Below are 56,182 nucleotides of genomic sequence, written 5' to 3'. Positions count from 1 at the left end.
GTTCACCGACCTCGTCGAGGAGTACGCCGGGTATCTGCTCGGCGACGACGCGACCGCGCGGAGGACGTTCGGCCCGGAGTCCCGGGCCTGGCGCGACCGGCTCGTGGCCGAACGACACCGCATCGCCGCCGGTGCGGGGGAGGGGCCCGACCCCGGCGTGTTCGTGGCCGCCTGGGAGCGATCCGTGTCGTCGTTCGACGCGTTGCCGCACGTCGCGGAGGCCGTGGGCTCCCGCGTGGGCCTGGCGCGGGCCCTCATCGCCGTGGGCCGCCGCTCCGAGGCGGCGGACGTCGTCGCGCAGGCGCGGGCCCGGGCCGAGGCTCTCGGGGCCCGGCCGCTGCTCGCGGTGCTCGACGACCTCGCGGTCGCGCCGGCGCGCGGCGGCGGGGGCGTGCTGACCGCCCGGGAGCGCGAGGTGCTCGAGCTCGTCGCGCAGGGACGCACCAACGGCCAGATCGCGACATCGCTGTTCATCAGCCCCAAGACCGTGAGCGTCCACGTCTCGAACGTGCTGGCCAAGCTCGGGGCGTCGACCCGCGGCGAGTCGGTCGCCACCGCCCGCCGGCTCGGGCTCCTGGGGTGATGGGGTGCGGGGGCTCGGCTCGAGGCGTGCTCGACGGGAGACGAGTCGCGCCGCAGGAGTCACCGACCACGGCCCATATCGCGTCATGATCTCTGCATGACCTCAGTGGTCGACCTGCGAGCGGCAGCGGGAGTGAGCCAGGCCGAGCTGGCGCGCCGCAGCGGCGTCGCCCAGCCCAGTATCGCGGCCTACGAATCGGGTCGGCGTCGCCCGTCGCCGGAGATGCTCGAGCGGTTGCGGGCGGCGCTGCGCCCTCGGCCGAGTGAGGTCCTGTCGGCGCATCGGCCGGAGGTCCTGCGCATTCTCGAGGGACACGGCCTGACCCGGCCGCGGGTCTTCGGCTCGGTGGCCCGTGGCGACGATGCTCCCGGCAGCGATGTCGACCTGGTCGTCGACGTCGACGAGGGAGCGGACGTCCTCGACCTCGTCGACGCGGGCGACGAGCTCGAGGCCCTGCTGGGCTGTCGCGTCGACCTGGTGACCTCCCGCGCGCTGTCGCCCGGCCACGAGATCGGGCGAACCGCCGTGACCTGGTGAGCGAGGACGTGGTGAGCGAACTCGATCGCCGCTACGGCGCGGGCACCGAACAGCGGCTCAGGGACGTGGCGGTGTTGTGTCGCCGAGCGGAGCTCATCGGCGCGCGAGGTCGACGCTGGTACGACAGTGATCCCGAACTGGGCGTGCCGAGGCTGTCCGCCGACTCCGTCGTCCTCAAACTCGGCGAGGCGGTCCGGCGACTCCCGGACGCGTTCCTGGCGGAGCGCAGCGCCGACCCCGCCTGGCGCCGGGCGATCAGCATGCGCCATCACCTGGGTCACGACGAGGACGCTGTGGACGACGAGTTGGTCTGGGGCGTCCTGTCCCGCCACGCCGCAGAGCTGCGAGAGCGGGTGGAGGCCGTGATCCCGGACCGCTGACGCGCGGGCGGCGACCCCGGGCCCGCGATCGTCGGCTCGGCTCGCACGACGAGGGCGGGCCCTGCCGTCACGAACGTGACCGTACGGGGGAACCGGCACCTCGGGTCGGCGTCCTGGGCCGCGCTCGTCACCGATGTCACCTACGCCGCCCGCGCGGACGTCCGAGCCCGTTCCGCCTGCACGCTCTCGCGATCTGGGAACGTGGCGGACGTGATGGGTCGTGACGCGAGCGGGTCGGCCGTCCTCCGGGGCGCGTTGCCGGCCGGTGTCGCCGTCCGGGCCACCGACACCCCGCTCGATCTCGAGGCCGCGCGCTCGTCGCTGCTCGGCGAGGAGGCGGCAGCGGTCGCGGGGGCCGCCCCGACCCGGGTGCGCGAATTCGCGACCGGTCGGGCGTGTGCGCGCGGCGCGCTCGCCGACCTCGGCGTCACCCCCGGGCCCGTGCCGGTCGGGCCGGACCGCGCCCCGCGGTGGCCCCCCGGGTTCGTCGGCAGCATCACCCACTGCGCGGGATTCTGGGCCGCCGCGGTCGCCTCGACCGCCGTGCTCTCGCGCCTGGGCGTCGACGCCGAGGTGCACGCCCCGCTCGAGCCGGACGTCGCCGACCTCGTCATCGCCCCGGGCGAGCGGGAGCGGGTCGCCGGTCTCCCGCCGGGGTGGGCGGTCGCGTGGGACACCGTGCTCTTCTCCGCCAAGGAGGCGGTCTTCAAGGCGACCTTCCCGGCCGACCGCGTGTGGCGGGAGGCCGCGGACGTCGCGGTCGACCTGCGCCCCGACGGGTCCTTCGCGGCAACCTCGCGCACGCCGGAGGCGCTCCCCCCGCTGATCGGCAGGTGGCGGGTGACGTCGACCCTAGTCGTGACGGCGGCGTACTCGCGGCCGGCCGGGTGATCCGTCCGGCCGGGCCGTCGGGCGCGCGGCGTCGCCGCGCGGCCCCGACACCGAGCGGCGTCTGATCCAGCGCCGCGGCGGGGACCGGTTCGCGGGGCCCGACGAGGTCGGCGCCGACGACGCCCCGCCGAGCGTGCCCCCGCCGGCGCGGCCGCCCGGATGGCGGACGGTCGGCGGCCGCGGGCCCGGCGCTCCTGGCCGCAGGGCCGGGCCGGGTCCGAGTTTTCACGCCAACTGCACTGCCTTTTGCGGCGGCGATGACATCGTCGCTGGTCAGGGGGTCGGGCCCGACACGGGGACGTCATTGGCAGTGCAGTTGGCGTGAAAACTGCTGATGCGCGTCGGTCCGACCCGACGTACGGCGGGCCGGCGACGGCCGGCTCGCGTCGTCCCCGCTCGGGTTCGGGGCCGCAGGGTCGCGACCTGCGCCGCCGGCAGGCCGGCCGAGGGCACGGAGGTGGTGATGGCGCGGTCGTCCATCTCATTCCTGACCGTACGGTCAGAGTTGTTCGTCCGGGGCGCGACGCACGTCGACGACGACAACTCCGCCCACCCCGGTCCTACCTGGGGACGATCGTGCTGCCCACGGTCGGTGTCGTCGTGGTCACCGCCGCCGGGACGGCGCCCCGGCCGCTGCCCGGCGGCGCCCTGGTGGCTGCCCGGCCTCGTGCTCGCTCGGGCAATGGCCGCGCCCACTTGGGGAGCGGCCCCCTCGGTCCCGGCGGGCCGTCCGGCGGTGGCCGCCGCCGACGACCGGGGCGACGGCGTGAGTCCTCGGCCTCGTCACCCGTGCCGGGCGAGGTCGTGGAAGAAGCCGTCGACGACGTTCAGCTCGCCGGCGCGGGCCACGGCCTCGTAGACGAACAATCCGACCGCGAGGTCAAGGACGCCGAGCCCGAAGGGCGAGAAGACGACGGTGCGATCCGGCGGGATCTCGGCCCGCCCCGCCATGACGTCGTCGAGCGTGCCGGCGATGAAGTCGCGGCTGCCGGTGAGCTGCTCGACGAGGTGCGGCGACGTGTCGGCCTTGAGGCAGTGGTCGACGTCGTCGACGACGTTGACCGCGCCGAGCAGGATCTCGGGGGTCAGGTCCCGCAGCGAGACGTGCAGCACGACCGGGTGGTGGTCGAACCACGACTCGTCGGTGACGTGCGGGCGGGCCGCCACCGTTGCGAAGACGACGAGATCACTGCCGCGGATGACCGACTCGATGTCGTCGTGCACGACGACCGGGGTCTGGGACGAGCGCGTCAGCGAGCCCGCGAGCCCGTGGGCGCTATCGGGGTCCGGGTCGTAGATCCCGACCTCGTCGAACTCCCATCCCGTGGCCGCGAGGTAGGTGTGGATGTAGCGGGCGATGAGGCCGGCCCCGACGAAACCCACCCGGCGCGGCCGCGGGCGGCCCCGGCTGAGGCGGTCGGCGCCGAGCGCCGCGGAGGCCGCCGTGCGCGTCGCGCTGATGATCGAGCCCTCGAGGCAGGCGAAGGGGTAGCCGGTGTCGTGGTCGTTGAGCAGCAGCAGCGCCGACGCCCGCGGCAGGCCGTACTCGATGTTGCCCGGGAAGCTCGACACCCACTTGAGCCCGTCGACCCCGAAGCGCCCCCCGAGCGAGGCGGGCAGCGCGATGATCCGGGAGAGCGGGCGGTCGGGGAAGCGCAGGAAGTAGGACGGCGGGTTGACCGTGTCGCCGCCGCCGTGGACGCGATAGGTCTCTTCCACGAGGTCGAGGACCTCGGCCGCCCGGCCCCGCAGGGCCGCCTCGACCTGCCCGCCCCCGATGAGCGCGAACCGCGGGGGGTAGTCCTGACCGGTCGGAACGGGCCCGTCGTGGGTCGACGCGGCCGTGGGCGTGCGCCCGTTCGGGGGCGCCGCCGAAGGCCCGGCGGAGGGCGTTCGCGTGTCCGTCGTGCTCGTCGTGTGCGTTCTCGTCTCTGTCGTCATCGTCCGCTCGTCTCGTTCGTCGTGCCGGTCGGGGTCGGGGCGCTCTCGTCGGCCCCGGATGCGCCTCGCGGCGCCTCGCCGGGACGGCTCATCTCGTCGGTCATCGCGACGAGGACCTCCCGCGGCCCGGAGTACGGCTCACGCGCGTGGGCCGTCGCGAGGTTGTCGACGACGAGGAGGTCGCCGGACTGCCACGGCTCGCGCCGCGTGTGCGCGTCGTAGACGTCGGCGAGGAGGGCGACGACGTCGGGGCCGATCGGCTCACCGTCGCCGAAGCACGTCGTGAACGGCAGCCCCTGGGGTCCGTAGCAGTCGAGGAGGAACTCGCGGACGTCGGGATCGAGCGTCCACTCGCTGAGGAAGGCCACCTGGTTGAACCAGCAGCGCCGGCCCGTCACCGGGTGCGTGACGATCGCGGGTCGCCGCTGCCGGGTGACGAGCGAACCGTCCGCCTCCCAGACGGATTCGATGTCGTTCGCGCGGCAGTAGGCGTCGATCTGCGCGGGGTCGTCGGTGCCGAAGGCGTCGCCGACGGTCGCCCCGATGTCCTCGTTGTAGCGCCGGACGAGCATCCAGCCGGTCGCCTCGGCGCGGTCGACGAGGTCGGCCGGCAGCGCGTCGAGCACGTCGGCGGCGTCCGCGATCGTCGTCGCGCCACCCTCGGTCGGCGCCTGCAGGCACGCGAAGAGCATCGTGCCCGGTGGCCGCCGCGCGTAGCTAAGCTCGTGGTGCATGCACATCGGTTGCGCCGCCGGCCACGCCGACGACGAGTAGACCCCGTCGTCGTGGGCGGTGCGGGCCGCGAACGCCTCCCGCTCGGTCATGAGCCCCGAGCCCAGCGCCGTGAAGACCGCCGTGGCCTGCGCGGGGTCGGCCAGGCCCAGCCCGCGGACGAGCAGGGCGCCGTGGCGCCCGACGGCCGCGCGGACCGCGTCGCGATGGCGACCCGCCCACGCGGCGGCGTCGGCTCCGCCGGTGACCCGCAGCAGCGGCGGCGCGTCCGGCCGCAGGTCGATGTCCTCCAGGAGGGATGCGTCCGTGGTGGTGGTCATGGGGCTGACTCCTCGTTCGTCCGGCGTCGGTCGGGGGATGACGTGGGGGATGACGTGGTCCTCACGGGCCGCCATCGCGGCGGCGGCCGGGCGGGCGGCCCGGTCGGTCCCCCGCCGGTCGCCCGTGCGGTGGTCCGTCGCGTCGCTCCCGCGCGGTCGTCGACCACGGCGGCGAGGTCGGCGAGGACGGGATGGGCGAGCAGGTCGCGCACCGTCACCGCCCGGTCGAGGGCGATGGCGAGCTTGACGGCCGCCAGCGACGTGCCGCCGCGGTCGAAGAAGTGGTCGCGCCGCCCGATCTCGGCGACCGGCAGGCCGAGCACGCCGGCCCAGGCCGCCGCGATCCGCGCCTCCGTCGGGCTCGCGGGAACGGTCGACCCGGCACCGGCCGGCGCGTCACCCCCGGCCGAAGGGTCGTCGAGCGCGGTGGCGAGAGCGAGGAGCGCGGCGCGGTCGATCTTGCCGTTGGCGGTCAGCGGCAGGGCCGCGCGGTGATGCAGGGTGCGCGGCACCATGTACGACGGCAACCGCGAGCCCATGAGCGCACGCAGCTCCTCGGCGGGCAGCGCCGCGTCGGCGGCGTAGAAGCCCACGAGCCGGCGGGCGCGGCCCGGCAGGTCGGTGACGACGACGGCGGCGTCCCGCACCCCCGGCGCCCGCACGAGCGCGTCCTCCACCTCCCCGATCTCGATGCGGAAGCCCGAGACCTTGACCTGGTGGTCGCGCCGGCCGAGGAAGTCGAGCTTGCCCTCCGGCGTCCAGCGGCCGATGTCGCCGCCGCGGTAGAGCCGGTCGCCCGGGTGGAAGGGGTCGACGAGGTAGGCGCCGGCGGTGCGTTCGGGGTCGTTGACGTAGCCGCGGCCGACGCACACCCCGGCGAAGACGATCTCGCCGGGCGCGCCGAGGGGGACCGGCACGAGCCGCTCGTCGACGACGTAGACGCGCACGTTGGGGATCGGCGGCCCGAGCGGCACGCGGCCGCCGACCGGTGCCTCGTCCATGACCTCGTGGTTCGTGTCGTCGGAGGTCTCGGTGAGGCCGTAGGCGTTGACGAGCCGCGTCGCCGGCCCGGTCTCAAACCAGCGCCGGGCGAGCTCGGCCTTGAGCGCCTCGCCGGTGACCGAGACGCACCGCAGGGCGGGCAGGGTTCGTCCGCTGGTCTCGAGGTAGGTGAGCACCGCCTCGAGGTAGGACGGCACGACCTGCAGCACGCTCACGCCCTCGGCGTCGATCGTGTCGACGAAGCGCTCGACGTCGAGGATCGCCTCCTGCTCGACGATGAGGGTGCGCCCGCCGACGACGAGCCCGGCGAGGAGCTGCCACAGGGAGATGTCGAAGCACTGCGGCGCGGTCTGCGCGACCGTGTCTCCCGGGCCGATGCCGAGGTCGTCGATCTTGGCCAGGACGTGGTTGAGCAGGCCCGCGTGCTCGCACATCGCGCCCTTGGGCTCGCCCGTCGAGCCGGAGGTGAAGTAGAGGTAGGCGAGGCGCTCCGGGCCGACCTCGACCCCGAGCCCGCCCTCGGTCCCGGCCGTCTCGGCCCCCGCGTGCTCGGCCGCGTCCGCCTCGCCCGCACCCGCGCCGACACCCGCGTCGTCGGCACCCGCGAGAACACGGTCGAGGTCGTGGATCCGGGGGCGTTCGCCCTCGGCCAGGAGGCCCACGGCCGCGTCCAGGCTCCCGCGGCTCGCGCCCTGGGTCAGCACGTGCCGGCACCCCGCGCGGCGCAGCACGCGGGCGATCCGGTCGGCGGGGAACGCGGGGTCGACGGGCAGGTAGGCGCCGCCGGCCCCGAGGATCGCGAGGACGGCGGCGAGCCACTCGAGGTTGCGCTCGGTGATGACGGCGACGACGTCCTCGGCCTGCAGCCCGGCCCGCAGCACGGCCTGCGGCCCGGCCTGACGCCCGGGCTGCGACTCGGGCTCAAGGCCGGCGGCGCCGTCCCCGAGGAGGTGCCTCCCTGCTGCGTCGGCCCGGCGCTGGAGCTGCGCGTACGTCCACTCGCGCGACCCCTGCGTCGCCGCGACGCGGTCCGGGTGCTCCCGCGCCCGGTCCGCGACGAGTTCGTGCACCCGGCGCGGCGGCAGGTCGCGGGCCGGACCCGCGAACCGTTCGAGCTGGTGGCGGATCTCGCGGGCGCCGACCAGACCCGCCGCGTCGAGCGGTGCGTCGGGGTCGGCGGCGAGCTGGGCCAGCGCGGTCGCGTGGTAGCCGGCCAGTCGGCGGGCGTACTCGTCGTCGACGGACTCCCCGCGATAGGCCACCCGTAGCGTCGGTGCGATCCCGAGCGACGCCGTCACGCGCAGCTGCACGCTCGGCGGCAGGCCCACCGGGAGGGCCGCCGCCGCCCCGTCGACCTGCGCGACCGTCTCGACCGCCGCGACGCTCGGCGACCCGGCGGCGAGGGATCGGGCGGCCTCGGCGACGAGCTCACGCCAGGACCCGCCGACCTCGACGCTGCACGTGAGCAGGCGGTCGCCGAGGGCGAGGCCGGCCGTGACGTTCGCCTCGCCGGTGAGCACCGCCAGCACCTTCGCGTGGGCCGCGAGGAGCAGGACCGGCGCGGGCGCCCCGAGATCGACCGCCGCCCGCGTCATCGCGGCCGCCAGCCCCTCGGCCAGGGGATGGTCGATCTCGGCCACGTGGGGGTGGCCGGCGGTCGGGGGCGACGTGGTCCAGCGGGGCAGGGTCGTCATCGCGGATCTCCTGGCGTGATCGTGCGCGGGGCGTGGCCGATGGCGAAGGGTCGACCGGGGCAGGGCGCCGGGGTGGGCAGGCCGCGCGGGGGCCGGCCATCCGAGGAGCAGGGCACGGCGTGGGCGTCGGCCGGTTCGAGGGGCAGGGCCGGGTTGCCGCCCCAGCGGGCGCCGGTGGGCACCTCTTCGCCCTTCATGACGAACGAGGCGGGGGCGATCTGCACGTCGTCGCCGACGGTCACGCCGTAGTGGACGAGGGCCCCCACGCCGACCGTGCAGCGATCGCCGAGCGCGGTGAGACCCGACTTGAAGGCCCCGTCTTCCTGGGAGTGGCACTGCAGGTTGCTGCCCTCGTTGAGGACGCAGTCGTCGCCGAGGGTGAGGAACCTGCGCTCGGGGACGAGGCAGCCGTCGTCGAAGAGGCCGCGCCCGACACGCACGCCCAGCAGCCGCCACAGGACGCCCTTGATCGGGGTCCCGTTGTAGAGGGCGACGAACGCGACACCAGGTCCCTTCCAGTAGCGCTCGTGCCCCCAGAAGGCCCGGTCGTAGATCGAGCACCCCTGCGGCGTCAGCAGTTGCAACCCGGCGTAGACGCGCTCGACGAGCACCCAGAAGGGGATCGGCAGCAGGAGCAGGAGCGCCGCGGCCGCCGGCAGGACGACCGGCCCGTGGACCGGCGAGAACTCCAGGACGAGGCCCGCCACGAGGAGGATCAGGTAGAGCAGGAGGGCGCGGACACCGAGGTAGAGCGCCATCGTCACGCGGTTGTGCCGGCTCTTCGCGCGCAGGCGGCGGCGCAGCTCGGCGCGGGTCAGCAGGCCGAGGGCGGTGTCGCGGCGCACGGTGCGGGGGATCTCGAAGGCGGGTGAGCCGAGCAGTCCGACGTTCTCGCGCACCGGGCCGTCGAGGGGCACCGCGACCTTGGTCGCGAGGAGCACGTTGTCGCCGGTGCGCCCGCCGGCGGGGTAGACGACGTGGTTGCCGAGGAAGTTGCGGGCCCCGATGCGCGCCTCGCGCAGCCGGAACGTTCTCGGCCCGTAGTCGACGTTGAGGATCCTCAGGCCGTCGGCCACGACGGTGCCGCGTCCGACCGTGCTCAGGTAGGGGTTCTCGTGTGTGACCATCTGCCCGAAGTTCGAGCCGGTCTGCTCGATGGGCCGGAGCCGGTAGCCGATCGCGCCGAGGTAGCCGACCGCGTCCGAGGCGTCGCCGAAGAGCGTCATGAACCCGGGGATGTTCGTCAGCCGCGCGACGAGGCGGTGCTTGCCGTAGTGCCAGCCGTAGAGCGGGTACTCGCGCCCGGCGACCAGACCGCGGGCGAGCAGGCGGGGCAGGGTCCTCGCGACGAGCAGGCCGATCGCGATGAGGCCGAGGGTCCAGACGAGCACGGCCAGAGCCGCCTCGAGGTAGATCCACCGATCGGTGAGGAGCATGTGCTCGGGGTGGAGCAGGGGCTCGAGCCGCCCCCTCGACAGGAGCGCCTCGACGAGGCCGAAGGACAGGGGCAGTCCGACGAAGACCGTCGTGGCCACCTGCACGAGGCTGTAGCCGACCCGGCGCGCCCGGTCGCGGCGGTCCATCCGTCGGCGGAACCGGTCCGGTTCGTCGGTCTCGTACCCGTCGGGGGATTCCGCCGAGGGTTCGAGGCGGTACGTCACCGGGCTGGGCACCGCGGGCGTCCCGTGCCACGACTCCCCGGCCGGGACGACCTGACCGGTGTAGAGCGCCGACGCGTGACCGAGCTGGGCGTCGTCGCCCAGCGCCGTGCCGATGTCGAGCACCGAGGACTCGCCGACGTAGGCCCGATCGCCCAGGCCGATGCGCCCGGTCTCGATGACGCCGTCGCGGGCCCGGTAGCCGTTGACGTGGACCTCCTGGCGCACGACAACGCCGGCGCCGAGCGTGACCAGGTCGGTGCAGACGGGCAGGTGGCGGGTGAGGACGACGGCGCCGGGCCCGATCCGCGCGCCGAGGGCCCGCAGGTAGAGCACCGTCAGCGGTGACCCGGCGAACAGGAGCGCGAGGGGGTTGGCGCGGATCGCCGTCTTGACGATCCAGAAGCACAGGTACCGCCCACCCCAGAGCGGGAACTCACGCACCCGCCACCGGCCGACGAGCAGCCATTTCAGGGCGATGGGCAGCGTCGCCCACACCGTGAAGATGCCGCAGCCGACGACGAGCGCACGCCCGTAGACGTCCGCGACGGTGGACGCGACGCTGACCCACTGGAAGCCGCTGAGCAGGACGTAGAGGTTGAGCGTCCCGTAGGCGACGAGCCACGACAGCTGCATCGTGCCGCACACCGCGCGGGCGATCGGTCGATTCCGGGGGAGTCCCGCGGTGGCGCCGGCGGGGGGCTGGATCGGTGCCGGGTCGAGGGCGGGCGCCCGCACGGTCTCCCCGTTCACCGCCCAGGCGCCCGCGTCATGGGCGACGGAGACCGTCGCGTTCTTCGCGACGACCCCCGCCGCGCTCTCGGCGACCGTTACGGTCGCGGCCTCGGCGACCGTCCCCGTCGCGGCCTCGGCGACCGTCCCCGTCGCGGCCTCGGCGACCGTCCCCGTCGCGGCCTCGGCGACCGTCCCCGTCGCGGCCCCGGCGACCGTCCCGCCCGTTCCCCCCTGGCCCGCCCCGGCGGGCTCGGCGGGGTCGTCGGGCGCCAGCGCCCGGGCCAGGTCGGCGACGGTGCCGGCCGCGTAGACGTCGCGCATGGCGATCGCGGGCAGGTCGCCGGCCTTGCGCACCCTGGCGCAGAACCGGGCCATCGTCATCGAGTCGGCCCCGAGGTCGTCGAAGAAGCGACTGCCCGGTGCGACCTCCCCGACGCCGAGCACCTCGGCGAGCACGGCCGCCAGCCGTCCGGCGAGCGACTCGGCCGCCGGCGCGAGGGGCTCCCCGGGGAGCCCCGGGGGAGCGGTGGGGTCCGCCGCCGGCCTCGGGGCGAGGGCGGTGGGGGTCGTCGTCACGGGTGTCGTCTCCTCGTGGGTGGCGCGGGTCGCGAGGTCACGCCGAGATGCGCGAGGCGTGGCCGGGCTCGGGGGGCAGGACGTCGTCGCCGTAGATGTCGGCGACCCAGTTCGCGTGGTAGAGGGTGTCGAGGTAGCGCTCGCCGAAGTCGGGCGCGATGCCGACCGTCGTGAGGGGCGCCCCCCCGCGCTCGGCGTGCCGGGCGAGCCAGGCGCTCGCGCCGCTGACGACGGTGCCGGTGGACCCGCCGAAGAGGAAGCCGCGGCGGGCCAGCCGGTGGCAGGTGCGCACGGTGTCGGGCTCGGCGACCATGACGACCTCGTCGATGATCGACGCGTCGAGCTGGGGCGGCCGCACGCTGGTCCCCAGGCCGGGGATCATGCGCCGGGCCGGGGGCCCGCCGAACGTCACCGACCCGACGACGTCGACGGCGACGACGTGCACCCGTCGGGCCTGCTCGGCGAAGAAGCGGGCGCAACCCATGAGCGTGCCGGTCGTGCCGGCCCCCACGAACAGCACGTCGAGGTCCGGGAACTCGCGCAGGATCTCGGGCCCGGTCCGGCGGTGGTGCGCCTGCCAGTTGCCGGGGTTCGCGTACTGGTTGAGCCACAGGTAGCGCGGGTCGGAGTCGCACAGCCGGCGCACGTGCTCGAGGCGCGCCCCGAGGAACCCGTTCTCGGGGTCGGGCCGGGTCACCTGGTGCACGCGGGCCCCGTAGGTCTCCATGAGCTGGCGGGTCGCGAGGTTGCACCGCGGGTCGACGACGCAGACGAACGGGTAACCGCGGTCGGCGGCGATGACGCTTAGCGCGACCCCGAGGTTGCCCGAGCTCGACTCGATGAGGATCGAGTCGGGGTGCAGGAGGCCCTCGCGCTCCGCGCGCTCGACCATCTCGGCGGCGGCCTTGATCTTCACCGAGCCCGCGAAGTTGAAGCCCTCGACCTTGAGGTGGAGCGGGATGTCGAACCCCGGCTTGAGGTCGACGAACAGCGCCGGTTCGTCGTAGGCGTGTGGTGTGCTGATGACGGTCATGTCGTCTCCCCCTCGTCGCCGGGTCGGTCGCCCTGCGTCGGTTGTCCGAGGACCGTAGGCCGGGCGGGCGCGGGTGCGCATCGGGCGGTGGCCTTAGACGAGGCCCCGTCACGCCTCAGTCGTCCGCCGCGCCCAGACCCGTCCGCTCCTCCCTCCGACCTGCGACGACGTGGACGGGTCACGTCGCCCCCGGCGCACCTAAGACGAACGCGGCCGGCTCTGAGGCGGGTGCTCGATGCGCGCCCGCCCCGGGCTGCCTAGCGTCCGGAGGGCGACGCCGGAGCAGACCGGGCGGCCGCGAGGAGAGGGACATCACCATGACCGACACCACCCCCGCGCGCCCGCGTCCAGCGGTCGGGTCCGCGCCCGCGGCTTCGCCTCGGGCCCCGGGGGTGGTGCGGCGGGCGACCGGCGGCGGTCTCACGACCGCCGCCGTCATCGGGGCCGACGTCGCCGGGTTGTTGGCGGCCGGGGTGCTCAGCGAGTTCTACGACCGGGTCGTCCTCCTCGACCGCGACGCCGCCCGCGGCCGGCGCGGCCGAGCCGACCCGCCCGAACTCCTCGGCCCCGCCCGCCCCCTGCGCGGCGTGGTGCCCCGGCTCCTGGACGACCTCCTGCCGGGCACGACGGCCGAGCTCGTCCGCCGGGGGGTGCGTGCGGGTGACCTGGGGCGCGTGGTCGTCCACGGCGCCGGTCGGCACCGCCTCGCGCCGTGCGACACCGGGTTGCGCACCCTCTCCGGCGGGACCGCGACGCTCGAAGCGGTCCTGCGCGACCGCGTCGGTGACCTCCCCGGCGTCGAGATCCGCGTCCCCGCCTACGTGCTCGACCTCCTCTTCGACGAGGCCGGCGGGCCGACGGCGGGCGCCGCGGCAGCGGGTCCGGGCGGAGTCGTCGGCGTGCGCGTCACGAGCGAGGGCGGCCGGGGCGACGAGAACGTTCCGACCGACCTCGTCGTCGACGCCTCGGGGCGGTCGTCGCGGACGGCGATCTCCCTCGCCCGCCACGCCCACGAGGTGCCGCAGGAGGAGTCCGCCGGCCCGGATCGCCGGTCGACGACGCGCCGGTTCCGGCTGCCGCGGGAACACGACCCGGGATGGGCGGCCGTGGTCCAGGCGCCTGGCCCGGCGCCGGGCCCCGCGTCGCCGGGGCCGGCGGTGTGCCGGTGGCTGCGGGCGGTCCCGTCGGCCGGCGCCGTCGCCGCCCACCTGCGGGACGACGAGTGGCTCGTCACCCTGTCGGGCCCCGGGGCCGCGCCGCCGGGTGACCTCGCGGGCTTCCGCGCCTTCGCCCTCGCGCTCGGCCGACCGGAGCTCGACGCCCTGCTCGCGGTCATGGAGGCCCTCGGCGACGCGGTGACCCCCCGGGCGACGTGGACCCGGCGCCGCCGCTACGAGCGGCTCGCGCAGGCCCCGGACGGCGTCGTCGTCGTCGGGGACGCGCTCGTCTCGCTCGACCCGACCGATGGGTGGGACGCCGCGATCGCCGTCGCGCACGCGCACTCCCTGCGCGACCGCCTGCGCGACCGCCTGCGCGACGGCGTGACGGCCCCGCCCCGCCCCCTCGGCGCGGACTTCTTCGGCCGGGCCGCGGCGTCGGCGGACGGCCCGTGGAGACGGGCCACGGGCCGCGCCCCCGGCCGGTCCTGGGCCGGCGTCGCGGCGGGTGTGCTCGCCGACGCCCAGCTCGAGGCGATCGCCGCCGCCGCGACGCGGGACCCCTCGCTGGCGCGGGCGGTGCTGGTCGTCGACGAGTTCGCGGCACCCGTCTCGACCCTCTTCTCCGGTGCGGTCGTCGCGGCGGCGGTGCGCGACGGGCCGGCCCGGCTCGGGCCCTGCGCGACCCCTGACCAGCCATGCGGTGGGAGGACCCGACGCGGCCCGGGGCAGGGCCTGCCACGTCCCGACGCGGAACGGCGGGGCGTCGACGGGTTCCCTTGGCGCGCAGAACAGGCCATGATTGCATGATGGACGATCGTCCTGTTGCGGCTCTCGTCGGACGCGAGGACTGCCTGGGGACCTGAGTGAGTGTCTGAGCGGAGCGGCCGGCGGCCGGCCGCGGATCGTCGTCGTGTCCGGAGAGACCGGAGTCGGGAAGACCCGGCTCGTCGGCGAATTCGTCCGGCGGGCCCCGGCGCGGGCCCTCGTCGGCGCCTGCGTCCCCGTCGCCGGCGAGGCGCTGCCGTTCGCCCCGCTGGCCCAGGCCCTGCGCCGGCTGCGCCCGGACTCCGACGGTGGCGACCTCGACGCCTATCCCGACCTGAGGCACCTCGTCTGTCCCGACGACGGGGCTCCCGCCGGTCGCACCCACCAGCTCGGCTTCTTCCAGTCCGTCCTCGGTCTCCTCGGGGACCTCGGGCGTGCCCGGCCGGTCGTCCTCGTCGTCGAGGACATCCACTGGGCCGACCGCTCCACCCTCGACCTCGTGCGGTTCCTCGCGACGAACCTCGCCGACGAGCGTGTCCTCGTCGTCCTCACCTACCGCGCCGACCAGGTGACGGGCGCGTCGGCCGTCCGGATGTGGCTCGCCGAGCTCGGCCGCCTGCCCCGGGTCGAGCACCTGCGGCTGCCGCGGCTCGACCCGGGGCAGACCCGCCGGCTCGTCGAGGCGTTGGCCGGGCCGGGCCTCGATCCGGGCCTCGCGCAGACGATCGTCGCGCGGGCCGACGGCAACCCCCTGTTCACCCAGCATCTGGTGTGGCACTCCTCCACCGACGGGGCCGGGATGCCGATCGCCCTCAGCGACCTGCTCGAGGCGCGCCTGAGCTGCCTGCCCGAGGCGACCCGATCCCTCGTCTCCGCCGCCTCGGTGCTGGCCCGCCGCACCTCGCCGACCACGCTCGCCGCGACCGCCGGGATGAGCGTCGAGGCGGTCGAGGACGCCCTCGTGCCCGCCCTCGACGGGCACGTGCTGCGCCTCACCGACGACGACCGGATCGACTTCCACCACCCCGCCTTCCGCGAGGTCGCTTACCACGCGCTCCTGCCGACCCGCCGGGCCCGTCTGCACCGCGCGGCGGCCCGGGCCCTCGAGGACACCGTCGGGTCGGCCGTCCCGGGAGGCGGGCCGGCGGACGGGCGGGCCAGCGCCGGCGAGATCGCGCGGCACTGGCACCTCGCCGGCGACCTGCCGCGCGCCCTCGACTCGGCGCTCGCGGCCGCCTTCGCCGCCGAACGCATCTACGCGTTCGCCGACGCCCACGCGCACTTCCTGAGGGTCCTCGATCTTCTCGAGCGGGTCGACGCGCAGGTCGACCGGATCGAGGTCCTGCGACACGCGGCCCGGTCGGCCCGCGTCCTCGGCGATCACGACGAGGCGGTCCGCCTACTCGGGGTGGCGCTCGCGGCCGATCTGCCCGACGGGCTGCGCTGCGCCGTGCTCGAGGAGCTCGCCTACGCCCACGCCGTGCGCGGCCACGGCCCGGCCACGGAGGCGGCGCTGCGCGAGGCCCTCGGCCTCCTGGCGCCGGGGGAGCGCAGCGTGCTGGCCGCCAAGGTGCACGCCGGCCTGGCCACGCACGCCGCGGCCTACTCCCAGTTCGACCAGGCCGAGCGGGAGTGCGCGGTGACCCTCGAGCTCGCGGTCGCGGTGGGCGCGCGCCGGGAAGAGGGGCGGGCCCGCAACGCGCTGGGCCTCGTCGCCGCGGCGCACGGGGATCACGACGGCGCGGCGCGCGAGCTGCGCGAGGCGCTCGCCGTCGCGCGGGAGTCCGGGTCCCCCGACGGGGTGTGCGACGCCTACATCAACCTCTCGCACGTGCTCGGGGAGGCGGGCCGCCACCGGGAGGTCGTCGAGGTGGCGCGGATCGGTCTCGAGGAGCTCACCCGCCTCGGCGTCATGCAGCAGACCGGGACGATCCTGCTCGCCAACGCCGCGGAGTCACAGTTCCGCCTCGGCCGCTACGACGAGGCCGCGGCGCTCGTCGGTCGATCGTTGCGGTACGGGTCGCGCGGCATGGTGGCCGCCCCGACCCTGTGCCGGGCAGCCCAGGTCGACATGGTCCGCGGCGAGTTCGAGGCCGCGGTCGGCCACTGCGATCACGCGCGCGCCATCGTCGAGGTCGAACGGGCGCCGCTCGGGTGGGTGCGCGAGGTGGCCGAGATCTCCGCCGAGGCCGAGCTGTGGGCGGGGCGACCCGAAGCCGCGTACGGGGTGGTCATGGCGGGGCTCGAGGCGATCGCCGACACCGACGAGGAGCGCCGCTGCGCGCTGCTGTACTGCCTCGGGCTACGGGCCCTGGGCGACCTCGCCGACTCGCGCCGCAACGAGTCGGCCCGTCGGACGCGACGACACATGCGGGCGGACCTCGCCCAGCTCGCGGCCGCGCGCCCGACCCGAGACGGGGCCGATGATCCGCCGGCGACGACGGCGTGGATCGCCACCGCCGCGGCCGAGTCGTCCCGGGCCGCGGGGCACGCCGAGCCGGACCTGTGGGTCGAGGTGGAACGCGAGTGGCGGGTCCTGCAGCGCCCGCTCGAGACCGCCTACGCCGCCTGGCGCCAGGCCGAGAGCCGGCTCGCCCGCGGGGTGGACGCCGCGGGCATCCACGCGCTGCGGGCGGCCGCGGCCCTGGCCGGGCGGTTCCGCATCGTGCCCCTCGTGCAGGACGTCGATCGGCTCGCCCGCTGGCATCGCATCGAGGTGCTGCCGGACGAGGCGTCGGGCGCCGGACGCTCGTCGAACGGGGTGGCGGGCGACGTGACGGCGAACGGCGCCCCGGTGAACGGCGGCACGCGGATCGGACCGGACCCGGTCGACCCGGCGCCGAGCGTCACCGACGAGCTGTCCGCGGAGTACGGGTTGACGCCCCGGGAGGTCGAGGTGCTGCGCCGGCTCACCGAGGGCCGCACCAATCAGGAGATCGGCCGGGCGCTGGGCATCAGCCCCAAGACGGCGAGCGTCCACGTCTCCAACATCCTGCGCAAGCTCGACGTCACCGGACGCGCCCAGGCCGCTCGCGTCGGCCACGGCCTCGGCGTGTGGCGGGACCTCGACGACGACGCCGGATCGTGGACGACGCCCGTGTCGAGCAGCGCCCCCGCGCCCGTGCCCCGCCCCTGAGATCGAGACCGGGCGACCTCGGCCCCTCGACGCGTGGGGGATCCCGCAGAGGGGCGGCCCGCGTCGGATGTCGCTCCCCGGCCGGGGAGTTCGTCAGCTCCATGCCGGCCGGTCCGCCCACGCGGCCTGCCCCCGATCGGGGACCGCCCACGTCGTGGGGCGCGGGGACCAGGCCGGGAGTCGCGTGTCGGCGCCGTCGAGACGCGTCTGCGCCCGGATCGGCGCGGACCCGCCGCTATGAACGTCGAGCGGGCCGCCGAGCTGGACGTCGGTCTGGACGTCGACGTGTCCGGCGAGGGTCTGGCGGTGGGATGACGGGTCGGTGTCGTCGGTGTACATGAGCGGTCCTTCGATGGGTCGTGAGAGGGATCTCCCCCACGACGACGCTAGGGACGGGCGGTCGACCGCACATCGGCCGCGGCCCTCAGACGGGGCCCACCCACGCCTTAGGGCCGGTGCCGGCCGGCCCTCCCGCCCGCGAACGGAATAACCGGAAGATTCCTCCGCTTATGCGGGAACCACGCCCGAGGAACGAACAGGAAGGCTCACCATGAGGATCGGAATCATCGGCGCCGGGAACATCGGCGCCACGCTCGCCCGTCGGCTCCCGACCAAGGGCCACGACGTGTCGGTCGCCAACTCGCGCGGACCGGAGACCCTCGACCCCGAGGTGACGTCCACCGGGGCGCGCGGCGTCACCGCGGCGGAGGCCGTCCGCGACGTCGACGTCGTCGTGCTGTCGATTCCGCAGAACAAGATCCCGGACCTCGCTCCGCTGCTCGCCGACCTGCCCGCGGGCACACCCGTCATCGACACGGGCAACTACTACCCGGCCCGCGACGGCGAGATCGACGCCCTCGAGCAGGGGCAGGTCGAGGGCGAATGGGTGTCCGAGCAGCTGGGTCGGCCGGTCGTCAAGGCCTGGAACGCCATCCTCGCCGGGCGGTTCGCCGACGCGGCCCGCGAGCCGGGCGACCCCGAGCGCATCGCCATCCCGGTGGCCGGCGGCGACGAGGACGCCCGGCGCGTCGCCCTCTCGCTCGTCGAGGACACGGGGTTCGACGCGGTGGACGCCGGGTCGATCGAGGAGTCGTGGCGCCAGCAGCCTGGCTCACCGGTCTACTGCACGAGCCTGACGGCCGCGGAGATTCCGGCGGCCCTCGCCGCGGCGCAGCGGGACAGGCTGCCGCGCCGGCGGGACCTGGCGATCGCGGTCATCACCGACCGCGCGCAGGACCCGACCGGGACCGTCGACGCCGACTACCTGACCGCCCTCAACCGCCTCCTCTACCTCTGAGCGGGTTCAGCGGCGGCACCCGACGGGGGCGACCCGGTCGCGGCCCTCGAGCCGGCCGCCGCTGAGGGTCTTCCCGACGAGCGCCGCCTGGGTGCTCCGGCAGGTCAGGCCCGTCTTCGCGGTCACGAACGTCATGACGAGGTCGCGCCGGCCGTCGCCGTTCACGTCCACCATCCGGTGGCGCAGCGGCACGGCCCGGTTCGGCCCGAACCGGAACGTGCGCCGGTCGAGCCGGTCCGCGCGCAGGGACCGCGTGCTCTTCAGCGCCACGACGACGGTGGACCCGCGTCGCCCGATGCGCACCTGGTTGTGGGCGCGGCCGGGGACGACGTCGACGGGGGCGTAGAGGAAGCAGTCGCCGATGACGGTCCGCACGTGGTTGGGGGTGTCCTTGCCGAGGGTGACGACGGCGGGCCCCACCGCCAGCGGGCGGCGGGCGGCCTGCACCGGCGCGAGGTAGCGTCCCCGGTTGCTCAGCGTGACCGTGGCCGTCGAGGGCGCCCCGCGAGGCAGGGTCACGTGCGCGGGCAGCAGGGGGATGACGATGGCCTGCCGCGCGACGACGTCGGCGGCGCGCCACGGGCCCCCGTCGGCGGGCGCGGTCCTCGCCATGAGGAACTCCGTCGCGTAGTTCGAGGTGGCGCCGGTCGTGCCGGGGAAGACCTCGAGCCCGGCCTCGAACCGGATGCCGTCCCGGCACGCGGAGACGACGTCGATCACGCGCCCGTCGAGGTTCTGCCAGCCCGCATGGGCCGGGCCCGACGCGCTCACCGCGAGCGCCGTCGAACCGGTCAGGGCGCAGACCGCGACGGCGGTCAGGGCGAGACGCGGCCGGCCCCGCCGGCGGGCGGGGCTCGGGGTCGCGCCGCGCCCGGTCGGGGGGCGGACGTGGGGGGCGGGGGTCGGGCTCATGGCGGGCACTCCTCGGCGGCGGCCGGTCCGGCCGCCCGATGACGTCGCGGGTTCGACTGGGCTCAGCGTCGCCCCGGCTCCGGCGCGGCGGCAACGGTTGTGTCGGTCGGGGAACACCCGGGGTGTCGGCTCGCGCACACACTGAAGCGTGTCGAGCACGCAGGACCGCCGCGAACGGGATCCGCCCCCCGGGCCGGGGGTGGCCCCGCAGGCCGACGCGGGGGTCGTCCTCCAGGCCGACCTCGTCGGCTTCACCCCGCTCGCGGCCGCGATGAGCCGGGACGGGCCCCGGGGGATCGAGCGCCTGCACGCCCTCCTCGACGGGACGTTCGCCGCGATGACGGGGGCGGTGGAGGACCGAGGCGGCCGGGTCGTCGCCTTCGCGGGCGACGCGCTCACCGCGGTCTTCACCGGTGAACCCCTGGCCACGAGCCGGAGCCAGGGCCTCGCGGCGGCGCGAGACCTGCTCGCCGTGCAGGATCCGACGTGGTCCTCCCCCCGCAGCAGCCCGAGCTTCCGCGTCGGGCTGGGCAGCGGGCGGGTCCTCCTCACGGACCTTCGCCTCGGATCCCTCGACGCGCCGCCGACGGCCGGCCCCCTCGCCCCGGGGCGCCGCGACCTCGTCGTCACCGGCTCCGCGGTGGACGCCGCGGGGTCGGCGGTGCGCCGCGCCGCCCCGGGATGCGGCCTCGCCTCGTGGTCGGCCCGGGCCGTCCACCCCTCCGACCGGCCCCTGACGGTGCCGGCCGCCGACCCGTCGATGGGTGCCCATCACCGGGTGGTCACGACCGCCTTCGTGCACGTGGACCGCGCGATGATCGCCCGCCCGCGCCCGGCGGGCGGGCCGGGCGGGAGAACCCTGCTCGGGGAGGCGGCCGGGATCGTCGCCCGGCACGGCGGCGATCTGCGCCAGATCGAGGGGCGCGGCGCGGAGATCGTCCTCGTGCTCGGCTTCGGCGCGCCGCGCAGCGACCCCGACGACGTCGTCCACGCCGTCGCCTGCGCCCGCGACCTGCTCGCGCTCGGACGCGAGCACGGCCTGCGGGCCCGCGCCGGCCTCGCCACGGGCGAGACCTTCTGCGCCGAGCTCGGGGGGCCGGGGCATCGCGAGTACGTCGTCGTCGGCGACTCGGTCAACCAGGCAGCTCGCCTCGCCCAGAGCGCCCGGCCGGGCGAGGTGCGCATCGACGGCGTCACCGCGCGAGGCGCGCGGGAGAAGGGGCGATTCTCGACGCGGTCGCTCGGGCGGTTGCGGCTCAAGGGGAGAGAGGCCCAGATCGCCTACGCCGTCCGGCGCGACGGCGGGCGACCCCGGCACACGTCGGGGTCCGAGCCGCCCCGCCGGTCGGTCGGGCGCAGCGTCGAGGTGGCCCGCCTGCGCGACCTGGCCGCCGTGGACCGCGAGGGACCGGACGGGCGGGGGCGGGTCGTGCTCGTCACCGGGGAGGCGGGCATCGGCACCTCGCACCTCCTGCGTCTCGTGCGCGGTCGGCTGTCCGGGCTCGTGGCCGCCGGATCCGGCTGCGCGGCCGACGGCACGCCCTACCTGCCCTGGCGGACGATCTGGGCCGAGCTGGGCGACGACGCCTCCCTCGCGGGCCTGCCCGGCGCCGACCGCGAGCTGCACCCGCTCCTCGCGACCGCGCTGGGGACGCCGACCCCGGACACCGAGGCCACCCGGCGGCTGTCGCCGGAGGACCGGGCCGGGGCGACCCGGCGGCTGCTGTCGGACCTGCTGAGACGCGCCTGCGCCCGGCACGGCCGGGTGACGATCCTGCTGGACGACGCCGACGATCTCGACGAGCTCTCCGGGCGGCTCCTCACGGAGGTCGCGCGGCTGACGCAGACCGACCCGCTCGCGCTCGTCGTCGCGGCCCGCGGCCCGCTCGACTCCCTCGCGGGGGCCGGTGTCGTGCTCGATCGGCTCGTCGTCGGCCCCCTGGACGGCGCCGCCGCCCGCCTGCTGGCGGCCGACCTGCTCGGACCCGGCCATCCCCGGCTCGAGGCGGTGGCCGCCCGCAGCGGGGGCAATCCCCTCTTCCTGCGCCACCTCGCCCACTGGACCCGCGAGCGGGACGCGGCCGAACGGGCCGGGGCGGGGCGCGGGGCCGACGACGACGAGCGCGTCGATGCGGGCGGCGAGCGGGCCGAGGACGACGAGCCGCTGCCCACCGACGTCCGTCGGGTGGTCCTCGCCCGCCTCGACGCGCTCGGCCCGGGCGAGCAGTCCCTCGTCCACGCCGCGGCGGTCGCCGGCCGCACGGGCACGCTCGACGTCCTGGGGGCCTGCGCCCGCGCCGCCGGAGTTCCGCTGCGAGACAAGGAGGCTCCGCTCCCCGACGCCGACTGGCCGCGGTCGCTGGGCGGTCTTCTCGTGCGCGGCGGCGACGGCGCGACCTTCGCCTTCACCGACCCGCTCGTCCACGACGTCGCCTACGCGACGATGAGCCTGGCCGTACGCTCCCGCCTGCACGAGGCGGCCGGCGACACCCTCGAGGGCGCGGGGCCGGACCCCGCGGCGCCGGATCGGACCGCCCGCGTCGAGCTGCTCGCCCACCACTACGGCCGCTCGGGCAACGTCGGCAAGCAGCGCCGCTGGATCGGTGCCGCGGCCCGGATCGCCGAGCGGGACTACGCCACCGCCACCGCCCTGGCGCACCTGCGTCGCCTCGGCGCGATCGAGCGCGACGACGTGGTCGCGCGGGCCGACCTGTGGACCCGGCAGGCCGCGGTCCTCGCCCTGCTGGGCAGCCGCTCCCGGGCCCAGGCGCTGCTCGAGCGCGCCCTGGAGATGGTCGACGCCCCGGCACCCCCGACGCCCGCGACGCCCCCGACACCCCCGGCCGGCGCGCCCGACACGCGTCCCGAGGCAGGCGCGACCGCCGCTCGGGCGCGGCGCGACCTCGGTGCCCTGCTCCTCTCGACGACGCGATCCGAGGACGCGCTCGGGCTGCTGGCCACGGCGGCACGGGAGCTCGAGGCCGGCGGGGACCTGGAGGGGGCGGCGGCCGCCCTCGACCGGCTCGCCTTCGGGCACCTCGACCGCGGTGATCTCGCGCGGGCGGAGGCGGTCGCCCGGCAGCAGATCGAGCTGGCGCGGCGCGTCGGCAGCGACGCCCTCGTCGCCGCGGCGTCGTCCAACCTCGCCCTCACGGCCCGGGCGCGTGGTTCCGCGCAGCGCGCCCTCGACCTGAGCCGGGAGGCTCACCGGCGCGCCCTGCGCAGCCGGGACCGGCGCCTCCTCGTGCACACCGGCAACGACCTCGCCGGCCGTCTGCTCGAGCGCGGCGAGCCCGTGGAGGCGGCGGCCCGGCTCGAGGAGGCGCTGGCCACGGCCCGCTCGATCGGCTACCTCGGGGCCGAGGTGGCGCTCGGCGGCAATCTGGGTGAGCTGCACCGACTCTGCGGCGATCCCGACACGGCGACGGCCCTCGTCGCCGCGGCCCTCCGCGCGGCCCTCGACCTGCAGGACTGCCCGACCGTCGCCCGCTGCGTCGTCAACCTCGCCCTCGCCCGCCTCGACGCCGGGGACGCCACGGCGCGCGACCTCGCGACGCAGGCCGCTCAGGTGGCCGTGGACCTCGGCCAACCGGCCTGCGGGCAGGAGGCGCGGGCCGCGGCGTCCGCGACGCCCCCGACACCCGTGACATCCCCGACATCCGAGGCACCCGTGACATCCGAGTCGGCCACGGTGTCGATGTCGGTGTCGACGGGGCCGGAACCGGGGCCCTCCCGTTCCGGGGTGCGGCTGCCGAGGCCCCTCGACCTCGCCGGGCCGCCCACCCCCGCGCAGATCCAGGCCCTCGTGCGCGCCGCGGCCCGGCTCGCGGCCGCCCGCGATCGTGTCGGGGCCTGAACGCGCCCGAACGCCCTGGTGGGAACGCCCCGACGGGCGGACAATGGTCAAGGTGGACGTTCCCCTGCTGGCTGCCCTCGACGAGGCGGCCCGCACCCGCTTGCGGGACATCGGCGCCCGCCGGCACTTCCGGCGGGGCGAGGTGATCTTCCACGCCGGGGACGCCGCCAACTCCATGCACCTCGTGCTCAGCGGTCACGTCTCCGTGCAGATCACCACCCGGTCCGGGGACCTGGCCATCCTCACCGTGCTCGGCCCCGGGGGGAGCTTCGGCGAGATCGCGCTCCTGCGGGAGGAGGCCCAGCGCTCGGCGACCGTCTCGGCGCTGGACCTGGTCGAGACGTTCGTGCTGTCCAAGGCTGACTTCCGCCGGTTGCGGGCGACCACCCCGGCGATGGACCGCTACCTCGTCGACCAGCTCGCCCGGTACGTCCGCCGCCAGGACGCCCGCCTCGTCGAGGCGTTGTACGTCGCCGTCGACAAGCGCGTGCTGCGCCGGGTCCTCGCCATGGCCCGGCTCTACGGCGACGGCGGCGCCGGCACCGTCGTCCCGTTGACGCAGGACGTCTTCGCGAGCATGGCCGGCACCACGCGGCCCACCGCCAACCAGGTGCTGCGCGCGGCGGAACGCGAGGGTCTCCTGACGGTGTCGCGGGGGCGGATCCGCATCGAGGATCCCGCGGGGCTCGCCCGCCGCGCGCGGTAGCACGCGCTTCGCGATCGGCCGGGGGTCGCGCCGGTCCGTTCGATCCGTCCGAGCGGAGCGGGGCCGACGCACACCACGCGCCCGGTGTCTGTCGGCCCGCCGACACCGGGGGCGGTTCCGCGGCGATGCCGCCCGGGCGGGGGGCGGCCGCACGGTGGGGACACACCCGGACGCACCGGGCGTGCACCTCACGGGAGGCAACACTCATGAACACCATCACACGACCGCGCCTCACGCGGGCCGGGACGATCACCTCGGTGGCGCTCACCGCGCTGCTGGCCGGCGGCGCCCTGGGCCCCGCCGCGGCGCAGGCCGCCGTCCCCGACGCCGCCGGCACCGCAGCGGCCGCCGCCTCGGCCGCCTCGTCGCAGACCCGCACGAGCGGAACGGCCGTCGACATGACCACCGCCCCGGCGGGCCTCCTGCGGGCGGCCGCCCCGGCCCCGCCGCCGCCCGTCCCGCGCACCATCCAGCGGCTCCGCCTGGCCACCGTGCCGGTCCAGGTCGTCAACACCTACAGCAACCTCGCGGCCGACGTCATGGGCGGATCCACCGCCGTCGGCACCGGTACGTGGCTCTGGCCGAGGACGGGCTCCGCCGCCCAACTCCTCGACTTCCTGCCCACCGGCGACGGGTACTACCGGATCCGGGTCCGCCACTCGGGCCAGTGCCTCATGCTCGACTGGCGCACCGGCGCCTACAAGGACGGGACGAAGATCGTCCAGCACCCCTACTGCAACACGGGCTACTTCCCCTCGCAGTGGCGGCTGCAGAACGTCCGGACGAGCTACACCGTCAACGGGGCGACCGTGGCCGGGCCGAGCTACACACGCCTGGTCAACCGGCGCACCGGTCTCTGCCTCGACGCCGACAACCCCCGGGGCTACACCCCGCCGGTCCGCGCGGCGCTGCAGCAGTGGCGCTGCCTGCCCACCACCGGCCCCTTCGGTGGCAACCAGTCGTGGGACATCCTGCGCCACGGCCAGAACCGCGCGAGCTGACCCGACCGGACACCCGGCCGGGCCCACCGGGGGCGGGCCACCCGCGCGTTCCCCCACCCACGGCCGCGGGGTGCGCGCTGCGAACCACGCCGCGCACCTCGCCGGCCCTCGACCCGCTCGTCCGCGCCACCGCTGCTCCGGGCGGCCGCCCCACCCCTCACCGAAAGGGAAGACCGATGAACCTCACCCAGGCGGCACCGATCGCCGCTCGCCGCACCCTCCTCGCCACGACGGCTCTCGGTCTGACCGCCGCGCTGTCGGGCCCGGCCGGCTCGGCGCTCGCGACGCCGGCGCCCGCCGCGAGCCCGACCGCTCTCCGTACGGCTGCCCCCGCCCACCTCGGCGTCCCCGCGGGTCCCGTCCGGCCGATCGTGCCGCGTGACGCCGTGCGGATCGTGACCGCCCTGCAAGCCCTGCACCGCTACGAGCTCGTCAACACGGCGAGCCGCCTGCGCGCCGACGTCATGTGGGCCTCGACCGCCCCCACGACCGGGGTGTTCCTGTGGCCGGACAACACGAGCCGTTCGCAGGAGTTCCGCCTCCTCGGCAGCCCGGGCGGCTACGTCCGGCTGCAGGCCGTCCACTCCGGTCAGTGCCTCATGCTCGACTGGCGCGGTGGTCGGTACGTCAACGGCACGCGCATCGTCCAGCACCCCGACTGCAGCACCGGCTACGCGCCCGCGGAATGGATGGTGCGCGCCGTCCCCCAGGCGCCCTGCACACAGGGCGCGCCGTACTTCTGCGGGTTCCGTTCCGTCAAGCACGTGCTCGTCAACCGCCGGACCGGCCGCTGTCTCGACGTCGCGAACGCCGCCGGCGGCCGTCCGCCCGCCCGCGCCGTCCTCCAGCAGTGGGACTGCGTGACGCGCGACGACGCGTGGAACATCGGCAACCAGGGGTGGGACTTCTTCGACCTCGACGCTCCCGGACCCCGCATCGGCTGACGCCGGGGCGGTCCAGCGGAACCGAGCGGGCCGCCCACCGATCGGTGGGCGGCCCCCTCTCGGAGCCGGGGTCGTGCCGCCGGGGCCCGGAGGGGGGTGCCGGCGCACACCTGGGCGGCACCCGCCCTCCTCGGGCCGGCCGCCGGCCGCCATCGGTCTATCGAGGGGGGGCCGACAGGCATGTCGGGGAGGACGAGACCCCGGCCCGGGCCGCCCGTCACCGCCCTCACGGTGCGTTGCGCGAGGGGGAGCGCGGCCAGCTTCGTCGCGAGGCGCAGTGCGCTCACTCCGGCGCGGGAGCTCGGGTTCGCGATCCCCGGGACGCCCGGGGGCAGGTCCTGGACGCCGGCGACGACCGGCCGCATGAACCGCTCGTAGGCCGCGAACGCCGCGTCGGGGTGGCCGGGAGTGCGGGTCAGCTCGGCCGCGAGCACGTAGGCGCCGATGAGCGCGAGGCCGGTGCCGCCGCCGCCGACGGGGGTGACGCACCAGGCGGCGTCACCGAGCAGGCCCACGCGCCCCCGGTGCCACGTCGCGGCGCGGATCTGACGCAGGTCCTCGACGTAGAGGTCGGGGTCGGATGCGGGCCCGTCGAGGATCCGCGGCGTCTGCCGGCCCACTCGTTCGAAGCGGTTGCGCAGCAGCGCCACCCAGGCGTCCCGGTCGAGGTCCCGGTGGCGCCCCGACGGCTCGCGGAACGTCAGCATCGCGCGCACCGTGCCGACGTCGTCGGGGCGCAGGTGCACCTGACGCGACCCCGGCAGCACCAGGACCCGCCACCAGTCTCGTCGGCGGCCGTGCGCGGGATCCGCCCGTAGGCGCAGTACATGTCGAGCGGGGTCACCCCTGCGTCGAGGCCGAGGCGGTCCCGCGTCGGCGACCCGACTCCCTCGGCCGCGACGACGACGTCCAAGCGTCCGCTCGCTCCCGAGTCGAACCGCACGTCGACCCCGCCGGCGTCCTGGGTCTACGAGGCGACGGAATCGCCGAACCGCCACGTCACCCGCTCGCCGCACGCGTCGACGAGCAGCCTCGACAGGGCGCCGCGCAGGATCTCCAGCTCGGCGGTGGGACCGTCGCCCGCGCCGGGGGTGGCGGGGAACTCGGACACGGTCCGCCCCGCCTCGTCGACGAACCGCGTGCCGACCTCACCCGTCGAACGCCCGCGCACCGCCTCGAGCAGGCCCATGCGGGCCACCACCTCGCGGGCGGCCCCGCGGACGTCGACGTTCTGGCCGCCCTCCCGCAGCGCCTCCGCCTGCTCGACGACCGTGACCTCGTGGCCGGCCCGATCCAGCCAGAACGCGAGGGCGGGCCGGCGATGCTCGCGCCGGTCACGAGGACACGCAGGGGAGCGGGAGCGGGCGCGCCGCCGTCGATGCTGTTCACACCTCACCCTTTCATCGGCGTCACCGTCGGGGGACGACCGGGTGACGTCCGACCCGAACAGGCGTACGGTCGCTGGATGGAGCCGTTCGGCTCTGACGAGGGAGATGGATTCATGTCCGACAAGTCGCCCCGACACGCGATGTCGAAGAAGAGCACCAAGTCCCTGAAGGAGAAGCGGCGCGAGAAGAAGGACGCGGCCTCCGGCGGAACCCAGGTCGAGGGGGCGCTGCACCCCAAGCGGGGCTGATCGGAGCGGCGAACGGAGGTGAGCTGGCGAGCCGGAGTGAGCGCGACAGAAGGCTCTGAGCGGCGAACGGAGGTGAGCGTGCGAGCCGTCGTGAGCGCGACAGTTGGCTGGAGCGGCGAACGGAGGTGAGCTGGCGAGCCGGAGTGAGCGCGACAGAAGGCTCTGAGCGGCGAACGGAGGTGAGCGTGCGAGCCGTCGTGAGCGCGACAGTTGGCTGGAGCGTGACAGAAGGCTCCGTGCTGCCCATCGCAGGCCCCGGGCGGGTCACGCCCTGGCGGTGGCCCGTCGACCGCGTGGCCGGCGGCGACGGATCAGGGACGCCGGCCGGGGTGATCGAGGACGATGTCCGCCGCCCGCGCGACGACCTCGTCGCGCTCGCCGCCCGGATGGTCGGCGGCCAGGACGTGGCGGCCGATGGCCAGGCAGAAGGCGAGTAGGGCACGGGCCTCGACCTCGTCGGGGTCGGTGCAGAAGCTGCGGATGGCCTCGCGCGCGAGCTGGAGGCGCCGGTTGTCGACGCGGCGGAGGCGTTCGGCGACGCCCGCGTCGCGGCGGGCCCAGTCCCGCACCGCCAGGTCGACGTGCAGCAGGCGGTCGTCGGAGAAGGTGAGCCGGCCGGCGAGGCGCATCCGCTCCACCGCGTCGCCGCCCGCCGCCTCGACGCGGTCGACCACGCCCTCCACGCTCTCGCGCTCCCAGGTGTCCAGCATCTCGGTCAGCAGCGCGTCGCGATCGGCGAAGTGGCCGTAGAAGCCGCCCTTGGTCACCCCGATCGCCTTGGCCAGGGCCTCGACGCGCACGGCGTCGACACCTCCCCGGGCCAGGGCCTGCAACCCCTCGTCGACCCATCGGCGCCGTGGTGTCCGCAGAGCTCCCATCGCCAGATCCACCCGTCTTCTCAGACCCTGTTGTGCGGTTGCGTACAACAGTCGTAGCCTCCAATGTACGCCACCGTATGACGGAGGGGGAGCCGCGACCCGCACGATCCTCGACCGATGACGGAGTTGTCATGAGAGCCTCACTCGCCGAACGGGCCACCCGTGCGCGGCCACCCCGGAAGGGGATGAGCACGCTCGCCTGGGCCGGCGGGCTCACCACGTTCTACATAGCCGCCCACACGATCGGCGCGCTCACCGTGGAGGGCGCGGCCCAGCACGCCGGTGCCTGGTTCGGAGGGCAGCTGCAGGGGGTCGAGTTCTCGGACATGACTCCCGCGATGAGTGCCTACTGGTTCAGCGTCAACAGCTTCGGCCCGCCGACCTTCGTCGTCGGCCTGACCGTCCTGTGGCTGAACCGCCGCGGCATCACGCCGCCCGCGTTCATCGGCTGGGGCTTCCTTGCGTGGGCGGCGCTCGGCATGATCACAGGCGGCCCGAAGATCGATCAGGACCTCATCATCATCGTGGCCGGGGCGCTGCTCGTGGCGGCGGCGCGCCAAGGCGCCCGCGCGGAGCGCTGACATGCGCATCGGCACCCACGACCCCCGCGCCGCCCACACGTCGGAGCTGTTGGCCGCCTCCGGCCTGCGCTCGGACTGGAGCGACCGCCAACGCCTGCCGGTGTCGGCCCGCGCGAGCACCGACCCCATGGAGTGGGCCGACCGGCTCTTCCCCGATCTCTCCCCTGCCGCCGCCCGGCTCCTGGCCGCGCGCGACCGCCTGGTCTCGCCGCTCGGGTTGCGCGAGGCCTCACCCGAGTCCTTCGCGGTGCACGCCCGGACCGATCGCGAGGTCCTCCTCGGCAGCGACGACCGGCATCTGGACTTCCGAGCCGCCGTCCGCCGCAACACCGATTCCGTCGACGTCGTCACGGTCGTCGAGAGCCACCACCTCCTCGGGCGGCTCTACCTCGTCCCGGTCCGGCTCGTGCACGGCGTGCTCGTGCGTCGGATGCTCCGGCGGGCGGCCGCCGTCCTCGACCCGCCATCGACCGACCGAGACGGAGCGACCCGATGAGGATCACCGAGGTCGGTCACCCGGCATGCCGAGCGCGAGCTGGGTTCGCCGCCGCCCATGCTCCCGGCCGCCCTCCTGGGCCTCGGGGCCTGGGGTGCGCTGCTCGACCCGCGAGGCGGCTTCTGGCTCTTCTTCCCCGTCGCCGAGCCGGCCCGGCGACCGAGCCGCGGCGCCCGTGGCACTGATCCGGTCGGTCAGGAGAAGGCGGGCGCGTCAGCGGCCAGCGTGGCGGCCGCCGTCGCCGGCCGTCCGTAGAGCCAGCCCTGCACCATCGGGCAGCGCAGGTCCTGGAGGGCCGCCTCCTGCTCCGTCGTCTCGACGCCCTCCGCGATGACCTCGGTGATGCCGAGGCTGTGGACGAGGTCGATGATCGCGCGGACCTGCTGCGGCGCCTCGGCGTCGAGGCCGAGCCGGGCGATGAGGGAGCGGTCGAGCTTGACGCAGTCGATGGGGAGGCGCAGGAGGGTGGCGAGGGAGGCGTAGCCGGTGCCGAAGTCGTCGAGGGATCGACGCCGCCACCGGCACGGTCACCGACGGCGGCACCAAGAACACCGGCGCGCTGACGGGCCTGTCGTGAGCCGTGCCGCGCCGGTCCGGGCGAGTTTGCTGCCGTCGAGGGAGATCGTCGAGCCGGCCGGCAGGTAGGCCATGAGGTAGCCGCCGGCGGGGTCGCGGGCCGCGGCGACCCGCTGCCATCCAGTCCCCTGCCCGGCGGTGACGAGCTGGTCGTCGGCGACCCGGCCGAGCATCGGCCTGGCGGTCAACGCGGCGCGCAGGTGGCGGATCTGCCCGGCGACGGGTGACTCCAGGGCCTCGCGCCACGTCCCGCGCGGCGCGTTCGTGCCCGCAGCGCCACCGGCCCCGGCGAACTGCCACACGCTGTGGTGCCCGTAGGTGACGCCGGCCCCGGACTCGATCGCCGCCCAGTAGAGGTGAGAGCGGACTTGCTCGGTCGTCGAGTAGCCGCGTGCCGCGTCCCAGCAGATCGGGTGCTCCTCGTACAGCGGCTCGAGGTCCAGGACAGGCTTGTCGGTCTGCGCCAACGTCTGCGCCTGCAAGGTCGCGTACCCATTCACCGTCGGGTCGCAATGCCCGGTCTGCACGGTGGCGACCTGCGAGCTCGGATAGTCCTGCAGCGACGTCCGATACCCGCCCGGGTGGTACATGAGCAGCGACGTCGGGTCGACCTCCCGGATCCCCTTCTCGACCTCCGCCCAGATCTCCCTGTGCCCGTCGGGGTCGTCGCCGCCGAGCATCCACACGACCTGCCTGCCGGTGAGCAGCTGCGCGAGGAACCGGCCGTAGCCGGCGCCGTTCCCTGCCGTCAGCGTCGACCCGGCGTGGTTGCGGGACCACGCGGGCAGGACAGCGACCGTCAGTCCGCGGGCCGCGGCCTCGTCGACGAGCCACCGCACATGCGACCAGTACGGGCCGTCGGCGGCTTCGAGCTCACCGAAGCCTGATCGGTACGGGCTCGACCCGTCGCGGGCCTCCACCGGCCCCATCTCGCCGTTCCCGCCGCCCATGACCGCCGGCATCTGGATCACCGTGAATCCCTGCCGCGCCCGGGCATCGAGGTACTCGCGCGCCTCCTCCTTCGTGAGGCGCTGCGCCAGCCACCACGCCGTGTCAGCAACCCACGGCGCCGCCACTCCCCCGGCCGTCAACAGCTGCCGGCCGTTGGTGCGGACAGCGGCACCGACAGCCGCCGGCGCGGCCGGAGACGCCGGCGAGCTCACCGCGGCCGCGGCACGTTCCCACCCGGCCGGCTCCCAGGCCGTACCGGTCCACCGCCACAGCCCGACCCAGCCGGCGACCGGGTCGTAGACGCGGGTCAGCCCGGCCGGGTCAGCCGCCGGCGCGCCGACAGCGGCCGCACTCAACGGCGCGGTGAGCGCGACCGCCGCGACCGCCGCCGCGCCCCACCAGCGCCGCGATCGCTGCGTTGCTGCGGCAGGGACGCAGGCCATGATGGCGCTCCGATCAGCGAGAGAGAGAGGTGCTCGCTTGAAGCGTATTCGCACCATTGCGGGCTGATGACCCCGCGGGGTCAGTCGACTGCTCGAAATCCCACAAGGAACGGAGACAATCCGTCGTAAATAGCGACGCCGGCGCTTTCCCGAAACTCGGGAGACCTCAATTTATCGGCATCACAATCCGTGCAGCCCAGGTAGTCATTCGTGTGATGAGCCACCTCAATCAGAACCGAAGTTCTGTCCGGGTCATAAGGCTCGTCCCGACTTAGAATAGCCAGTCCACGCAAGTGCGCACCCCTGGGCTTCACGCCAAGCCTAGCAAGGGCGTCCTGGATGGAGATGCCTATCGCCTTCGAGTCGTCGTCCTCATAGCGATACAGTGCTATGGAGCCATCGGAGAATGGGCCGATGAAGGAATAGTCACCGGGGAGACCCCTTGACTTACCTTGGGTGTGAATCGAAATCAGGAAGTCGGCGCCCCGGTCGTGAGCCAACTGCCTTCGACCTCGCAAATCCTCCCCACAGGGGTCGCCGCAGTTCTTAGGAGCGAAAGGCGCGTAGTCGTCTGCGCGCGTGAGGAAAAAATTTGCGACGGGTTCACGTTGATCGTCGGCATGCCTCAGGAGCGCGCGGGCGATATCGAGAACCATCTTGTCCTCCGATATGCCCGTCAGGGTCAGTTGATGCTGGTCATAGAACTGCCCGTCCTCGCGCTGGATCGCGCCGTGACCGGGGTCGATGGCGACCAAAGGTAAGGGAAGTACACTGACGACCTGACTCTGCACCCAGCCCACATTAGAAATCAGTACGTATCCCTCTGTTCGCTTGATTGCTTTGTATGGAAAATCTTCCACAGGGATGATGCCCAGCATATTTTCGCATCGCTCGGGCATGGGGCTATTGTATACGGCGACCTGTTCGGCCACTATCTTAGCGCGGAGCGGGACGGGGTACTGTTCAACAGTGGGCTCGACTGTGCACTTCGATGCAGGGACGATCGAGCTTTGAGGAATATTGCGCTGAGTGCCCCAGGCGTCGCGACTACTTGCACCTTCGCCCAGCTCCCATGCGATGACGTAACTCTTGCCTGGATCGGCATGTTCGATACGTTCAAAACTGGTCACATCGCCGACTATGTCCTCAGTAAGTGGGTTAATCAGTGAGGTAAGAGACTCTGTCCCTGCCTCTATTGGAGCGTCTATCGTGACGAATTGATGAGTGCTGGCGCCCCACAATGGCCTATCTTCTCTGTATAAGAGTAGGCCATCGTCGTCTAATGTCTCCAGTGTGCGAGCCTGCTTGTCGTTCTTGGGTGTGTAGCGATCCACCTGAAAGGTGCGGGTGGAAGCCTGGCGGCCGTCAGCGGCAGGTGAGCTGCGCTCCGCCGCGGCCTGCTCAGTGGGCACATGGGTGCCTGTCAGGGTCGTCAGCAGGACTGCGATGGCTGAAACCCCAGTCATCCAGCGTCTCGGTTTCATGCCGTTACTCCCCATCGGTCGGTCGAGCAGGTGAAGCGAGCAGGTGAAGGAACCGTAGCGGAAGGCGCTGCGCGGCAACAGGACTCGGCGGAAGGACTGTCGCGGGGATCTTTGGATGTAGCCTGCGTCAGTCATGCGCGACAGGGACGCCTGTCATGTCTACGCTCGTGACATGAAAAACTGCCACTCGCCCATTCGTGAGCGTCTGCAACGCAGCTGCCCCGCCCGCAGGCGCGGTGGTCGCTGATGGCGTGGGTTAGTGACGACGGCCGGCACGAGAGTTACCTGCTGCCGGAGTTCCTCGATGGGTGCCTGGGCGGCACGAGCTCGAGCGGCGGGGTGTGGGCGACGGTCGACGCCCACGGCGCCGCAATCCCCTACAGCGACTGGCAGCGCCGGGACCGTGGGGAGATCGTCGGGTGGGTGCTGCGATGCGACGAGCGGGCCGGCGCCGACGGACAGCTCGCCCTCGAGCCGGCGCAGACGGTCGAGCTCGGCCGGTGGCGTCGCGCCCCCTCCCCTGCCGCGCACGACCCGGGCGGCGGGTGGGTCTACGCCGTCGACGACGACGCCGTGTTCGTCGACGAGCTGCCCGACGTCGCGGCTGTCATAGAGGCGATCGTCGATGTCCACATCGAGAAGACGGCCTCGAGGGCTCGGGTCCGCGCTGCGGCGGCCGCGTCTCGCGCGGCCTCGGAGGCCCTGGGTGAGGCGGTCCGTTCGGCGCGGCTGGCCGGCTGGTCGTGGACGGCTATCGGTTCCGACGTCGGGATCACCCGCCAGTCCGCGCGGGAACGGTGGAGGCATCTGGACGCGGCGCCGTCGGTCGGCGATGAGCCGTCGTAGGGCTGTTGCGCGCCGCCTGCTGCTGGACTGCCGACAGTGCCCCCGGGGCGCACTGCTGGACAGGCACTCAGGAGCCGTTGGGGCCTGTCGATGAGGCCCTCAGGTCGAGCTTCACGCACGCCGCCCACGCGAACACGACCATCGGCATCGAGGCGACCCGCCAGTTCGTGCGAGACACCTGCCGCGGGTGGGGGCTGCCGCTCATCGAGGAGACCGCACCCACCTCGTACCGCGAGCCAGTGGTCCGTGTCGATCTCCGACCGCAGCACGCACTTCTCCCAATGGTGGGGCGCGACGTTGAGCGGTCCCGGCCAGGCGGCGGTGCGGGTGAGGCGGCTGGATTGCGAACGGTGGCGGATGTCCGCGGAGTACCCGCCGAAGACCGGCCCCTACGGCGTCCCGTCGATCACCCAGACAATGACTCGCCCGGCGGTCAAGCTCGCAGGCGATCTGCGACGGCGACTCATCGACATTTACCTGCCTGACCTCGCCCAGGCCCTCGAGGCCGCTGCCATCGCCGACGCTAGGGACGACGTTGCGCGGGGCGTCGTCGACGACATGGAGGCACTCCTGCCCGGCACGTACGTCTCTGACCGGAACGCGGGCAGTCATCGGCTCCGCCCCGACCTGCACGCTCGGTGGACGAGGCAGGGGGAGGTGCCCCTGTCGGTCGCGCTGCACTCGCGTGCCAACTACGGCGCGGTCCTCACCGTGGACGGCCTCGATCCCGCGCAGGCCCGCGCCGCCCTCGAGTTCGTCGCCCGCCTCGTCCAGTCCCCCCCGACGGCATCCGACGTCCCGCCTGCCGCGCCGGTTGTCGAGGTCGTCAAGGCCACCGACGACGGCGGCTGGGCACACCTGAACGTCTTCGTCGACGGCACCGAGGTCCCCTCCACCGAGCACTCGGTCGACGCCGGTGCCGGGTGGACGTGGACCGACTGGGCCGAGTACCGAGACGCCACCCTCGCCGCCGCGACCCCCGCAGCCCGCGCCGTCCTCGTCGAGGCGTTCGCCGACCCCGGTGGCGGTGAGTACGTGACCGGTCGACGCGGCGCGGACTGGCTCGACCCGGTAGAGCCAGGCCAGGAGCCGGGAGCCGCGTAGACCCGTCAACAGTTGTGCCCCCTCAAGGAGACGTCTCCTCGAAGGGGCACAGCTGTTTCCTCGCGGGCCGAGAAGGCGCGACCCGGAGGATGCCCCGCCGGAGAAGCAGTAGGCGCGTAGCCTCCGTGCTCTCTTGCGCGCGAATGCTGCTGCGTGTCAAGCTCGCTGGCATCCAACGCAGGGGCAGCCAGCGTCGAGGGGGACGCAGATGGACCGAGGTCGCGAGCTCTCATCTGGTCGGCGCGGCGTCGAACGGTACGCAGCACCCGCGCCAGGACATGACTGGAGCGGGGGCTTCGCCGCGCAGCCGCAGCGCAGCATCAGCCGGGACCAAACCGTCGCCGAAGACTGGGAAGCCCTGCACTGGCAGATCCGGGCCGCCCTGAACCCACCCGGACAGAGCAACGGCGCGTTCCACGACTACTACGCCAACCATTTCGAGGCCGGCTCACTTTTCAACGGGCAACTGGCATTCGCCCGGTTCGGCACGGATCGAGCGTCCTCGTGGCGGCTCTACGTGCTGGAGTCACTGACCTGCACGCTGCAAGCCCAGTTGCCTTCACCGCCTGCCACCGTGCACGCTCGCATGGATTATGAGCCGACCGTCAGCGTTCGCCCGCCTGTCGGTGAGCACTGGGACGGCAGTTTCGATGAAGATCTGACGGGGTTCCTCGGGCACCTTCCCCAGCGGGCGGTCGACGCCGTGCTGTCCCCGTTCGGCACGGCCCGACGGCGCCCAACGGCGCGGTATACGTGGCGTTCGCGCGATGGTGTCCTGGTCGTTCGGGTACACGTCACGAACGCCTCGAGCGCGGCGTGGCTGTGGGGCACCCGCCCCTTTCCCGGCAAGGAGGCCTTCGAGAGTTACGACCCGTGGCAGGTGCGGGTCTGGACGGGGCGCGTGGACAAGGCCGCCAGCGAGGCCCGCATGGCTCAGCTGCAGGCCATGTTCGCCGACCGCACCCGGGGCCAGAAGCCCCCTGCCGGGCCGACCGGAGGCGGCCAGTCCGTGAGGCGTCAGAGCTTGGAAGGACCCCAACGGGGTGGGCTGCGGCGCCGTCTGTGGGGCCGACGCGGGGGCTGACCCGCAGTACACCAGAGGGAGTCGACCACCGTAGAGCCGGTGCGGTGATATGCCGCCTGGGGCCGTTGGACGGGCGTTATGCGCTGCGGTCAGCGATGAAGGATCTGCTCGGTGACCTCGTCGATCAGCGTCTCCCAGGCCTGCTCGATCCACCAGGCGAGGAGCTGCTGCCCGAACTCCCGGTCTGCCTGGTCGAATAGCCCCGACAGTGCCCTGGCGGTCAGTTCCGCGCGTCGCTGGACGTCCTGCTGGGTCGGTCCGAAGTAGGCCCGCACCGACCCTGCGCGGACGATGAGGTGGTGCTGCCCGGCTGGGGTGACGGCGACCCCGGCGACCCACAGCCTCGGGTGGAATGGGCACGCCAAGCCGCCGTCGGGAAGCAGGAGCTCGCGGGCGTCTGGGGCGGCGAACATGGTCTCGGGCATGACTCCAACGTAGGAACCTCCCGGCCTCGCCGACACCCGCCTCTTCCACCTCCTCCGGCGGGGTGACCCGCGCGGCGCTTACCGTGTGCAGTCCTGCGACCAGGAAGGCGAAGGCGATGACGAGCTGCCACCCCACCGGCACCGAGCGGCGGCGCGTCCTGCGCACCACCTCCACTGCCCCCTTGTACCGGCGGACACCCGCCCGTGCCCGTACCTACCGCGCCGCGGCCGCCGCCTGGATCGCAGCGTGCGCAGCGTGTGCAGCGGCCGGAGCAGTCCCGCTGTGGGCTGCGGCGCTGTGCGCGATCGCGGCGGCCGTCGTCGGGTGGGCCACCGGGCGCCCCCGCATGAACGCTCTCCTGCGGGGCAGCAGCCCCGCACCGGAGTCGACACGGTCTCAAGCCCCCGTCCCCCACGACGTGCCTGCCGGTCAGGAGGCGCCCGCCAAGGCGAGGTGCGCCGGCGGACAGCGGTTGACACGCCGCACCGGCTCCCTCGGCCGCCGGTGCAGCTTTGCGGGAGGGATCGACACTGTGAGCTCCCATCCAGTCCCCCGCAAGGCGGGCACGGTGGAATCGGCGTGGCTCGACGACGAAGTGCGCCGCCTCGCCGAGGCCGTCGACGCGGCCGTCCCGGTCAACACCCGCCGGGCACGCGCCAACGACTGGGCCGGATTCACCCGATGGTGCGACCTCACCGGCCGCAGCCCCCTACCGGCGACGCCGGAGACGCTCGCCGCCGCCCACGTGCCGGGAAAGCAGCGTGAGCCACAGCACGAGGGCGACGTAGGCGGCGAAGAAGGTGACGTCGACGAACCGCAGCGGCCCGATGCTCCACGGCACGACCTGGCCGAGCAGGGACAGCAGGAGCAGGGTCCCGGCCAGCGTCTCGACGAGCCAGATCCGCCGCGGCCGCGCACCGAGGAGGACCGGCCCGAGCGACATGATCGTGATGAGGACGACCGAGGTGACGAGGAACAGCAGGCCGCCGAGGCCGTCGGAGTCGACCGCGAAGGCAACGTAGGTCAGGATCCCCCACGCGACCCCGGTCCAGAGGAGGAGTCGCCGGTGGGGACCGGCGCAGAAGGCGACGACCCGGGTACCGGCCTCGGCCAGCCGGAGCAGGGGAGCGGCGGTCACCGGCGGCCCGTCCCACGGCCCGAACGTGCAGTCGGCGCTCGCCGGCGTGGGGGAGGAGAGGGCGGCCGGGCGCGTGACGCGAACGGGGGACATCGACGCGTCGGGCGACCGCCCGACGGTTCGCGGATGCCCCACGCTCCCACCCTCTTTCGCTCGACGGTCCCTTCGGACATAATCGCCGGTTCCTGAGGTCGATGCTCGCATTACCTGGCCCGGGCCCGACGGCGTCGCGCCCCGGCTCTCGGCCACCGCCCGACGGGCGCGTCCCGGATCGAAGAACCGTTCGGACGACATCGTTGCGACTGCTCGCCACGAACGACCAGGTCAGACGACGTCTGCTCCCCGAGCACCCCCAGCCATGTCGTCCGAACGGTTCTTCGATCCGCGTCACCCTCGCCGCGGCGAGGGTGACGCCCCGGAACACGGGCACCCGGGCGCGCCCGGACCGGGGCGGGCGGGCGCGCCGGGGGACAACCCCGCGGTCGACCGGGGGGGGGGGGGCCGGCCCGGGGTACTGCGGGGTCGCGCGGTGCAGGGTGCGCGGTGGGGGGCCGGCGCCGCGGCTCAGCCGGCGAGGCAGTCGACGGCGGCGGGGCGCAGGGCCTCGAGCTCGGCGCGCTGGGCGTCGGCGCGCTCGACGAGGCGGTCGAGCTCGGCGGCGTCGAGCCGGGTGTCGGTCTCGGCCAGGCGGCGCAGGGTGAGCCAGCCCGACTTCTTCGCCTCCACGGCGGTGGCGAGCATCTCGATCTCGATCACGTCGGTCAACGGCGAGCGGCGGATCAGGGTCCCGTTGGGCTTGAGGCGGCCGAGGGTCTCCCCGACGGAGGCGGCGGCCTGCCACGCGGGGGCGGTGCCGACCCCCAGGCGCCGCATCATCGAGCGCAGGCTCGCGCGGTCCTGGGCGACCTCGGCCGCCAGGCGGGCGAGGACCGGCCGACCCTGCGGGACGGACAGGGTGCGGGCGCAGCGGCGGAACGCGTCGAGTCCCCCCTTGGACGCCACCCAGTGATGCTGCACGTAGGTCCGGACGAACCGGTCGGTGTCGTGATCGGTCATGGTGCCGCTCCTTCGGGTGGGTGAGCGTCGCGGGGTCGGCGGCCCGGCCGGCCGTGAGCGCAACGCGTCTCGTCTACGTCGTCCCTACCCGCGGGCGGCGAGGGTGACACGGGCGCGCCGCGGCGCGGCAGCGGGGGGCGGTTCGTTCAGCCCTCGGTGCCCTCGGCGCCCTCTGAGCTCTCTGAGCTCTCGGACTGCTCGCTCTCCTCGGGCTCGAAGGTGTCGCGGCTCCCGAAGGTGCCGCCGGCGCCGTCGGGGTTGAGGTCCTCCGGTTGCGTCGTCTCCTGCTCGGGGCGGGGCGCGTCGTCGCTCATCGTGGTCTCCTCCTGTGCCGGGCGACGCTGCGCGCCACCGGGATCCGCTCGACCGGACGGTCGGGTCCCCACTGTGCTCCCGCCGACGTGGAACCGCGACCCGGGGCATCCTTCGAAAGACGAAAGATTGCGGCGCACACCCTCGCGATTCCCAGGTTCGTGCGCGAGCATGGAGGCATGTCGTTCATCGAGGAACACCCCCACGTCCGCTGGGTCGCCCCCGCGGCCGTGCTCGCGCTCGTGGCCGGGGGCGCCACGCTGACGTCGGCCCAGGCCGACCAGGGCTTGGCGGCCAAGACGGCGGAACAGCTCCTCGTCGACCTCCAGGGCTCGACCGAGGACTCGTTCTCGGGGACCGTGGCCACGAAGGTCGACCTCGGGCTGCCGGCCCTGCCCGATCAGGGCGGCGGCACCACGAGCTTCGAGGGCCTCGCGTCCGGCGCGCACACCCTGCGCGTGTGGGCCGACGGCGCGCAGCGGCAGAGGGTCACTCTCCTCGGCGACGGCGGCGAGGCCGCGATGGTCCGCGACGGCCGGACGATGTGGCTGTGGAACGCGCAGGAACAGACGGCCACCCGCGCCGCGCTGCCGACGGAGGCGACCCCCGCGCAGGCCCGCGCCCGCGCCGCCGCGCACGCGAAGAAGGCCCGCGCCTCGGCGAGCGCGGGGCAGCTGCCGTCGACCCCGCAGGAGGCGGCGCGCTACGTGCTCGACCGGATCGACCCGAGCACGCGGGTGACCACGAACGGGTCCGCCACCGTCGCGGGCCGGGCCGCCCACGAGCTCGTCCTCACGCCCCGCGCGGGCGACAGCCTCGTGCGCCAGGTCGCGATCGACGTCGACGCGCAGACCTCGATGCCGCTGCGGGTGCGTGTGACGAGTGCGGCCACGGGCTCCTCCGCGATCGACGTCGGGTTCACCTCGCTCGACCTCGACGCCCCCGCCGCCTCGATCTTCGCGTTCACCCCGCCGCTCGGCGCCACCGTCGAGACGGCGGAGCGCGAGGCCGGCGCCGAGACGTCGTCGGCGACGCCGAAGGCGGCGGCCGCGAAGGACACGGCGGCGAAACCCCAGGTCGTCGGCACCGGGTGGTCCGCGGTCGCGGTCCAGCGCCTGCCCGCCGACGCCGCGCGCGCCCTGGCGCCGGGCGCCCCCGGCGGGGCCGCCGGAGACGACGCCCGGGCGAACGACGCGATGTCGTTCCTCGAGAACCTCCCCGTCACCTCCGGCGACTGGGGCAGCGGGCGCGTCGTCGAGGGCACCCTGTTCTCCGCGATCCTCACCACCGACGGCCGCCTCGCCGTCGGCGCCGTGCCGGCCGACCGGCTCCAGGCCGCGCTGACGACCACGGCGAAGACCAGCGCCGCGAGGTGAGCGCGGCCCTCGCGGTCCGCACGTCCTCGCTGGCCAAGACCTTCGGCGCCCAGCGCGCCGTCGACGGGATCGATCTGCGCGTCCCCGCCGGCGGTGTCTACGGCTTCCTCGGCCCGAACGGCTCCGGCAAGACGACGACGATCCGCATGCTCCTCGGCCTCGTCCGGCCGAGCGCGGGCGAGATCGAGGTGCTCGGGGCCGGCACGCCGGGGGCGATCGTCGACGTCCTGCACCGGGTCGGCGCGCTCGTCGAGGGCCCGGCGTTCCATCCGTACCTCTCGGGCCGGGCCAACCTGCGCCGCCTCGACGCAGCCGACGCCCGCGCCGACCCTCGCACCTCCCGCACCCGCATCGATGCCGCGATCGAGCGGGTCGGGCTGACCCCGGCCGCCGACAAGCGCTTCCGCGCCTACTCCCTCGGCATGAAGCAGCGCCTGGCCATCGCCGCCGCGCTGCTCGCGCCCCGCGACCTGCTCGTCCTCGACGAGCCGACGAACGGCCTCGACCCGCAGGGCACGCGCGAGGTGCGGGCCCTCATCGGCGCGCTGGCCCGGGAGGGGACGACCGTGCTCGTCTCGAGCCACCTCCTCAGCGAGATCGAGCAGGTGTGCACCCACCTCGGCGTCATGCACGCGGGCCGCCTCGTCGCGCAGGGCTCCGTCGCGGAGGTGCTCGGCGGCGCGGACGCCGTGACCCGGGTCGACACCCCGGACTTCGTGCCGGCCCGAGACGTCCTCGTGCGGCTCGGTGCGCGCGACGTGCGCGACCTGCGCGACGCCGCCCCCGGCGTCGAGGCCCTCGAGACCGTCGTGGCGGGGGTGCCGCCGGAGCGGGTCGTCGCCGAGCTCGTCGCGGCGGGGGTCCGGGTGCGCGGCTTCGCCGTCACCGCCCCTGGCCTGGAGGAACGGTTCATCGCTCTGACGGGGGAGGGGTTCGATGTCAGCGGTTAGTTCGTTCCTGCGGCTGCTCGCCTCCGAGGTGCGCCTCATCGCGGGCCGCCGCCGCAACCAGGCCGGCGTCGCCGTGCTCGCGCTCGTGCCGATCGTCATGGCCGTGGCCATCCGCGCCTCGACGGCCCCGCGCCCGGGCCGCGGCCCCGACTTCTTCTCCTCCATCGCGGGCAACGGGTTCTTCGTCGCCCTCGCGGCGCTCGCGGCCGAGATCACCCTCTTCCTCCCGCTCGCGGTGGCGACCCTGTCCGGGGACGCGATCGCGGGCGAGGCCCACGGGGGCACGCTGCGCTACCTGCTCACCGTGCCGGTCCGGCGCACCCGCCTGCTCGCGGTCAAGTACCTCTCCCTCGTCGTCGGGGCCGCGATCGGGGTGGCCGTCGTCGTCCTCGCCGCGCTCGCGGCGGGCGGCCTGCTGTTCGGCCTCGGCCCGGTCACGCTGCTCTCGGGCACGCAGGTCGGCCTCGGGGACGCGCTCGGGCGGCTCGCGGTGGCCTGCGCCTACCTCACGCTCCAGCTCGCCGCGCTCGCCGCGATCGGGCTGTTCGTCTCGACCCTCACCGAGCAACCCATCGGCGCCACGATCACCGTGACCCTCCTCGTCATGACGATGTGGATCCTCGACGGCATCCCGCAGCTCGACGGGCTGCACCCGTGGCTGCTCGTCGACCGGTGGAGCGCGTTCGGCGACGTCATGCGCGACCCGATCTTCTGGGACACGATGGCCACCGGCTCGCTCGTGGCCCTCGCCTACACCGCCGTCTTCCTCTCCGCCGCCTGGGCGCGGTTCGCCGGCAAGGACATCACGAGCTGACCGCGCCCGGCGGCGGCCTCACGACGTGTGGTGGCTCTCGGCGAGGGCGTACACGGGCGTGTCGATCCCCTCGAGCCTCGCCTTGAGCTGCAGCGCGAGGTAGCGCGAGTAGTGCCGGGACTGGTGCAGGTTGCCGCCGTGGAACCACAGGTTGTCGACCTGGGTCGGCTTCCACATGTTCCGCAGCTCCCCCTCCCACGGCCCGGGGTCCTTGGTCGTGCCGGAGCCCATGCCCCAGCACTTCCCGACCCGATCGGCGACCTCCTGGCTGATGAGCTGGGCGGCCCAGCCGTTCATCGACCCGTAGCCCGTCGCGTACACGACGAGGTCGGCCTCCAGCTCCGTGCCGTCCTCGAGGACGACGGCGCGCTCGGTGATCCGGGCCACCCGCGCCGGCGACACGAGCGTGATCCGGCCGTCGGCGACGAGCTGGGAGGCGCCGATGTCGATGTAGTAGCCGGAGCCGCGGCGCAGGTACTTGAGGAAGAGGCCGGAGTCGTCGTCGCCGAAGTCGAGCAGGAAGCCCGCCTTCTCGAGCGCGGCGTAGAAGTCCGCGTCCTGCTCCCGGATCGCGTCGAACGCCACCTTCTGCGCCTCCGGCAGGATCCGGTAGGGGAGCGAGGCGAAGAGCAGGTCGGCGGTCTCGTGGTCGATGCCGGCCTCGACCGCCTCCTCGGAGTACAGCGGCCCGAGGGCGTGGTGCATGAGCGACTCGGACCGCACGATGTGCGTCGAGCTGCGCTGGAGCATCGTCACGTCGGCTCCGTTCTCCCACAGGTCGGCGCAGATGTCGTGCGCGGAGTTGTTCGACCCGATGACGACGGCCTTCTTGCCGGCGTACTTCGCGCCGCCCGGGTGGGCGCTCGAGTGGTGGATGTCGCCGGTGAACGTGTCGGCGCCCGGGATGTCGGGCAGGTTCGGCAGGCCCGACATGCCCGTGGCGAGCACGAGGTGCGTCGGTTCGAGGACGAGGTCGTTCCCCTCCCGCGTGACCCGCACGCTCCAGCGGCCCTTGTCCTCATTCCACTGGGCCGACTTCGCCTCGGTGCTCGTCCAGTAGTCGAGTTCCATGAGGTGGGTGTAGTGCTCGAGCCAGTCGCCCATCTTGTCCTTGGGCGTGAAGACCGGCCAGTCGTCGGGGAACGGCAGGTACGGCATGTGGTCGTACCAGACCGGGTCGTGCAGGCACAGCGAGTGGTAGCGGCTGCGCCACTGGTCGCCGGGGCGGGGGTTCTTGTCGATGACGAGGGTCGGCACCGACAGCCGGCGTAGCCGTGCCGCGAGGCCGATGCCACCCTGGCCGCCGCCGACGACGAGGACGTAGGGCTGCTCGTCGATGCCGAACGTCTCCGCGTGCCGGCGGCGCCGGTCGAGCCAGTTCTCCTTCTCCATGTCCGCGCCGTGCCGGGCGCCGAGCACCCGCCGCCGGCCCTTCGGCTCGGGATGGTCCCTCAGCTCCTGGGCGCTCGTGAGCAGCGTCCACGCCCGGCCGCCGCGGAGGGAGAGCACGATCTTCCCGGTGAACGTCGCGTTCTCGAAGGTCGCCATGACCTGGGTGGCGTCGGCGTCCCCGTCGGCCGACGTGACCTGCAGGGCGCGCGGCCACGCCTCGGGGCCCACGTCGCGGAGCATCGCGCCGATCGCCTCGGCGCCCTCGGCGGTGTGCAGGTTCCACGTCATCGCCACCAGATCCCGCCAGAACCCGTCGGGCTCGAACAGCGCGACCACCGCGTCCGCGTCGCCACCGGCGGCGGCCCTCTCGTAGTCCTCGACCCACCGCTGCGCCGTCCGGACGGCGTCGTCCTGCTCACCCATGGCACGTCTCCTTCGTCGTGAACGAGTGATGGCCACCATAGGGCGCAGCGAGGGACGAGCGGGGTGACAGCGTTGCCGCGACGGACGCGCGAGGACGAGGGCGAGTCTCGCCTGCTCCGGACCGACCCGACGGTCCCTGACCGCGGGTGTCCTGCGCCGTGATCGGAATAACGATCCCGCCTCGCCCGGTTGGCCTGGACATGCGCGTCATCGGAGTCCAGGAGTACGGAGGGCCGGAGGCCCTCGCCGCCCACGAGGTGCCGGAGCCGCACGCCGGCCCGGGGCAGGTCCGCATCGCCGTCGCGGCGGCCGCGGTCAACCCGACGGACACCAACGCCCGCGAGGGCGCCTACGGCGAGAGCGAGCTGCCGCCGCCGCACGTGCCGGGCATGGACGCGGCCGGCGTCGTCGACGAGGTGGGCGAGCCGACCGCGGAGCTCGACACGTCGCGCCGGCACGTCGGCGACGAGGTCATGGCCATCGCGCTTCCGCAGCGCGGGCACGGGGGCGCCTACGTGCAGTACCTCGTGGCCGACGCCGACTCGCTCGCGACGATCCCCGCCGGCCGCTCCCTCGTCGAGGCGTCCACCCTGCCGATGAACGGTCTCACCGCGCTGCAGGCCCTCGACAAGCTGGGACTCGAGCCGGGGCAGGTGCTCGCCGTCACCGGCGCCGCCGGGACGCTCGGCGGGTACGTCGTCGAGCTCGCGAAGGACCGCGGGCTGACGGTGATCGCCGACGCGGCCGACAAGGACCGCGACCGCGTCCTCGGGTTCGGGGCCGACCACGTCGTGCCCCGCGGCGACGACGTCGCGGCGCGCATCCGGGAGATCTACCCGGACGGCGTCGACGGGCTCGTCGACGCCGCCGTGCAGAACGAGCTCGCCCTGCCCGCCGTGCGTTCCGGCGGCGGCTTCGCCACCGTGCGCCGCTGGCCGGGCGTCGAGGGCAGCGACGTCACCGTCCACAGCGTCTGGGTGTTCGACGACTACCACCGCGGCGACCGGCTCGACGACCTGCGCCGCGCCGTCGAGGACGGCGTGCTCACCCTGGCCGTCGCCGACACCCTGCCGGCCGAGCAGGCCGCCGACGCCCACCGCCGCCTCGCGCAGGGCGGCACGCGAGGGCGGCTCGTGCTCACGTTCTGACGCGGTCGAGTACCCCCGGAGGTGTTCGCAGACGCCACCCCTCGGGTTTCGGCGATCTTGACGTTCTTATCGACGTCGCCGTACGGTGATGTGGATATCGACGTCAGCAACGTCGACGCCGCTCCCGCGTCAGGAGGGACATGGCCACCTTTACCGGCCGCGTCAGGTCCGGGCAAGAGCTCGGCGACGCCATCCGACAGGGCCGGGAGATCCACGGCTGGTCGCAGCGCGAGCTCGCGGCGCGTCTGGGGGTGACCCAGAAGTGGCTGTGGGAGCTGGAGCAGGGCAAACCGGGCCTGCTCATGGAACGACTGTTCGCCGCCCTCCGCCTCGTCGACGTCTCGTTGCTCGCCGAGTTCGAGGACCCGACCCACGACCTGCGCCCGTCGCCGGACCGGCCGCGGTCGGACGGCGCCCAGGACACTGCATGAGCGTCGAGTTGACGGTCGAGCTGTACGACACGGTCGTCGGCGTCGCCGCCGGCCCGGATTGGCGCTCGACCGACATCTCCTTCACCCCCGAGGCCCTCACGCGATGGGGGGTCAACTCACCGGTGCTCTCGGTCGGCGCACCTCTGGAGCTGCGCCCGCACCGACGCCGGGCGCCGCGGCGCCGCAACGTCCTCGGGGAGCTCCTGCCGGAGGGGGTCATGCGGGAGCGCCTGGCGCGGATGGGCGGCCTCGCCACCCACGACGTGGCCGGCCTCCTGGCCCGCTTCGGCCGCGATGTCGCGGGGGCCGTCCAGGTCTACGACCCCGAAGCATCCTGGGGACCGCCCGTCCCGCAGCTCCGCCCCATCGACGACGCCGCCATCGCCCGCCTCCTCGACGAGGTCGCCCTCGGCAACGACCCGCGCCGTGGCAAGACCTCGCTGGCCGGCGTGCAGCCGAAGATCGTCCTCACCCGCGAGGGCGGGCAGTGGCACCAACCGCTCGGCGGGGCGACGTCGACGCACATCGTCAAACCGGCGCTTCCTGGCCGGCCGCAGGCTCTTGCCGAGGAGGAGTACGGCCATCGGCTGGCCGTCTCCTGCGGTCTGAGCGCGACCTCCGTCGAGGTGGAGCGCCTCGGGGGCCGGGACTGTCTCGCCATCGAGCGGTACGACCGCGTCGGCCCGGAGCGGCAACGGCTGCATCAGGAGGACTTCAACCAGGCGCTCGGCCTGGCCGGCGACGAGAAGTACCAGGAGATCGGCGGGTCCGCGCGCTTGGGCCGGGTGGCGGAGGTCGTCGCGCAGCACGCCCCCGACGACCTCGGGCGCCTGGCCGCCCACCTCACGCTCGCCGTGGCCATCGGCAACCTCGACCTGCACGCCAAGAACCTCGGACTGCTGCACCCACCGGACGGGTCCAGCGCGCTGGCGCCCGCCTACGACATGCTGCCGCTGGCTCATCTCCCGGGGATCGACGGCCGGATGGCGATGGCCGTCGACGGGGAGTACGCCCTCGCCGCGCTGAGCATCGGCCACCTCGAGAGGGAGGTGGATGCGTGGGGCGTCGACCCGGCCGTCGTGCGCTCGGCGCTCGAACGGATCGGCGACGGGGTCGATCGTGAGAAGCCCCTTGCCCCGGCCGACCGCCTGCGGCCGATGATCGCCGCCGCGGTGGCCCGGCTCCTCGCCGGCGAGCCGTTGGGCGACACCTTCACGCCCCGCACAGCCACGTCCTGAGATGACGGTCGTGACCGGGGCCGGGTGATCCGGGCCGGTCGGACGTGACGTCTCAGCAGGTGGATGGGCCCGCCCAGGGAGCGGCCGCCAGAGGCCCACCTCAACCGATCGGTGGAGGTGGGTGGGGCCGGGCGGGCGATGCCGCCGCGTTCCCCGCGCGGGAGCGTGGATCCATGAGCCTGATCCACGTGAGCGGTCTGACCAAGGCCTACGGCGGGCACCCGGTCGTGCGCGGCGTCGACCTCGACGTCGCGGCCGGCGAGATCGTCGGCGTCCTCGGACCCAACGGCGCGGGCAAGACGACGACCGTCGAGTGCATCGGCGGCCTGCGCACCCGCGACGCCGGCACGATCACCGTCGACGGGCTCGACCCCGCCGGCGACCCCGCCGCCCTGCGCGCCATCCTCGGCATGCAGCTGCAGGAGTGCCGCCTGCCCAAGAAGATGACCGCCGGCGAGGCCCTCGACCTCTACCGCGCCTTCTACCCGGCGCCGCGCGCGACCGACGAGCTGCTCGACCGCTTCGGCCTCGGCGCCCAGCGGGACACCCGGTTCGAGGCGCTCTCGGGCGGGCAGCAGCAGCGCCTGTCCGTCGCGCTCGCGCTCGTCGGGCACCCCCGCATCGCCATCCTGGACGAGCTGACGACCGGGCTCGACCCGGCGGCGCGCCGCGAGATCTGGGACTTCCTCGCCGAGCTGCGCGCCGACGGCGTGACGATCCTGCTCGTCACGCACTTCATGGAGGAGGCGCAGTACCTCTGCGACCGTGTCGCGATCATCGACGACGGGCTCGTCACCGCCTTCGACACCCCCGACGCCCTCGCCTCCCGCAGCGGCGCGACGCAGCGCCTGAGCTGCACCCCCTCCCGGCCGCTGCGGCCCGAGGAGCTCGACTCCGTCCGCGCGCTGCCCGGCGTCGCCGACGTCCGTGTCGAGGGCGCTCGCCTCGTGGTCGAGGGCGGCGCGGACGTCGTGGGCGCCGTCGTCGTCCACCTCGCCTCGCTCGGCGTCACCGCCGGTGGCCTGCGGGTCGACACCCCGAGCCTCGACGACGCCTACCTCTCGCTCACCGGCCCCACCCGACGCCAGGACCTCCGATGACCGCCCCGGCGACCCGACGCGGGTCCGGCGCGCCGACCCCACCGCCCCGCCCCCGATCCGCGTTCGCCGCCCTCCTCGCGAGCGAGGCCCGCCTGCTGCGCCGCGAGCCCGGCGTCGTCGCCTGGGCCGTCGTCATCCCGGTCGTCGCGACGATCGTGCTCGCCCTCGTGCCCGCGACCCGCAGCCCCCAGGAGGGCCTGGGCGGCTGGAGCTTCAGTCAGGTCTACCTGCCCGTGCTCGTGCTGTTCACGACGAGCCTGCTCGCCGTGCAGGGGATGCCGACGGTGCTCGCGCAGTACCGCGCCGACGGCGTGCTCAAGCGGCTGCGGACGACCCCCGCGGCGCCCGCCCAACTGCTCGCCGCCGTCATGGTCGTGCTCGGGCTCGCCTCCCTCGCCGTCGCGGCCGTGCTCGTCGCGATCCCCGCCGTGCTCGGCAATCCGCCGCCGGGCAACGTGCTCGCGTTCGGTCTCGTCACGGTCCTCGCCCTCGCGGCGCTGCTCTCGATCGGGGCGCTCGTCAGCGCACTCGCTCCCGACGCGCGGGTCGCGACGGGCGTCGGCACCCTTCTGACGTTCGTGCTGTGGTTCTTCGCGGGCATGTGGATCCCGCGCACGGTCTTCCCGGAGGTGCTCGGCCGCGTCGCCGACCTCACGCCGAGCGGCGCCGCCTCCGCCGCGCTGCTCGAGGCGATGCACGGTGGGTGGCCGTCGTGGGCGCAGGTCGGGGTGCTCCTCGCCTGGACGGCGCTGCCCGCGATCGTCGCGGCCCGGACGTTCCGGTGGGGGTGAGGTCGTGAGCGCGCGGGGTGCGGGGTCCACCGAGACGGCGCGCCCGGGAGTCGGGAGCGCGACACTGGAGGGTATGTCGAGTCTCCCGGCGGCCGCGTCACGGGTGCCCGGCGCCCGTGCGGCCGCCCCGATGGAGTCGTCCGGCGCCACCGCCATGGATGCCTCGCCCGACCGCCCCCGATCGACCTGGCGCGCCGACCCGGGCCCGGGTGGGCCGTTGCCCCGGCTGCTGCCCGCGGCCATGCTCGTCGCCGCCACGTGCCTGTGCGCCGGCACCGCAGACCTGTTCACTCCTGAGCTGCCGTTGGGCGCCTACCTCGCAATCGCGGGCGCCGGTCTGCTCTACCGCTGGTGGTGGGAGGTGCGCGGGGTCCACAGCGGCGCCGGCGCGGTGCTCGGGTTCGTCGGGCACTCGCTCGCGTGCGTCGGGCTCGTCATGCTCAACCCGCTCTACGGGTTCTACGCGTTCGTCGGCTACTTCGACGCGGTGCGGATCTTCACGGGCCCGGCCCTGTGGCTCGCGATCGCCGCGGTCGCCTCGGCCACGGGCCTGTCGCAGTCGGGCGGGACGACCGGCGCGTGGGCCTCGCCGCCGATGTTCGTGCTCATCGTCGTGGTCAACGTCGCCCTCTCCGGCACGATGATCATGGTCGAGAAGCGGCGCGAGGAGGCGGTCACGCGGCGGGAGGAGGCCGTGCGCCGGCTCGAGGCCGCGCTCGCCGAGAACGCCGCGCTGCAGGCGCAACTCGTCGGTCAGGCCAGGGAGTCCGGTGTCCTCGAGGAGCGCGCCCGCCTCTCCCGCGAGATCCACGACACCGTCGCGCAGGGCCTCGTCGGCGTCATCACCCAGCTCGGCGCGATCGAGAGCGCCGGGGCCGCCGACCGGGTCCGCATCGAGCGGGCCGGTCGCGCCGCCCGCGACAGCCTCGCCGAGGCGCGCCGCGCCGTCGCAGCACTCGCCTCACCGCACCTCGACGACGCCGACCTGCCCACCGCGCTGAGCCGGCTCGTGCGCCGGTGGGGCGAGGCCGCCGGCATCGAGGGTCGCCTCGTGCTCGACGGGCCGCCCCGCGAGAGCGCCCACGACGCCGACCTGCTGCGCATCGCGCAGGAGGCCCTCGCCAACGTCGCCCGGCACAGCGGGGCCCGGCGCACGACGGTCACCCTGACGTACGTCGCCGACGAGGTCCGCCTCGACGTCCGCGACGACGGCCACGGGTTCGACCCGGACGCGCCGGCCGCGGGCCGGGGGTTGCCCGGCATGCGCGAGCGCCTGCGCGCCGCGGGGGGCGCCCTCGTCGTCGAGAGCCGGCCGGGCGAGGGGTGCGTCGTCAGCGCCGCGGTGCCGACGTGAGCGGCGGGCCGGGCGGCGTGCCGTTGCGGGTCGTCCTCGTCGACGACCACCCCGTCGTGCGCGACGGACTGCGCGGGATGTTCGACCTCGAGCCGGGCCTCGAGGTCGTCGGGGAGGCCGCGAGCGGGCCCGAGGCGCTCGCCGTCGTGGCCGCGCTCACCGCCGGCGGGGCCGCCCCCGACGCGGTGCTCATGGACCTGCGGATGCCCGGCGGCGACGGCATCGCCGCGATCCGCGCCCTCCGCGAGCTCGACCGCGCCCGGCCCCGGATCCTCGTGCTGACGACGTACGACACCGACCGCGACATCCGCTCCGCGATGGAGGCGGGCGCCGACGGCTACCTGCTCAAGGACACCCGCCGCGCCGAGCTCGTGCGCGCCGTCGTCGACCTGTGCGCCGGCCGGCCCGCCCTCGCCCCCGGCGCCCTCGACGTCCTGCTGGCCCGCACCCGGGAGGTCGAGCTGACCGAGCGGGAGGTCGAGGTGCTGCGCGTCATCGCCGCCGGCGGCACGAACCGCACGGCCGCGAGCCGCCTCCTCGTCAGCGAGGCCACCGTCAAGACGCACCTCGTGCACGCGTACGCCAAGCTCGGCGTGGGCGACCGCGCCGCCGCCGTGCGCGTCGCCTACGAACGCGGTGTGTTGTGAGCGTGGGGAGGGGCGGTTCCGGGCCGGCCGGTCCGGCCCGGTCGAGCGTCACGCAGTCACGACGACGCGGCGCGACCCCTCATTTCGCATCGTTGCCGGTCACGGGGCCGACCACGTGTCCGTGGTCGCCCGCGCATCGTCGAAACTGCGTCACGTCGCGCGAGAGCGGGTCCGGCGGATGCGCGCCCGGCAGGCCGATCCTCGGCGACGCGGGAGTCGGCATAGGGTAGGGGGAGCGGCTGTCGGAGTGGTCCCGCTCTCGTACGCGGCCGCCGTGGCGTTCGCGTGCGCGCGGGGGGTGCGACCCCTCCGAGCCCGTTCGTCCGTCATCGACAGAAGGGACCCTCCCCCGTGGTCATCAGCTGGGGCATCATCGGTTGGATCGTTCTCGGCGGCATCGCCGGGTGGATCGCGAGCAAGATCATGAAGACCGACGCCCAGATGGGTATCGGCGCGAACATCGTCGTCGGCATCGTCGGCGGCCTCCTCGGCGGCTTCCTCCTCGGGCTGCTCGGCGTCGACGTCGCGGGTGGCGGGCTGATTTTCAGCATGCTGACCGCCATCCTCGGCGCCGTCGTCCTGCTCTGGATCGTCGGCCTGGTCACGCGCCGCCGCTGAGCGGATCACGCACGCAGAAGGGGACCGGCCCACGGGGTCGGTCCCCTTCGTCGTCCCCGGTCGAAAAGGGCACGACCGCACGGAGCGCCCTGCCTCCCAACCGGACCCGTCACCGACGTCGGGTCCGTGAGCTCTGGCGGGGCCAGGCGCAGGTGCGTACCGTGCCGCCCTAGGGACACCCCTCCCGAACGACGCGCCACGACCGGCCGGGCCACGAGGGCACGCCGGCGGCCGCCTCGGTCCGACAGATCGGAGCACGACGATGAGCTCTCGCAACCCCCTCACCACCCGCGCCGGCAGCCTGAGCCTCGCCGCCGCCGTGGCGTCCACGACCCTCGTCGTCGGCGCCGTCGCGGTGTCCGGCGGGGCCACGGCCCGGCCGTCGGCCGCGCCCGCCCAGCCCGCCGCGGCCGCGCCCGCCGCCGCACAATCTGCCACCGAGGCGAGGCGCCACGCCCGGGCCAAGAACGTCATCGTCTTCGTCGGCGACGGCATGGGCACCTCCCACCGCGACCTCATCCGGTACGTGAACGTCGGGCCCGAGGGGAAGCTCGAGATGGACTCGATGCCGGTCGCGGGGCGTTCGCAGACGTTCCCGCACGACCCGAAGGAGTTCGTGTCCGACTCGGCCGCGGGCGGCACGGCCATCGCCACGGGCGTCAAGACGTACAACGGGGCCATCGGCGTCGACGAGGACGGCAACCGGGTGCCCAGCGTGCTCGAGCTCGCGGCGAAGCACGGCAAGGCCACCGGCCTCGTCACGACGTCGCAGGTCACCGACGCGACCCCCGCCGCGTTCGGCGCCCACGTCAAGGACCGCGACGAGCAGAGCGTCATCGCAAAGCAGTTCCTCGAGGACAGCAGGCCGCAGGTCATCCTCGGGGGTGGCGAGGACCGCTGGCTGCCGCCGGGCACCCCGGGCGCCTTCCCCGACGCTCCCGCGGAGGACCCGACGGAGAAGAGCAAGGGGACCGAGGGCAACCTCATCGAGCAGGCGAAGAAGCTCGGCTACGAGTACGTCACCGACACGGCCGGCCTCAAGGCCGCGACGTCCGGCCAGATCCTCGGCCTGTTCGCCAACGAGGAGATGTTCCAGCAGAACCCCGAGGGCAAGGGCGACGTCTACGCCCCCACGGTGTCGCTGCCTGACATGACCTCCAAGGCCATCTCGACGCTGAGCGAGGACGACGACGGGTTCTTCCTCATGGTCGAGGAGGAGGGCATCGACGAGATGGCCCACAAGTCCAACGCGGCGATGGTCGCCAAGGCGGGCAAGAACCTCGACGCGGCCGTGGGGGTCGCGAAGCGCTACGCGAAGGCGCACGCCGACACGCTCGTCGTCGTCGTCGCCGACCACGAGACCGGCAGCCTCGCCATCGAGGACGTCCCCGAGCTGCAGGACGACCCCAAGTACCCCAACGAGCGCGGCGAGGGCCGCACCGCCGAGGACGGCCCGTTCAGCGCCCCCGGCACCGACCGGAGGTTCATGGTCGACTGGACGACGTCGAACCACACGGCCGAGGACGTGCCCGTGACGGCGATGGGCCCCGGGGCCGAGTTGCTCTCCGGCGTCTACGAGAACACCCACGTCCACGACGCGATGGCGAAGGCCATGGGCCTGCGTCGGTGACCCACCGCGCCCCCCGGGCGGTCCGCGGCCGCGCTCACCGGCGCGTCGCGGGCCCCCGCCGGGGCGGCCGTCACCCGGTGCGTCATCCGGTCGCCCGCTGGACTGGGCTCATTCTCCGGTGCGAAGACGCCCGGAACCCTTCGAGGCCAGGAGGCCCGACATGTCAGCCTTTCCCGCCATCGCTCACGTCGCCGTGACCGTGACCGATCTCGACCGCAGCACCAGGTGGTACTCGGCGCTCTTCGGCGCCGATCCCGTCCTCGACGAGGACGAGACGACCGGCGGATCCCATCACACCGTGTACGCCGTCTCGGGCGGACTCTTCGGTCTGCACACCCACCCCCGAGCCGCGGACGACCGGTTCGACGAGCACCGCACCGGCCTCGACCACGTCGCGTTCGCGGTCGAGGATCGCGACGGGCTGCTCGGCTGGGTGGACCGGCTCGATGCGCTGGGCGTCGAGCACAGCGGCATCGTCGACGCCCACTACGGGTCCGGACTCTCCTTCCGGGACCCCGACGGGATCGCCCTGGAGTTCTTCGCGCCCCCGAGCTGACCGACCCCCGGACGCCGCCGAGACGCGTGGCGGCGTCCGGCGGCCCGTCATCCCCGGCCGGTCGTCACCACGAGGCGGAGGGCACGGTCGAGCAGGTCGTCCATGCTGCCTCGGGCCGCCTGCCCCACGGCCCGCTGGATGACGGCCTCCGCGCGCGCGGAGTCGCCGAGACGCAGCGCCGCGTCGGCGTCGGCCAGGAGGATGTCGACGTCGACCCAGGCGTACGCGTCGGTCACCCGCCGGGTGGCGGTACTCGCCTCCGAGAACCAGCGCAGACCGGTCGCGTCCCGGTGCTGCGCGACGTAGGTGAGACCGATCGCCTTGGCCGACACGCCCTCCCAGCAGGGGTCCTGAAGATGCCGCGCCAGCGCGAACGCCCTTTCCGCGTCCTCGCGGACCACGTCGGGGTGGACTCCGAGGGCGAGCCGGGCGTGGGCCCCCCACGCCTGCGGCCAGGGGCGGAAGGCGGTCCACCGCTCCTGATCGGCGAGGTCGCAGGAGCGCTGCGCCCAGTCCACGGCGTCCCTGAATCGGCCCAGGAGGAACATCGTGCGTGCGCCGATCCCGAGGTTCCACACCTGCCTCCTCGGAGCCGATGCCGCGCGGCCGAGTTCCACGGCGTCGACGAAGCGGTCCGCGGCCGCGTCGAGGCGGCCCCAGTCGCTGAGGTTCATCGCCTCGAAACCCGGCCAGGGCGGCGCGCAGCGTCAGATCGGTCCCGGCCAGCGCCTCCGCCCTCTCCAAGGAGGCCTGCGCGCTCACCCGTCGGCCCGCGAGCACGTCGACGTAGGCCAGCTCCGAGAGGGCCTTCGCGGCCAACGCCTCGGCGCCCGCCGAGGTCGCGACCTCCACCGCGGCCCCGAGCACCGTCGCGCCCTCGTCGTCGTACCCCCGGATCGCATGCACCAGAGCGGTGCCGAGCTCGATGAGGCACCGCCCCAGCAGTTCGGGATCACGGGCCCCCGGTGCTTCGTCCGCCGCGCGCCGCAGCGTGTTGATGCCGACGTCCACCGCGCCCGCGGACAGGGCCGCGAGTCCCGCGTCGACGTGGGACCTCGCCGCGGCGTGCGCCGATACCCCCGGGGAGGAGGGCCGCGCTCCGGGCCGCGCCGCCGCCCGCAGCGCCGGGGTCGCGGTGACGCCCAGTTCGGCCAGGAACGTCGCCTCGATCAGCTGCACCTGGCGCATCGCCGCGGCGGAGTTGCCCGAGGCGGTCAGCGCCTTGCTGAGCATGACGTGCGGCCCCTCCTCCAGCGGCGCCCGGCGCACCATCGCACCGGCCACGACGATCGCGCGACCGACGTCGCGTCCGCCGAGGGCGCGCAGCGTCTCCTGCCGCAGGACCGCCAGCACCTCGGCGTCGACGCGGATGCGCTCGACGAGGAGCCAGGAGTCGAAGGCAGGGGAGGCGTCGACCGTGATCCCCTCGAGGAACTCGCCCTCGGGGATCTCCTGCCACGGCAACAGGCCTCGCCCGACGAGGTCGACGTCGACGCCCGTGTCCGCCCCGATCCGGATCGAGACGGGGTTGCCGCCGAGATCGAGGGCGGGCCCGATCCGTCGCCGCAGCTCGGCCAACGACCAGCGCAGGGACGCGAGGGGGTCCGCGGTCTCGCCGAACAGCTCGCCGACGAGGACCTGACGGAGACCGGTTCGGCGGATCGCGCGAGGCGGCCGAGCAGGGCCCAGGACTTGCGCCCGCGCGGGCCGGGCAGGGGCTCACCGTCGTGGCCGAGTCCCGGTCGGCCGATCAGCCGAATCCGCAGCACCGCCTCAATCTAGACCCGGGGCCCGCGGTCGGCTCGCGGCGCGGCGGGAGCCTCGTCGGGCTGCCGCCGCTCGCGCCGCGACGCGCCCAGGAGCAGGGTGCGGGCGGCAACGCGATGCTTCGGCGCGATGCGGCGCCACACGGCGGCTCCGGCGCGGTTGCGCGGGGTCATGGTGAGGCCCAGGCTCACGGCGTCGCGGCCCGCGGCGACGACGAGGCGCCCGCTCATGAGGGGGCCGCCGCGGGTCAGGGCCACGCGCGTGTCGGTCGCGTCCGCGACGCGCCAGCCCGCGATCGACGTCGGCCCGCGGTGCGGGACGAGCGCGAGCGTGCCGAGGAAGACGATCTCGCGGGGCACGGGGCCGATGAGCTCCTCGAACATCGTGCGCGCCCACCACGTCGCGGTCCGCGTCGTGCCGGCCGCCAGCGTGACCGTGTCGCGGTACGCGCCGAGCGTCCCGGTGTCCCAGGCGAACGTCTCGGTGATCTCGGCGATCTCGGTGCTCTCGGGGGTGGTCGTGGGGGTTGTCTCGGCGGTCATGACGGTCCTTCCATCGGGGGTGTCGTGCGGGGGGTCGGGCGGGCGGCCCAGAGTCCGGCGGCGAGGGCGCAGCCCAGCGCGCAGCGCGCGGCCTCCAGGAGCAGGCGGGCGGGGTCCGCCGGCGCGTCGCCGGCGAGGTCGTTGGGTACGGCGAGCAGGACGAACCGGTACAGGCCCCAGGCCGCGAGGGCGCCGGAACCGAGCCACGCGGCCGCCGCGGGCACGACCCCCGCGAGGTTCGCCGGCCGGGCGGCCCACAGCGCGAGCAGGCCGAGGCCGCCGGCGACCGCGACGGCGCCGTCGCCGAGCGCGCCCCCGACCCCGCGCGGATCGCCGACGAACCCGAGTGCCGCGACGGCGACGCCGAAGGCGACGGCGAGGCCGCCCACCGCCCGGATCGCCGCGGCGGCCGGCGCCGGCCGCACCCAGGCGCGCAGGGGCCGCGCCCAGCCGCCGGGCCGCAGCCACCGCTGATGCGCGTAGAGCGCGAACCCGCCGATGAGGCACAGTCCGAGGACCCCGAACCCCGCGTACA

At 74.5% G+C, this 56,182-nt stretch carries 51 protein-coding genes and 2 pseudogenes (2 of these 53 running past the window's edge); 31 read left to right on the top strand and 22 right to left on the bottom strand.

The features are described 5' to 3' along the window. The 4 genes from ICW24_RS19540 to ICW24_RS01995 form a co-directional block, all read left to right on the top strand. On the top strand, positions 1–583 hold the final stretch of the coding sequence (locus tag ICW24_RS19540; RefSeq protein WP_307781272.1) for a helix-turn-helix transcriptional regulator. Its footprint begins 2,324 nt before the window's first position; the window shows 583 of its 2,907 coding nt (coding positions 2,325–2,907); its start codon lies off the left edge, out of view; its stop codon occupies positions 581–583. A gap of 96 nt (positions 584–679) precedes the next feature. Beyond that, on the top strand, positions 680–1,120 hold the full coding sequence (locus tag ICW24_RS02005) for an XRE family transcriptional regulator (RefSeq protein WP_226344035.1): 441 nt from the start codon (positions 680–682) through the stop codon (positions 1,118–1,120). 11 nt (positions 1,121–1,131) lie between these two features. After that, positions 1,132–1,500, top strand: coding sequence for a HepT-like ribonuclease domain-containing protein (locus tag ICW24_RS02000; protein ID WP_226344034.1), 369 nt, complete (start codon positions 1,132–1,134; stop codon positions 1,498–1,500). A gap of 213 nt (positions 1,501–1,713) precedes the next feature. Beyond that, a complete protein-coding gene (locus ICW24_RS01995; protein WP_226344331.1) occupies positions 1,714–2,391 on the top strand; it encodes a 4'-phosphopantetheinyl transferase family protein in 678 nt (225 codons plus the stop codon). Between the two features lie 783 nt (positions 2,392–3,174). Here the strand turns inward: ICW24_RS01995 and sbnB are convergent. Genes sbnB through sbnA form a run of 5 tightly spaced genes read right to left on the bottom strand, consistent with a single transcriptional unit; the run spans position 3,175 to position 12,082 of the window. Next, on the bottom strand, positions 3,175–4,332 hold the full coding sequence (sbnB, locus tag ICW24_RS01990; RefSeq protein ID WP_226344033.1) for a 2,3-diaminopropionate biosynthesis protein SbnB: 1,158 nt from the start codon (positions 4,330–4,332) through the stop codon (positions 3,175–3,177). Further along, positions 4,329–5,384: a TauD/TfdA family dioxygenase gene (locus tag ICW24_RS01985; protein WP_226344032.1), complete on the bottom strand. Its 1,056-nt coding sequence runs from the start codon at positions 5,382–5,384 to the stop codon at positions 4,329–4,331. Before ICW24_RS01985 ends, sbnB begins: the two co-directional genes overlap by 4 nt. After that, a complete protein-coding gene (locus ICW24_RS01980) occupies positions 5,381–8,080 on the bottom strand; it encodes a non-ribosomal peptide synthetase (protein ID WP_226344031.1) in 2,700 nt (899 codons plus the stop codon). Before ICW24_RS01980 ends, ICW24_RS01985 begins: the two co-directional genes overlap by 4 nt. Then, complete coding sequence (locus tag ICW24_RS01975) at positions 8,077–11,049, bottom strand: Pls/PosA family non-ribosomal peptide synthetase (protein WP_226344030.1); 2,973 nt, start codon at positions 11,047–11,049, stop codon at positions 8,077–8,079. The genes ICW24_RS01980 and ICW24_RS01975 overlap by 4 nt, the downstream gene beginning before the upstream one ends. A gap of 37 nt (positions 11,050–11,086) precedes the next feature. Continuing rightward, complete coding sequence (sbnA, locus tag ICW24_RS01970) at positions 11,087–12,082, bottom strand: 2,3-diaminopropionate biosynthesis protein SbnA (protein WP_226344029.1); 996 nt, start codon at positions 12,080–12,082, stop codon at positions 11,087–11,089. A gap of 317 nt (positions 12,083–12,399) precedes the next feature. Here sbnA and ICW24_RS01965 point away from each other — a divergent pair, with 317 nt between their 5' ends. Together ICW24_RS01965 and ICW24_RS19535 are read left to right on the top strand one after the other, a co-directional pair. Further along, positions 12,400–14,049, top strand: a complete 1,650-nt coding sequence (locus tag ICW24_RS01965; protein ID WP_226344028.1) for a hypothetical protein — start codon at positions 12,400–12,402, stop codon at positions 14,047–14,049. Next, the gene (locus ICW24_RS19535) at positions 14,042–17,143 is read left to right on the top strand and encodes a helix-turn-helix transcriptional regulator (RefSeq protein ID WP_307781271.1); all 3,102 of its coding nucleotides are present in this window, start codon (positions 14,042–14,044) and stop codon (positions 17,141–17,143) included. Before ICW24_RS01965 ends, ICW24_RS19535 begins: the two co-directional genes overlap by 8 nt. A gap of 93 nt (positions 17,144–17,236) precedes the next feature. On the opposite strand, the gene ICW24_RS01950 is transcribed toward ICW24_RS19535, so the two are convergent. Beyond that, positions 17,237–17,482, bottom strand: coding sequence for a hypothetical protein (locus ICW24_RS01950; protein ID WP_226344027.1), 246 nt, complete (start codon positions 17,480–17,482; stop codon positions 17,237–17,239). A gap of 211 nt (positions 17,483–17,693) precedes the next feature. On the opposite strand from ICW24_RS01950, the gene ICW24_RS01945 reads away from it, so the two are divergent. Beyond that, complete coding sequence (locus ICW24_RS01945; protein ID WP_226344026.1) at positions 17,694–18,440, top strand: NADPH-dependent F420 reductase; 747 nt, start codon at positions 17,694–17,696, stop codon at positions 18,438–18,440. Positions 18,441–18,446: 6 nt separating this feature from the next. Here the strand turns inward: ICW24_RS01945 and ICW24_RS01940 are convergent, their stop codons facing one another. Next, a complete protein-coding gene (locus ICW24_RS01940) occupies positions 18,447–19,352 on the bottom strand; it encodes a hypothetical protein (protein ID WP_226344025.1) in 906 nt (301 codons plus the stop codon). Positions 19,353–19,500: 148 nt separating this feature from the next. On the opposite strand from ICW24_RS01940, the gene ICW24_RS01935 reads away from it, so the two are divergent. The 4 genes from ICW24_RS01935 (at position 19,501) to ICW24_RS01920 (ending at position 25,859) form a co-directional block, all read left to right on the top strand. After that, positions 19,501–23,208 carry an AAA family ATPase gene (locus ICW24_RS01935; RefSeq protein ID WP_226344024.1) on the top strand — a complete coding sequence of 1,236 codons (3,708 nt, stop codon included), beginning with the start codon at positions 19,501–19,503 and terminating at the stop codon, positions 23,206–23,208. 52 nt (positions 23,209–23,260) lie between these two features. Further along, the gene (locus tag ICW24_RS01930; protein WP_226344023.1) at positions 23,261–23,914 is read left to right on the top strand and encodes a Crp/Fnr family transcriptional regulator; all 654 of its coding nucleotides are present in this window, start codon (positions 23,261–23,263) and stop codon (positions 23,912–23,914) included. Positions 23,915–24,120: 206 nt separating this feature from the next. After that, positions 24,121–24,915, top strand: coding sequence for an RICIN domain-containing protein (locus ICW24_RS01925; protein WP_226344022.1), 795 nt, complete (start codon positions 24,121–24,123; stop codon positions 24,913–24,915). Positions 24,916–25,091: 176 nt separating this feature from the next. Further along, on the top strand, positions 25,092–25,859 hold the full coding sequence (locus tag ICW24_RS01920; protein ID WP_226344021.1) for an RICIN domain-containing protein: 768 nt from the start codon (positions 25,092–25,094) through the stop codon (positions 25,857–25,859). Positions 25,860–26,284: 425 nt separating this feature from the next. Here the strand turns inward: ICW24_RS01920 and ICW24_RS19530 are convergent. Continuing rightward, positions 26,285–26,566, bottom strand: a pseudogene (locus ICW24_RS19530) (FAD-dependent monooxygenase); the annotation flags it as partial. A 260-nt stretch (positions 26,567–26,826) separates the two neighbouring features. Then, positions 26,827–27,255 carry a Rossmann-fold NAD(P)-binding domain-containing protein gene (locus ICW24_RS01910; RefSeq protein ID WP_226344020.1) on the bottom strand — a complete coding sequence of 143 codons (429 nt, stop codon included), beginning with the start codon at positions 27,253–27,255 and terminating at the stop codon, positions 26,827–26,829. A gap of 105 nt (positions 27,256–27,360) precedes the next feature. On the opposite strand from ICW24_RS01910, the gene ICW24_RS19110 reads away from it, so the two are divergent. Continuing rightward, complete coding sequence (locus tag ICW24_RS19110) at positions 27,361–27,495, top strand: hypothetical protein (RefSeq protein ID WP_264176050.1); 135 nt, start codon at positions 27,361–27,363, stop codon at positions 27,493–27,495. A 311-nt stretch (positions 27,496–27,806) separates the two neighbouring features. Here ICW24_RS19110 and ICW24_RS01905 read toward each other — a convergent pair whose 3' ends face one another. Further along, positions 27,807–28,373 carry a TetR/AcrR family transcriptional regulator gene (locus ICW24_RS01905; RefSeq protein WP_226344019.1) on the bottom strand — a complete coding sequence of 189 codons (567 nt, stop codon included), beginning with the start codon at positions 28,371–28,373 and terminating at the stop codon, positions 27,807–27,809. A gap of 131 nt (positions 28,374–28,504) precedes the next feature. Here ICW24_RS01905 and ICW24_RS01900 point away from each other — a divergent pair, with 131 nt between their 5' ends. The 3 genes from ICW24_RS01900 to ICW24_RS01890 are packed head-to-tail and all read left to right on the top strand — an operon-like array spanning position 28,505 to position 29,705. After that, entirely contained in the window at positions 28,505–28,954 is a 450-nt protein-coding gene (locus ICW24_RS01900) for a hypothetical protein (protein WP_226344018.1), read from the top strand. Between the two features lies 1 nt (position 28,955). Further along, the gene (locus ICW24_RS01895) at positions 28,956–29,450 is read left to right on the top strand and encodes a DUF2867 domain-containing protein (RefSeq protein WP_226344017.1); all 495 of its coding nucleotides are present in this window, start codon (positions 28,956–28,958) and stop codon (positions 29,448–29,450) included. Between the two features lie 57 nt (positions 29,451–29,507). After that, complete coding sequence (locus ICW24_RS01890; protein WP_226344016.1) at positions 29,508–29,705, top strand: hypothetical protein; 198 nt, start codon at positions 29,508–29,510, stop codon at positions 29,703–29,705. Here ICW24_RS01890 and ICW24_RS19850 read toward each other — a convergent pair. The 3 genes from ICW24_RS19850 to ICW24_RS01875 all read right to left on the bottom strand — a co-directional run bounded on the left by ICW24_RS19850 (position 29,645) and on the right by ICW24_RS01875 (position 33,039). Beyond that, positions 29,645–29,899 (bottom strand): EAL domain-containing protein, encoded by a 255-nt coding sequence (locus tag ICW24_RS19850; RefSeq protein ID WP_226344330.1) that lies wholly within the window; start codon positions 29,897–29,899, stop codon positions 29,645–29,647. The two genes, ICW24_RS01890 and ICW24_RS19850, sit on opposite strands and share 61 nt — an antisense overlap. A 78-nt stretch (positions 29,900–29,977) precedes the next feature. Continuing rightward, positions 29,978–31,420: a glycoside hydrolase family 140 protein gene (locus ICW24_RS01880; protein ID WP_226344015.1), complete on the bottom strand. Its 1,443-nt coding sequence runs from the start codon at positions 31,418–31,420 to the stop codon at positions 29,978–29,980. Between the two features lie 80 nt (positions 31,421–31,500). Next, positions 31,501–33,039, bottom strand: a complete 1,539-nt coding sequence (locus ICW24_RS01875) for an N-acetylmuramoyl-L-alanine amidase family protein (protein ID WP_226344014.1) — start codon at positions 33,037–33,039, stop codon at positions 31,501–31,503. Between the two features lie 111 nt (positions 33,040–33,150). Between ICW24_RS01875 and ICW24_RS01870 the strand changes: the two genes are divergently transcribed. From ICW24_RS01870 to ICW24_RS01860, 3 genes are all read left to right on the top strand, one after another. Continuing rightward, positions 33,151–33,750 carry a hypothetical protein gene (locus ICW24_RS01870; protein WP_226344013.1) on the top strand — a complete coding sequence of 200 codons (600 nt, stop codon included), beginning with the start codon at positions 33,151–33,153 and terminating at the stop codon, positions 33,748–33,750. 246 nt (positions 33,751–33,996) lie between these two features. After that, positions 33,997–34,854 carry a hypothetical protein gene (locus tag ICW24_RS01865; protein WP_226344012.1) on the top strand — a complete coding sequence of 286 codons (858 nt, stop codon included), beginning with the start codon at positions 33,997–33,999 and terminating at the stop codon, positions 34,852–34,854. Positions 34,855–35,062: 208 nt separating this feature from the next. Next, complete coding sequence (locus tag ICW24_RS01860) at positions 35,063–35,938, top strand: hypothetical protein (protein ID WP_226344011.1); 876 nt, start codon at positions 35,063–35,065, stop codon at positions 35,936–35,938. Between the two features lie 89 nt (positions 35,939–36,027). Here the strand turns inward: ICW24_RS01860 and ICW24_RS01855 are convergent, their stop codons facing one another. From ICW24_RS01855 to ICW24_RS01840, 4 genes are all read right to left on the bottom strand, one after another. Next, positions 36,028–36,363, bottom strand: coding sequence for a hypothetical protein (locus ICW24_RS01855; protein WP_226344010.1), 336 nt, complete (start codon positions 36,361–36,363; stop codon positions 36,028–36,030). Between the two features lie 710 nt (positions 36,364–37,073). Beyond that, the gene (locus ICW24_RS01850) at positions 37,074–37,595 is read right to left on the bottom strand and encodes a hypothetical protein (protein ID WP_226344009.1); all 522 of its coding nucleotides are present in this window, start codon (positions 37,593–37,595) and stop codon (positions 37,074–37,076) included. 471 nt (positions 37,596–38,066) lie between these two features. Next, positions 38,067–38,558, bottom strand: a complete 492-nt coding sequence (locus tag ICW24_RS01845; protein WP_226344008.1) for a hypothetical protein — start codon at positions 38,556–38,558, stop codon at positions 38,067–38,069. A 146-nt stretch (positions 38,559–38,704) separates the two neighbouring features. Beyond that, entirely contained in the window at positions 38,705–38,872 is a 168-nt protein-coding gene (locus ICW24_RS01840; RefSeq protein ID WP_226344007.1) for a hypothetical protein, read from the bottom strand. A gap of 177 nt (positions 38,873–39,049) precedes the next feature. On the opposite strand from ICW24_RS01840, the gene ICW24_RS01835 reads away from it, so the two are divergent. From ICW24_RS01835 to ICW24_RS01825, 3 genes are read left to right on the top strand one after another with little or no spacing between them, the layout of a single operon-like run. Then, entirely contained in the window at positions 39,050–40,246 is a 1,197-nt protein-coding gene (locus tag ICW24_RS01835; RefSeq protein WP_226344006.1) for a LolA family protein, read from the top strand. Further along, positions 40,243–41,196 carry an ABC transporter ATP-binding protein gene (locus tag ICW24_RS01830; RefSeq protein ID WP_226344005.1) on the top strand — a complete coding sequence of 318 codons (954 nt, stop codon included), beginning with the start codon at positions 40,243–40,245 and terminating at the stop codon, positions 41,194–41,196. Before ICW24_RS01835 ends, ICW24_RS01830 begins: the two co-directional genes overlap by 4 nt. Further along, positions 41,183–42,010, top strand: a complete 828-nt coding sequence (locus ICW24_RS01825) for a DUF2705 family protein (protein ID WP_226344004.1) — start codon at positions 41,183–41,185, stop codon at positions 42,008–42,010. Before ICW24_RS01830 ends, ICW24_RS01825 begins: the two co-directional genes overlap by 14 nt. Positions 42,011–42,028: 18 nt before the next feature. Here ICW24_RS01825 and ICW24_RS01820 read toward each other — a convergent pair whose 3' ends face one another. Then, on the bottom strand, positions 42,029–43,825 hold the full coding sequence (locus ICW24_RS01820; protein WP_226344003.1) for a flavin-containing monooxygenase: 1,797 nt from the start codon (positions 43,823–43,825) through the stop codon (positions 42,029–42,031). A gap of 200 nt (positions 43,826–44,025) precedes the next feature. Between ICW24_RS01820 and ICW24_RS01815 the strand changes: the two genes are divergently transcribed. From ICW24_RS01815 to ICW24_RS01770, 10 genes are all read left to right on the top strand, one after another. Continuing rightward, positions 44,026–44,973, top strand: coding sequence for an NADP-dependent oxidoreductase (locus ICW24_RS01815; RefSeq protein WP_226344002.1), 948 nt, complete (start codon positions 44,026–44,028; stop codon positions 44,971–44,973). A gap of 140 nt (positions 44,974–45,113) precedes the next feature. Continuing rightward, the gene (locus ICW24_RS01810; RefSeq protein WP_226344001.1) at positions 45,114–45,404 is read left to right on the top strand and encodes a helix-turn-helix domain-containing protein; all 291 of its coding nucleotides are present in this window, start codon (positions 45,114–45,116) and stop codon (positions 45,402–45,404) included. After that, positions 45,401–46,642: a type II toxin-antitoxin system HipA family toxin gene (locus tag ICW24_RS01805; RefSeq protein WP_226344000.1), complete on the top strand. Its 1,242-nt coding sequence runs from the start codon at positions 45,401–45,403 to the stop codon at positions 46,640–46,642. The genes ICW24_RS01810 and ICW24_RS01805 overlap by 4 nt, the downstream gene beginning before the upstream one ends. 173 nt (positions 46,643–46,815) lie before the next feature. Beyond that, the gene (locus ICW24_RS01800; protein WP_226343999.1) at positions 46,816–47,742 is read left to right on the top strand and encodes an ABC transporter ATP-binding protein; all 927 of its coding nucleotides are present in this window, start codon (positions 46,816–46,818) and stop codon (positions 47,740–47,742) included. Further along, positions 47,739–48,533, top strand: coding sequence for an ABC transporter permease (locus ICW24_RS01795; RefSeq protein ID WP_226343998.1), 795 nt, complete (start codon positions 47,739–47,741; stop codon positions 48,531–48,533). Before ICW24_RS01800 ends, ICW24_RS01795 begins: the two co-directional genes overlap by 4 nt. Before the next feature lie 73 nt (positions 48,534–48,606). Next, positions 48,607–49,887, top strand: coding sequence for a sensor histidine kinase (locus ICW24_RS01790; protein WP_226343997.1), 1,281 nt, complete (start codon positions 48,607–48,609; stop codon positions 49,885–49,887). Continuing rightward, on the top strand, positions 49,884–50,534 hold the full coding sequence (locus tag ICW24_RS01785; RefSeq protein WP_226343996.1) for a response regulator: 651 nt from the start codon (positions 49,884–49,886) through the stop codon (positions 50,532–50,534). The genes ICW24_RS01790 and ICW24_RS01785 overlap by 4 nt, the downstream gene beginning before the upstream one ends. Positions 50,535–50,885: 351 nt before the next feature. After that, positions 50,886–51,152 (top strand): GlsB/YeaQ/YmgE family stress response membrane protein, encoded by a 267-nt coding sequence (locus ICW24_RS01780; RefSeq protein WP_226343995.1) that lies wholly within the window; start codon positions 50,886–50,888, stop codon positions 51,150–51,152. A 262-nt stretch (positions 51,153–51,414) separates the two neighbouring features. Further along, positions 51,415–52,782, top strand: a complete 1,368-nt coding sequence (locus ICW24_RS01775; RefSeq protein WP_226343994.1) for an alkaline phosphatase — start codon at positions 51,415–51,417, stop codon at positions 52,780–52,782. A gap of 160 nt (positions 52,783–52,942) precedes the next feature. Then, complete coding sequence (locus ICW24_RS01770; RefSeq protein WP_226343993.1) at positions 52,943–53,338, top strand: VOC family protein; 396 nt, start codon at positions 52,943–52,945, stop codon at positions 53,336–53,338. Positions 53,339–53,385: 47 nt separating this feature from the next. Here the strand turns inward: ICW24_RS01770 and ICW24_RS01765 are convergent, their stop codons facing one another. The 4 genes and pseudogenes from ICW24_RS01765 to ICW24_RS01750 all read right to left on the bottom strand — a co-directional run. After that, the gene (locus ICW24_RS01765) at positions 53,386–54,012 is read right to left on the bottom strand and encodes a hypothetical protein (RefSeq protein ID WP_226343992.1); all 627 of its coding nucleotides are present in this window, start codon (positions 54,010–54,012) and stop codon (positions 53,386–53,388) included. Positions 54,013–54,460: 448 nt separating this feature from the next. Next, positions 54,461–54,802, bottom strand: a pseudogene (locus tag ICW24_RS19845) (BTAD domain-containing putative transcriptional regulator); the annotation flags it as partial. Between the two features lie 314 nt (positions 54,803–55,116). Then, positions 55,117–55,647: a hypothetical protein gene (locus ICW24_RS01755; RefSeq protein WP_226343991.1), complete on the bottom strand. Its 531-nt coding sequence runs from the start codon at positions 55,645–55,647 to the stop codon at positions 55,117–55,119. Continuing rightward, positions 55,644–56,182: the 3' portion of a hypothetical protein gene (locus tag ICW24_RS01750; protein ID WP_226343990.1), read on the bottom strand. Its footprint extends 436 nt past the window's final position; the window shows 539 of its 975 coding nt (coding positions 437–975); its start codon lies off the right edge, out of view; it ends in the stop codon at positions 55,644–55,646. Before ICW24_RS01750 ends, ICW24_RS01755 begins: the two co-directional genes overlap by 4 nt.

The organism is Agilicoccus flavus (assembly GCF_014857905.1).
Taxonomy (GTDB): Bacteria; Actinomycetota; Actinomycetes; order Actinomycetales; family Dermatophilaceae; genus Agilicoccus; species Agilicoccus flavus.
This window is presented reverse-complemented; position numbering and strand designations above follow the sequence as displayed.

Coding starts and splice junctions, on each gene's coding strand:
- ICW24_RS01925 (WP_226344022.1), top strand. CDS start 24,121: ATGAACACCATCACACGACCGCGCCTCACGCGGGCCGGGACGATCACC.
- ICW24_RS01945 (WP_226344026.1), top strand. CDS start 17,694: ATGAGGATCGGAATCATCGGCGCCGGGAACATCGGCGCCACGCTCGCC.
- ICW24_RS01795 (WP_226343998.1), top strand. CDS start 47,739: ATGACCGCCCCGGCGACCCGACGCGGGTCCGGCGCGCCGACCCCACCG.
- ICW24_RS01890 (WP_226344016.1), top strand. CDS start 29,508: ATGCTCCCGGCCGCCCTCCTGGGCCTCGGGGCCTGGGGTGCGCTGCTC.
- ICW24_RS01870 (WP_226344013.1), top strand. CDS start 33,151: ATGGCGTGGGTTAGTGACGACGGCCGGCACGAGAGTTACCTGCTGCCG.
- ICW24_RS01790 (WP_226343997.1), top strand. CDS start 48,607: ATGTCGAGTCTCCCGGCGGCCGCGTCACGGGTGCCCGGCGCCCGTGCG.
- ICW24_RS01805 (WP_226344000.1), top strand. CDS start 45,401: ATGAGCGTCGAGTTGACGGTCGAGCTGTACGACACGGTCGTCGGCGTC.
- ICW24_RS01895 (WP_226344017.1), top strand. CDS start 28,956: ATGCGCATCGGCACCCACGACCCCCGCGCCGCCCACACGTCGGAGCTG.
- sbnA (WP_226344029.1), bottom strand. CDS start 12,082: ATGACCGTCATCAGCACACCACACGCCTACGACGAACCGGCGCTGTTC.
- ICW24_RS01920 (WP_226344021.1), top strand. CDS start 25,092: ATGAACCTCACCCAGGCGGCACCGATCGCCGCTCGCCGCACCCTCCTC.
- ICW24_RS01815 (WP_226344002.1), top strand. CDS start 44,026: ATGCGCGTCATCGGAGTCCAGGAGTACGGAGGGCCGGAGGCCCTCGCC.
- ICW24_RS01980 (WP_226344031.1), bottom strand. CDS start 8,080: ATGACGACCCTGCCCCGCTGGACCACGTCGCCCCCGACCGCCGGCCAC.
- ICW24_RS01835 (WP_226344006.1), top strand. CDS start 39,050: ATGTCGTTCATCGAGGAACACCCCCACGTCCGCTGGGTCGCCCCCGCG.
- ICW24_RS02005 (WP_226344035.1), top strand. CDS start 680: ATGACCTCAGTGGTCGACCTGCGAGCGGCAGCGGGAGTGAGCCAGGCC.
- ICW24_RS01810 (WP_226344001.1), top strand. CDS start 45,114: ATGGCCACCTTTACCGGCCGCGTCAGGTCCGGGCAAGAGCTCGGCGAC.
- ICW24_RS01880 (WP_226344015.1), bottom strand. CDS start 31,420: ATGGCCTGCGTCCCTGCCGCAGCAACGCAGCGATCGCGGCGCTGGTGG.
- ICW24_RS01820 (WP_226344003.1), bottom strand. CDS start 43,825: ATGGGTGAGCAGGACGACGCCGTCCGGACGGCGCAGCGGTGGGTCGAG.
- ICW24_RS19110 (WP_264176050.1), top strand. CDS start 27,361: ATGTCCGACAAGTCGCCCCGACACGCGATGTCGAAGAAGAGCACCAAG.
- ICW24_RS01825 (WP_226344004.1), top strand. CDS start 41,183: ATGTCAGCGGTTAGTTCGTTCCTGCGGCTGCTCGCCTCCGAGGTGCGC.
- ICW24_RS01995 (WP_226344331.1), top strand. CDS start 1,714: ATGGGTCGTGACGCGAGCGGGTCGGCCGTCCTCCGGGGCGCGTTGCCG.
- ICW24_RS01905 (WP_226344019.1), bottom strand. CDS start 28,373: ATGGGAGCTCTGCGGACACCACGGCGCCGATGGGTCGACGAGGGGTTG.
- ICW24_RS01775 (WP_226343994.1), top strand. CDS start 51,415: ATGAGCTCTCGCAACCCCCTCACCACCCGCGCCGGCAGCCTGAGCCTC.
- ICW24_RS01850 (WP_226344009.1), bottom strand. CDS start 37,595: ATGTCCCCCGTTCGCGTCACGCGCCCGGCCGCCCTCTCCTCCCCCACG.
- sbnB (WP_226344033.1), bottom strand. CDS start 4,332: ATGACGACAGAGACGAGAACGCACACGACGAGCACGACGGACACGCGA.
- ICW24_RS01940 (WP_226344025.1), bottom strand. CDS start 19,352: ATGAGCCCGACCCCCGCCCCCCACGTCCGCCCCCCGACCGGGCGCGGC.
- ICW24_RS01950 (WP_226344027.1), bottom strand. CDS start 17,482: ATGTACACCGACGACACCGACCCGTCATCCCACCGCCAGACCCTCGCC.
- ICW24_RS01855 (WP_226344010.1), bottom strand. CDS start 36,363: ATGCCCGAGACCATGTTCGCCGCCCCAGACGCCCGCGAGCTCCTGCTT.
- ICW24_RS01765 (WP_226343992.1), bottom strand. CDS start 54,012: ATGAACCTCAGCGACTGGGGCCGCCTCGACGCGGCCGCGGACCGCTTC.
- ICW24_RS01900 (WP_226344018.1), top strand. CDS start 28,505: ATGAGAGCCTCACTCGCCGAACGGGCCACCCGTGCGCGGCCACCCCGG.
- ICW24_RS01860 (WP_226344011.1), top strand. CDS start 35,063: ATGGACCGAGGTCGCGAGCTCTCATCTGGTCGGCGCGGCGTCGAACGG.
- ICW24_RS01875 (WP_226344014.1), bottom strand. CDS start 33,039: ATGACTGACGCAGGCTACATCCAAAGATCCCCGCGACAGTCCTTCCGC.
- ICW24_RS01840 (WP_226344007.1), bottom strand. CDS start 38,872: ATGAGCGACGACGCGCCCCGCCCCGAGCAGGAGACGACGCAACCGGAG.
- ICW24_RS01770 (WP_226343993.1), top strand. CDS start 52,943: ATGTCAGCCTTTCCCGCCATCGCTCACGTCGCCGTGACCGTGACCGAT.
- ICW24_RS01965 (WP_226344028.1), top strand. CDS start 12,400: ATGACCGACACCACCCCCGCGCGCCCGCGTCCAGCGGTCGGGTCCGCG.
- ICW24_RS01800 (WP_226343999.1), top strand. CDS start 46,816: ATGAGCCTGATCCACGTGAGCGGTCTGACCAAGGCCTACGGCGGGCAC.
- ICW24_RS01845 (WP_226344008.1), bottom strand. CDS start 38,558: ATGACCGATCACGACACCGACCGGTTCGTCCGGACCTACGTGCAGCAT.
- ICW24_RS01755 (WP_226343991.1), bottom strand. CDS start 55,647: ATGACCGCCGAGACAACCCCCACGACCACCCCCGAGAGCACCGAGATC.
- ICW24_RS01985 (WP_226344032.1), bottom strand. CDS start 5,384: ATGACCACCACCACGGACGCATCCCTCCTGGAGGACATCGACCTGCGG.